Origin of the sequence: Bacillus sp. SRB3LM (assembly GCF_015712745.1) — a bacterium.
GTDB lineage: Bacteria > Bacillota > Bacilli > Bacillales > Bacillaceae_G > Bacillus_A > Bacillus_A thuringiensis_K.
This window is the reverse complement of record NZ_VWVQ01000103.1, coordinates 807,398-865,068: the sequence shown is the minus strand read 5'-3', so window position 1 is coordinate 865,068 and position 57,671 is coordinate 807,398. Positions and strand designations below refer to the sequence as shown.

The window sequence follows — 57,671 nt, the reverse complement described above, 5'->3', positions numbered from 1 at the left end:
TGCTGAAGTTGCTTCATCTAATATAAGTACCGACGGATTCTTTAGAAACACTCGTGCAATTGCCACGCGTTGTCTTTGCCCGCCTGATAGCTTCACACCACGTTCTCCAACGACAGTATTATAACCATCTGGTAAGTCTATAATAAAATCATGAATTTGCGCAGCTTTGGCAGCTGCAATCACTTCTTTCTCTGTAGCTTTCGGATTTCCATATAAAATATTAGCTCCAATTGTATCGCTAAACAATAAATTATCCTGCAGTACAATTCCAATATGACTACGCAAATTTCTCATATTGTACTTTCTTACATCTATGCCATCTACATAAACCGCGCCTTCAGAAACATCATAGAAACGCGGGATCAAACTAGCAAGAGATGACTTTCCTCCCCCACTCGCTCCTACAAGCGCTACTTTCTCTCCAGGCTGCATAGTTAATGACAAGTTGTGTAATATCTCTTTTTCATCTGCATTATAACGAAAAGAAACATTGTCAAATACAATTTCTCCATTTAATTTTTTCGTTTGTACCGCATTTGGTGCATTAACAATATCGTATTTTTCATCTAACAGTTCAAACACACGGTCCATCGATGCAAAAGATTGTGTTAATGTTGTAGATGAATTAACAAGGCGGCGAAGCGGACTATATAAACTATCCATATATCCAACAAAAGCTACCATCGTTCCTAGCGTTAACTGCCCTTGAATTACTTCATATGCTGCAAAACCAATCACAAGTAACGGACCTAAATCGGTTAACGTATTTACTGCCGAAAATGTTCTTGCCGTCCAACTTGTATGGGTTAATGCTTTCGTTAAAAATTCATTATTTCTTTTTTCAAACTGCTTCCCCTCATACTCTTCTAACGCAAAGCTACGTGTCACTTGCATTCCTTGAATACGTTCATGCAAATACCCTTGCATCGTCGCTAACGCTTGTGAACGCTCTTTCGTCAATTTCCGAAGACGTCCGAAAAAATATTTTACTGCAATTACATAAATAGGTAAAATCAATAACGCAACAAATGTTAATTTTATATTCATAGAAAACATAACAATGATAGCAATAGCAATTGTTGCAGTATCTAACCAGACGTTCATCAAACCAGTAATTACAAAATCCTTCGTTTGTTCTACATCATGGATGACACGCGAAATAATCTCCCCTGTTTTTGTATTGGAGTAATAACGTAAACTTAACTTTTGTAAGTGACCGAAAATATGCTTCCGCAAATCATACAGTATTGTATTTGCGATACGTTGGGCGAAATATTGACGATAATATTCAATCGGTGGTCTTAATACCGCAAAAATAAAAAAAGCAATTCCAACCGCTGTTATTAATTGAGATGTTTTATCTTGAAGTGAGCCCGCGCCTTGAATTACATCATCGATAATATACTTTAATAACCACGGCATAATAAGTGGGATACCGAACTTAACTAGTCCAATAATAATTGTAATAGCAATAAGCCATCGATATGGTTTAACAAATTGTAAATATCTTTTTATGCCTTGCACATAATCCCCCCTCTAATAGGACAAACCTGCCGGGAAGCCCCCTGCAGGTTTGTTTTAATTTCTGTACATTAAATATCGTTCATACCACATATCTACGAAGTCTGGTGCAAATGGACCTTTTCTTTGATGAATCCACTGTGTTAAATGTGCTACATTTCGTTTTAAAATTGTATCAATAACAGGTGGATACTGCATAATTTGACTATGTTTTTCATACTCATCTTCATCTAGAAGCGTATATGTCATATCTGGATATACTTTAATATCTAAATCATAATCAATATACTTTAATGCTTCAGGATCATACGCAAAAGGTGAGCTTAAATTACAATAATAATATACGCCATCTTCCCTAAGCATCCCAATCACATTAAACCAATAGTTGGCATGAAAATAACAAATTGCTGGTTCACGAGTAATCCATGTTCGGCCATCCGATTCTGTAACTACTGTACGATCATTCGCTCCGATTACAAGACTCTGTGTCCCTTTTAAAATTGTTGTTTCTTCCCACATTCTATGAATGGAGCCATTATGTTTATAACTATGTATTTGTACTTTTTCTCCTTCTTTGGGAAATCCCATATATGCTCCCTTCTTTCAACTGCAAATGCCCTTTGAACGGCATTCACTTTTTTTCTATTATAACTTTTTTGTCGAAATTTTAAAACTAAAGGGATAAGACTCTATTTTTTAAACTGAATATGTAGGAGGTTTATCGTTGAATACTATGCCCCAACTCTTCTTAAGAGATAGGGATTGTACTTCATTATTTATAAGCGAGGACATGTAATAGAAAAAGCCCTTCTCTATTTCCATACAAAGAAGGACTTTTCACCTGAAGACAACAATATATCTTATCCTAAATTTGAAATCATTTTTTCAGTTGCAAAAGATTGAATTACACTATTCGTTTGTTCTTCAAATTTCTCATGTAACATCTTCAAAGCTACTTCTGTTCTATATATTTCCTGGCGGATAAAATGCAGTTCTTTTTTATCGCACGTATCTTTTTCATTCATTTCGATTTGTTGATACTTCTCTAGATGTGCTTGTAACTTTAACAACTCATCCATCGTCTCTAATTGCTCCCCTACCAACTTATCAAAATCGTTCATTACTTACCCCCTTTTGGACTTATTCATCAGTTATTATTCCTAATTACATAATTCTAATTGTTAACTTCCTTCTCCTTTGACTACATTTGTTGACTTATTAGAAGTTATGTCGTTCGCTTTCTTTTCATTACAACGATCCACGCAAAAAGAAAACACTTCTCCCGAATTAGAGAAGTGTTTTTCTTTCATTACTGATTTGAGCTAGAAGATTGTGATTGTTTTGCAGCTGACTTAGCATTTTGTTTTTTCACAGCATGCACGTCTGTTTCAGTTGCAAATTCTGTACCATAACTAGCGTTTGCACTTTGTGCACCAGAAGCTTGTGCTTTCTTTGCTTCTGATTGTGCGTTTGCTTGTTTTACTGCTTGTACATTTGTTTCAGTCGCAAACTCTGTACCATAACTAGCATTTGTACTTTGAATGCTAGCACCAGAAGTTGCCTTGTTATAACCTTGTTGTTTTTTACTCATCTTTCTCACCTCCACAATCAATAATGTAACCAATTCACTTAGAAGCTATCCGTAATTTTCTTTTGAATAATTTCCGCATATATCTTTTGTTACTTATTCAAACTATAAGAAATGGAGGTGGAAATATGTATATAGGACGCGATATGACTGAACTAACGATGATTTCAAAAAATGAATGGAAAGAAGATGAATTAGCTTATTTTCATCACTCACTACAACAGGTTTTGCCTTATTTAAATGTAGAAGGGCAAAGTATTTACAAAGAAATTGTAGTAGAAATCGAATCAAGAGGCGGCTTACAAGAAGGTGAAGCTAGTTGGACTCATGGGACAAAAATTTCTTACGATTAAAAAAGTGTTCCCTAGATTGGGAACACTTTTTTATTTATTGCATTGTAATTTTCTCCACACAATTTTCATAAATAGTACGGTGTGATTTTGAGAAAGGTAATTGCTCAAATACCTCTTTTGATACAAATTTTAATGTATCTGTATCAACAATATTACCGGTTACTTTTCCGTAAAATACAAATATATCCCAAGTACGATGTGTAAACGTATGTTGTACATTCATTGCGTATTCATCAATAAAAACCTCGAGCTCAAATTTTTCTTTCATATAATCTATAAGCTGTTCCTTCTGATTTCGAATACTTTCTCCAAGTTCCACATTCGGAAACTCCCACATGTTAGCTAACAAACCTGTACTTGGACGTTTATTAATAACGTAACGACCGTCTTCAGTTTGAAGTACACCTGCAACAATAGGTACCATTTTAGGAGCTTTCGCTTTACTTTTTACTGGTAATTCTTTTTGAACACCTTCAGCATACCCTCTGCAATGTTCACGTACAGGACAAAGTAAGCATGCTGGATTTTTCGGAATACAAATTAGTGCACCTAATTCCATCAAACCTTGATTAAAATAAGATGGATTTTCAATCGAAATAATTTCACGCACAATCTCTTCAAAAACTTTTCGAGTCTTTGGTTTTGCAATATCATCCCATACTGATAAAATACGAGATAATACACGCATAACATTTCCATCAACTGCCGGCTCTGGTATACCATATGCGATACTTAAAATAGCACCTTTTGTATATGGTCCGACTCCTTTTAACTTTTCAATTTTCTTTACATCACTTGGTACAACTCCGCCGTATACTTCTTTTACCTCTTTTACTGCCGCATGTAAATTACGTGCTCTAGAATAATATCCTAAACCTTCCCATGCTTTTAATACTTCTTCATCATCTGCGTTCGCTAACGCTTCAAGTGTAGGAAACTTCCCCATAAAATTTGCGTAATATGGTTTTACAGCTTCTACTCTTGTTTGCTGCAACATAATTTCAGAAACCCAAACGCGGTATGGATCTTTATTCTTTCTCCACGGTAAGTCACGCTGTTCTTCTTCAAACCAACCAATTAAATCATTTTGAAACTGCTCTATATTAAAATTGTTTAGTATTTCAAGTGTCAAACTTGATCCCCCTCATTTTTTTGCATATAAGTACTATTATAAAGATTTTAGGAAAAAATTTAAGTAAGATGACATAGGAAATAGAAGGCAAAGGACTTGAGGTATCGAATAAAAAGAGTTACATTAATAAAAAACGGAGGTGGATTTCTATGGACACAGCCACTCACCTTGTTATGGGTATCACTTTAGGTAGCTTAGCAACATTAGATCCAGCCATAGCACAAAGTGATATTGGCCCCCAAGCTGTTATGCTTGCTACAATTGCTGGTTCCAACATTCCTGACATTGACACAGTTTTAAAATTGCGTAATAACGCTAAATATATAAGAAATCATCGTGGGATTACTCATTCTATTCCCGCGGTAATTCTTTGGTCATTCCTTATAAGTGGCATCTCTTTCGCCTTCTTTTCAGAAGCTCCATATCTTCATCTACTACTTTGGTCATTTATTGCCGTCTTTCTTCACGTCTTTGTAGATATTTTCAACGCCTATGGTACACAAGCATTACGACCTTTCACAAAAAAATGGGTCGCACTTGGCATAATTAATACATTCGATACCGTAATTTTCTTTATCCATATACTTGCAATTGCTTGCATGCTCGTCGGTTCTCATAAGGGATATACAGCTTTAGCCGCATATATATTAATGATTGTTTACTATATCGGACGGATTATGATGCACAGAAATATAAGAAGCGTTGTACACAAACGTTTCAAAAATGTCGAAAAGATTATCATTTCTCCTTCTTACCGATTTTATCATTACCATTTAGCAGTCGTTACGGCTGATTATTACTACGTTGCGAGATGGCATCGTGGTAACATCATGATATATGACAAGTTCGATCGGGTACCGTTCCCAGACAATAATATTATGCGAGCAGCTAAACAAGATGAAAACATCTCAGCCTTCCTATCTTTCTCTCCTGTATATCGCTGGGATATTTTTGATCATGATCATTATTACGAAGTACGATTCATTGATTTACGATACCGAAGTAAAGATTATTATCCATTTGTCGCAATCGTTCAGCTCGACCACAATTTAAATATTATTAGTTCCTATACAGGATGGATCTTTAGTGAAGAAAAGCTTCGAAAAAAACTGGAATTACTTCCACATTAAAAAAAGCGACTTAAGTCGCTTTTTTTAATGTTTCAAATGATCTTCTTGATTAATTAAATGGCTATACTTCGGATTATTTGTACGCATTTCATGAAGGCGTACACCATGATTATTAATCCATGATCGTACCACTTGTTCTGTCATTTCATCACCTTGATAACGACCTGATTTGGCATAAGTTGTTTGAAAATCTTCCCATAGTAACTCAACCCATGCACGAGCTTGTGCGTAAGAAAGCTTGTCATTCTTGTCTAATAATTCTTTCGTTAATGTTTCATAAATATCATTCATATTATAATCTCCTTTTACCTATTTATCCCTTCATTTCTAAAGGATAGTTTCTTCAATTTTGCACATTCTATAATTGATACTTCTTAAAAAGGTATCAACCGATAATGAGGAGGGCGTTCGCAATGGGTAAACAAGCCGAATTTTGGTCTGAGTCAAAAAACAACAGCAAAATCGACGGTCAACCGAAAGCGAAATCACGCTTCGCTTCGAAACGACCTAACGGCACAATTAACACGCACCCACAAGAACGTATGCGTGCTGCAAATCAGCAGGAAGAGTAGTACAAATTAAATTAACTTCCTACACGAGGTGATAAAGATGAGCTACCGTGATCGCTTAGATAGTCGTTCTGAATTATTTAACCATACGTGGACTCGTCCAAAACATGCGAAAGCGCAAGTTAACGGACAGACGCAACAAACCCAGTCTCTCATTATATTGGCAAATGAATGTAAAAAACGCCAATTTTAGAATCTCCTATCTCCTTTAACGCCTACCAAAGATGAAAACCAGAGAGATATGTGCTCTCTGGTTTTTATTTTTCTTGCAATAAGGAAATTGGTATGCCAATCTCTTCATTATCATTTTGCTTATATCCCCAAGCAAATACCCCATTGAAATACGTAATTTTAAATAATACACCAGGTTCTTCTACTAATTCATATGTTTCACCAATATGGAACTTGTTTATATCCGTCATATAAGCACGAGCCATTGCCATTTTTCTCATTAATACATCAAATTCATTGACAATCCCAAGCTGCTCAGCTTTTACTGCTTGCTCCTTCAAAGCGCCAATTTCTTCCCTTAGCTCATGCGGTGTCATTTCACTGTAGCGTTTTGGCATATTCATCTTATTCTCCTCATTCCTCTTCGCGTTTCATTTGCAAAAATATCTCGATTTCATCAATAGAGAATCCTTTTCGATATAACGCTTGTTTCATCTTGTTTTCAAATGTCCATCCATCATGCTTCTTATATTTCTCATAATATTTATTCCCATGATAGTGTAACGCTTCTTGTTGCTTTTCGTCATCTTTTTCGTCTTTCAATTCTTCCAAACAAATTTGAATTACTTCTCTAGAATATCCTTTTCGAACAAGCATCTCATCTAACTTTAGTTTCATTTGTAAAAAAGAATGTTTTTGATAAGATTTTTTCTTCTTCTCTATGAGAAACAAGGCATTCTCAATTTGCTTTTCCTTCGGATATTCTTGTAAACTATGTGTAATAATTAAATCCTGAACACCTTTATTTAATAACTCTCTTTTAATAACAGTTGGACCTTTTCGATTCACATTACTTTGCGTTCGCGTATATAAAACAGCATACTCTTTATCATTAATATATCGGTCATGTAATAATTTCGAAACGACTTCAGAGATGATGGCCTGTCCCACTTCTTTTTTTCGTAAAAAATCTTCTATTTCTTGTTTTGTTCTCATTTGATAGGATAAATAGGAGATTGCTTGTAAATATGCTTTTTGTACCTCTTCATTGTACAAAATATTTCCTAACTCGATTTCATCAATTTCTAAGCCTTTTTGTAATCCATGTTTTATTAAGATTACTTGATCCACACTAAATCCGTACTCTTCGCCTTGACCTTTATCAATATAAATATTAAATCGTTCTTTCGATCGTTTTTGTACTTCTATTTTTGTAATGACAGCCATACTCTCACCTCTCTATTATTTTAACATAGTCGAGGAACATTTTTTCTTTTCAAGAATATATATAATGAGGAGGAAATACTTGTGAAAATCGCAATTTCTGGTGGTACAGGCTTTATCGGTAAATCCCTTTCTACTTTTTTTATTCAAAAAGGATATACTGTTTACATTCTCACACGAAAAAAAACTACTGAAACTTCCGACCCTAACCTTCAGTATGTTCAATGGACACCATATTTACAAACCTTCCCCCTCTCTTCTATTGATGTAGTTATTAATCTAGCCGGAGAGTCTATTAATAGTAGATGGACAAAGCAACAAAAGAAAGCCATTTTAAACAGTAGAATTCAAACAACAAAAGGACTCATTAAACAATTGCAGGGACTCCATACAAAGCCACACACATTTATTAACGCAAGTGCTATTGGATACTACGGAACATCTGAAATAGAGTCTTTTACAGAACAGCATGAGACTCCTGGAAATGACTTTTTAGCAAATACAGTATATTCATGGGAACAAGAAGCATCTAAAGCACGTTCTCTCGGAATACGAACAATCTACGCAAGATTTGGAGTCGTATTAGGTGCAAATGGAGGAGCTCTTCCAAAAATGCTACTTCCCTATCAATTCTATATCGGCGGCACCATTGGTTCTGGGAAGCAATGGTTATCATGGATTCATATAGACGACGTCGTTCGTATGATGGATTTCATCATACACAAAAAAGAAATTGATGGTCCTCTTAATATGACAGCACCAACACCCATAAGAATGAAGGAATTTGGAGAAAACATTGCAACTATAATGAACAAGCCTCATTGGTTGCCTGTACCTTCATTTATCATTCAAACTTTATTAGGTGAAATGAGCATACTTGTACTAGAAGGGCAACGTGTATTACCCATTAAGGCAATTGAACATGGATACCAATACACATTTCCGGCAATAGACCATGCATTACAAAATATACTTTCGCATACAATGTAGTACTTCTAAAACACAATTTTACATGGGCTCTTTCAAAACTTTCATTTTCTAGGATCCGAAGCATTACCATACAAATAACCTTTCAGTTACTTTCCCTTAACTTCCATTAGCATTATAAAGTAACAGAAATGAGGTACCTATGAAAATATTGCTCAAACAAGCCATTGTATACCCTATTACATCTCAAAAGTTTCAAGGAGATGTACTCGTTACAGGAGAGCGAATTACCGAGGTCAAACCTTTTATTCAACCTACTCAAGATATGACCGTTATAGATGCACGAGCACTCCATCTCTTACCTGGCTTTATTGATGTCCATACTCACCTTGGTCTCTATGATGAAGGCACTGGTTGGGCTGGAAATGATGCCAATGAAACATCTGAAGTTTCAACACCACATATTCGTTCTTTAGATGGAATCCACCCTTTGGATATCGCCTTTCAAGACGCTGTACAAAACGGAATTACAACCGTTCACGTTATGCCTGGCAGTCAAAATATTATCGGGGGGACTACTTGTGTAATAAAAACAGCTGGAACTTGTATTGATCATATGATTATTCAAGAACCTGCTGGTTTAAAGATTGCCTTTGGAGAAAATCCTAAAAAAGTCCATAGTAATGGAACAAAAGAATCCATTACACGTATGGGGATTATGGGGTTACTTCGGGAATCATTCTATGAAGCACAACACTACGGGCACGAAGCTGATTTTCGAATGCTTCCTATTTTAAAAGCATTACGTCGTGAAATACCCGTACGTATCCACGCTCACCGAGCAGATGATATTAGTTCTGCGCTACGCTTTGCAACGGAATTCAACCTCGATCTACGTATTGAACATTGTACAGAAGGACACTTTCTTGTTGAAGAGCTTTCGAAACATAATTTGAAGGTTTCAGTTGGTCCCACTCTGACACGTCGTTCTAAAATCGAACTAAAAAACAAGACATGGGATACTTACCATATATTATCTAAAAATGGTGTGGAAGTTTCTATAACAACAGATCATCCTTATACACCCATTCAATATTTAAATATTTGTGCCGCTGTCGCAGTAAGAGAAGGATTAGACGAGAAAACAGCACTAGAAGGAATCACCATATTCCCAGCGCGAAATTTGCGTTTAGAGGATAGACTTGGAAGCATCGAGGTTGGAAAAGACGCCGATCTCGTGTTATGGACTCATCATCCTTTCCATTATTTAGCCAAGCCTGTACTAACTATGATTGATGGAAAAATAATTTACAAAAAAAATAAAAAAAACTAGTTTATTTTTTTGACTAGATAAAGTATTATACGATTATAAACTGAATGAAACCATAATCAATTTGTGTCGTGATTATCATTTTCAAATTGATGAATGGGGAAGGCAAATGGTGCGCCACCAGCGTTAGAAACTGGTTCTAGTGGGTTCGATTCCCACCCCGAAATTTTTTAAAGATTGATATAAAAATTTCGAGGGTGGGGTGTTTTTTCGTCATGCTACCCTCGTGTGAGGAGGAGTTAGTATGTTGAAAAAACGCGACTTACACGACAGCCACGTTCTATACGAGTTAATGGTGGATCCAGCTGTCTTCCCTTTTGTGCGTCAAAAGGCTTATTCTTATGAAGAATATTTATTCTTAACAAAACAAACGATTGAAGCTGAAGAGCGTGGTGAATTAATTTCACGCACAATTTTAGATGAATGGGGTAACCCTATCGGAACAATTACTTTATTTGATGTGCAAGAAAAAGCTGGATTTCTCGGGACATGGCTTGGCAAACCATACCATGGAAAAGGCTATAATAAATTGGCAAAAGATTCATTTTTTAGTGAACTTTTCTATGAATTAGATATTGAAACAATTTTCATGCGTATTCGTAAAATAAATATTCGTTCTATTAAAGCTGCAGAAAAACTGCAATATGTGAATCTAGCAAACGAAACAAGAAAAGCCGTATATGATGAAATTAACGCAAACGAAGAAGTATATAACTTATATGAAATTCCAAAAGATCAATACACACTTGCTACAATGCGAGATACAACCTTCCAAGATGCTCATCAATTAAAAGAAGCATAATCTAAATTTTCTGAAATGATAATCAATCATTAACATTTTCCATATGCGTATATCCCCTCATGTCTTTGGAAACGATAAATAGTAACTTTAAGACACGAGGTGATTTGTAATGGATAAAAAGAAACGTGATAAAGCAAAAAACACATTATCTAGTACACAAGAAGTTCTCTATCAACGCGAATTTCAAAAAGCAGATCGTGCAGCAGGATATCGCTCGAAAAGCATTTAAAGTGAAAATGAATAATTAGAAGTTTCCCCCCTAATTATTCATTTTCATTACATAATTTTCTCGATTGATAGAAGTAAGCAAAAAAGCCCCTTATACATAAGGGGCTTTTTTTGCTGTGGACAACTTTATCCACAAAACCAACAGAATTGTTAGTAATTTTCAAAAACATTTAATATTTTTCTATATTAAAGCATATATCAGCTGTTTTAATTGTGGATATTTTTCTAAAAATTGTGGACAATGTGGATATAGTTGTTAATATTCCGACTTTACTGTTTAATGAAAGCGTAATCCTTTTGTGGATAACTGGCTGAATTTTCTTTGAAAATAATAAAGAACCCTCTTTACATATACAAAGAGGGTTTCATATTAAGTAAAAGATTGTGCAAGAGCAGGTGATTTAATAGGTATATGACGCGGTTCTGCATGATTTTCTGCCAAAATTGCATCTACAATATGACCAGCTGGCTCTGGAAGATAGATGCTTTTCATTGCTTCTTTCATTTGAAGAAGCTTCACATCATCTTGTAATAATGCCTCTGTTTTAGCAAAAACCTCACTATCATCGCGAATGACAACTGCTGCTCCCTTTCTTTCAAAGTACATCGCATTTTCATTTTCTTGTCCTGGAACAGGCTTATATAAAATGACAGGTACTTGCAACGCTGCTGCTTCACTTAATGTTATTCCGCCTGGCTTCGTAATCATACAAGAAGTAACACGGAATAATTCATCAATATTTTCAACATACCCAAACACTTTTAATGCATCGGAATTTTGCTTCTGTAAACTTAATAAATCCTGTTTTAAAGCTTCATTTTTTCCACAAACGACAACTACTTGTAAATTAGGCACTGACATAAATGATTGGCATAGTTCTTTTACATTTCCTAATACTCCATGAGCACCTGCTACAATTAGTAAAATCTTTTTGTTCTCACATAACTGATATTTATTATATATGATTTCTGGATTTACCTTTAACTCAAAACTACTCCGAATTGGAATTCCTGTTTCAACAATTTGTTCCGCAGGTACACCGATATCAACCATCAATTCTTTCACGTGATCCGTTGCAACAAAATAACGATCTACTTCTCGATGAATCCATATTTTGTGCACGCAAAAATCCGTTAATACGTTATAGACAGGAATTGAAATACCTGTTTGTTTCTTCAATTCTGGTACAGCGATAATTGGAAATGTATTAATTACAATATCTGGTTTCTCCACCTGTAACAGTGTTTTCAAACGTTTTCTTCCAAAGTTCGCATACCAAGATGCTATTTTCTTATCATAAATTTTTTCTACCCCGTAATAAAACAAACGATATAATTCTTTTCCTATTGTATAACTTTTTAAATATAGATATTTTGTAATGTCAGTTATAAATGGATGTGATTCTCCAAACAAGTCGCATACAATAACATCTTCAATTCCTTTTTGGCGAAATGTTTGTTCTAATGTTTTTGCTACTTGCACATGACCATTACCGTAATGTGCAGTTAATATTAAAACCTTGGGGTTTTTTATCAAACAAATCCACTCCTAGCTTTTTGTTTCTCCATATTGCATATACGACAATAGGAAAAACATTTTCCTTAAAAATTACATAAACAGATTCTAATAATTCCCTTTCAGCTATGTACCTGTCGTGGATATGCAAAGCATATAAGATTGACCCCTTAATCCTATCTGTGCTCATATCTTTACATTATACTTTCCTATAAGAGCTTTCGCAATAACTTACAAATGTTCTCTATTCCATGATACTCACTCTTTTACTTCTTAATTCTTTTTACTATTTTGATTTCCCTTTACAATTATGTAAATTTCTCCACTTATTCCTTACAAAATTATGGATATTCTACTTTCAGTATACTCTTTTATCAATATATACTCTAGATTTTATTGTAAAGAAAGCAAAAAGCCTAATCCAATATTTGGATTAGACCGCTTGTAAAATATGTTTAGCATGTTCTAAATTTTTCTCAGTAGGTGGTTCTACATTTGCGAGTGGGTACTTGTGTCCAAGCGCCTCCCATTTATATACACCAAGCTTATGATATGGTAACACTTCAACTTTTTGAACATTAGACAGGCTTTGAATAAAGCTAGATAGTTTTTGTAGATCCTCTTCATTATCCGTAACACCAGGGACTAATACGTGTCGTACCCAAATCGGTTTATTCTTATCCGATAAATAACGAGCAAATTGTAAAATATGTTCATTTGGTTTCCCTGTTAATTTACGATGCTTTTTGGAATCGATATGTTTCAGATCCAATAAAACTAAATCTGTATAATCCATTAAAATATCTAGCTTATTTTGGAATTCTGGTTCTTCAGAATAACAACCACCAGAAGAGTCAATTGTTGTATAGATACCAGCCTCTTTACACTTTTTAAACAACTCAATTAAAAAGTCTAGCTGTAATAATGGCTCTCCACCGCTAACTGTTATACCGCCTCCGGAAGCTTCAATAAATGGAAGGTAACATGTCACATCCTGCATCACTTCTTCAACTGTTATTTCTTTACCTTTACCGATTTCCCACGTATCAGCATTATGACAATATTGACAACGTAATAAACACCCTTGTGTAAATATGACATAACGAATCCCTGGGCCATCAACAGTACCACAAGACTCTACAGAATGTATTCTTCCTTTTACCATGTTACTTCCTCCTTTATTGAAACAGCCTCCCTTCGCTATATATTAAGAACGAAGGGACACTTTTTTTCATTTACATGCTTTCATGCATTGTACGGTTAATTACATCAATTTGTTGTTCACGAGTTAATTTAATAAAGTTTACAGCATAACCAGATACACGAATTGTTAATTGTGGATACTTCTCAGGATGTTCCATTGCATCCATTAATGTTTCACGGTTAAATACGTTAATATTTAAGTGGTGGCCTTCTTTTACTGCATAGCCATCAAGCATTGATACTAAGTTACGTACTTGTACATCATCTTCTTTACCAAGTGCTTTCGGAATAATAGAGAATGTATTAGAAATACCATCTTGTGCATCTTTATATGGTAATTTAGCCACAGATAATAATGAAGCTAATGCACCTTTTGTATCACGTCCATGCATTGGGTTCGCACCTGGTGCAAATGGTTCTCCAGTACGGCGGCCATCTGGAGTATTACCAGTTTTCTTACCATATACAACGTTAGATGTGATTGTTAAGATTGACATTGTATGAACAGAGTTTCTGTATGTTTTATGTTTACGAAGTTTATTCATAAATGTTTTTACAAGATTTACAGCAATCTCATCTACACGATCATCATTGTTACCGTATTTAGGGAAATCTCCTTCAATCTCGAAGTCAACTGCAATACCATTTTCATCACGAATTGGTTTTACTTTTGCGTATTTAATTGCACTTAATGAATCTGCCACTACAGATAGACCCGCGATACCTGTTGCCATTGTACGAAGAACATTTGTATCATGAAGTGCCATTTCAATACGTTCGTAGCTATATTTATCATGCATGTAATGAATAACATTTAATGTGTTTAAATACAGGCCTGCTAACCATTCCATTGTCATATCAAACTTATGCATAACTTCTTCATAATCTAATACTTCAGAAGTAATCGGTGCGTACTCAGGACCAACTTGTGCTTTAGATTTTTCATCTTTACCACCGTTAATCGCATATAGTAATGCTTTTGCTAAGTTTGCACGTGCGCCGAAGAATTGCATTTGTTTACCAATTCTCATTGCAGATACACAGCAAGCAATTCCGTAGTCATCGCCGTAATCAGCACGCATAATGTCATCATTTTCATATTGAATTGCTGATGTTTTAATAGACATTTTTGCACAGTAGTTTTTAAAGTTTTGTGGTAATTGTTTAGACCAAAGAACTGTTAAGTTTGGTTCTGGAGCTGGTCCTAAATTATCTAATGTATGCAAGAAACGGAATGAGTTCTTTGTTACTAATGAACGACCATCTAATGCCATACCACCGATAGACTCAGTTACCCAAGTTGGGTCACCAGAGAATAATTCATTATAATCAGGTGTTCTTGCAAATTTCACAAGACGTAATTTCATAATGAAGTGATCCACAATTTCTTGTACTTCTTCTTCTGTTAAAGTACCATTTGCTAAATCTCTTTCAATATAAATATCTAAGAATGTAGAAGTACGTCCAAGACTCATTGCAGCTCCGTTTTGCTCTTTAATTGCTGCAAGATATGCGAAGTATAACCATTGGAATGCTTCTTGCGTATTTGTTGCTGGCTTAGAAATATCAAAACCATGAGCAGCAGCCATTTGTTTTAACTCTTGAAGTGCACGCATTTGCTCAGATAACTCTTCGCGTAAACGCATTGTCTCTTCGCTCATTACACCGCCAGTTAAATTTAAATCAGCTTTTTTCGCTTCAATTAAATGATCTACCCCATATAATGCTACACGACGGTAGTCACCGATAATACGTCCACGCCCGTATGCATCTGGAAGACCAGTAATAACACCTGATTTACGAGCAGCTCTCATTTCTGATGTATAAGCATCGAATACACCTTGGTTATGAGTCTTTCTCCAATCTCTAAAAATACGACTAAGTTCTTTATCCATTTCGTATCCGTAAGATTCACAAGCTTGTTCCGCCATACGAATACCACCATATGGTTGTAAAGAACGTTTAAATGGTTTATCAGTTTGGAAACCGACTACTTTTTCAATATCTTTATTTAAATATCCTGGTTCATGTGATGTAATAGAAGAAACGATTTTTGTATCCATATCAAGAACGCCACCGTTTTCACGTTCTTTTGTTGTTAAATCCATTACTTGATCCCAAAGTTGTTTCGTTGCTTCAGTTGCTCCCGCTAAGAAAGATTCATCTCCTTCGTAAACGTTTACATTATTTAAAATGAAATCGCGAACATCAATCTCAGCTTTCCATTTTTCACCTTTAAAGTTTTCCCATGCGTTTTTAACATTTTCTAATACTTGAGTCATCCTAATCTCCTCCATTTTTGATTAGTACAGGACTAAGATTTTTTATATAACAGCTTACACACTTAGAATACTACTTTTTTGCGAAAGTGAACGAAACAGTTGTGACATGTTTGTGAAATATTGAGCAAACTACTATATGTATAGTGTTAACTTCACTTAAAAGTCTTTATAATTAACCCTTTCCTTAATTGTATTTTTTTGGTACCCTTATATACGAGTCCTATTTTGTAATATAAGAACAATACCCATTATAGAGCTGTAATACTCTTATCTCCTAATCTGTTATAGTTTTTATAACAGAACAAAAAAGTGTACATATGTTGTACACTTTTTTTGTTACTACTCTAAAACATCTCTTTTTCTATTGCCGTCATAGAATCCGCCACGATTGTCTATTAATGCAATTATTTGCTCTAGTCCCTCTATATGATCACCTATAATTCGAAGTACAGCTGGAGGGTGACCTATTTTTGCGAAATGTTCACTGGGACGAATACGGTTCATCTTATCAACCTCAACACGATATACACATGCAATTTCAAATCCAGAAAGAAGAGCCTTCACTTGTGCTACACAAGGTGACAATAAAGATTTATACCCAATTGCTTTCAAACACTTTTGGCTAAATGCATTAGGTACCGCAATAAGTGATCCTACCCCTAAATCCTTTCTATCACAAGCTAAATTTAATGCATATTTAAATGCAGTTACAAGATGAAGCGGTACTCTTAAATCTAAATAATGATTTAGATCATTTAATGCGACATCCATTCCATCTGCAATAGCTTTTGCGAAAGGATATAGTTCCCTAGCCGGGATAACAAAGTCACCGTCTATAAACAACACAATATCGCCTTTTGCAAAGTAAGTTCCAAGTGAACGCCCTACATCGTTTCCAAGTGCTTCTTTATATACAATTGTTGTTGCTCCCTTTTCTTTTGCAATCGTTGCGGTTTGATCAGACGAGCCATTTACTACAACGATAATTTCAAAAGGTTCAATTTTTCGAAGTTCATCTATAACATTTCCAATTGTTTTCTCTTCATCTTGTACAGGAATAATGACTGATAATTGCTTTCCTTTATACAATTTAGATGTAATGCCCCATCCTTGATAAAAATCTTCGAAATCTAGAGTATGATAGACACTATCCCTTTTCCTATTTCCATCATAATATCCTCCGCGCTCATCACTACCTACTATTCGCTCCGCTACAGCTTCTATATGATCACCTATCATCCGTTTTTCAGATTGCGACAGACCCGTGCCATATGCAGCATGCTCGGTCGGCCGAAATTTATTTGGCGTAATAACGTCAATTGCACAATGCCGACTAATTCTCCATTCACTTTGAACTAGGCGTAAATGAGCGACAATAGGATTAACAAAGCTTTCATATCCAATGCTTTGAACGACTTCTTTCGTCAACGCATGAGGTGCATCTAATAAGGAATCAATTTTTAATTCTTCACGCTCTAACATTGCATTTAATATTTGGCGCCATACTGTAATAGAATTGGGTTTTTGCCTTTTTAAAAATAATGCATCCAAGTTATTTAAAACGATGTCGGTCTGATCATGTAAAATCGGATTCAGGAATAATTGTAATTTGGAAGTTTGAATAGCAAAATCACCATCTATAAATAGTAATACATCACCTATCGCGTGTTTTGCGCCAACCGCACGGCCAACATCGTTCCCTAGTAGCTCCGTATGCTTGATTACTTTACACCCTAAACGATCAGCAACCTCTTCTGTACCATCGTTACAACCGTTTGCTACTACAATAATCTCTATTGGATTTAATCCTTTTGCCGATTGGATAACATCTGAAATCGTTTCAACTTCATTACATACAGGTATAATGACCGATAGTGACTTAGCCATTATTTTCTTCACGGAACCACTTAATAGTTTCTTTCAATCCTTCTTCCCACGTTACTTCTGCTTGAAACTGAACAAGTTCTCTTAATTTCGCAACATCCGGTCTTCTATTTGGAATTTCTTCAAATCCATGTGGGTATACCTCTTCGAAAGGAACTTGGACAATTTTCGAAGAAGATTTCGTTAGTTTTTTAATTACTTCTGCTACTTCTTTTATACTCTTTTCATTCTCAGAACCTATGTTAATAATTTCACCATTTACCTTTTCATCCATCGCTCGAATCGTTGCCTCTACCGCATCACTTACATACGTAAAACAACGTGTCTGCTCTCCATCTCCATATACGAGAATGTCTTCTCCTTGCAGTGCCGCACTAATAAATCGCGGGATTACCCCTGCATACGGACCATCTTTCGCTCTTGGACCATAAATATTAAAATAACGAACAATCGTTACCGGTAAACCTTCTAATGCGTATCCTAAACATAATGTTTCTTCTAATGTTTTACACACTGCATAACTCCAGCGTATTTTAGAAGTTGCCCCGTATAATCGATCTCCCTCTTCAGAGAAAGGCGGCTTGGCCTTACCATATACTTCTGAAGTAGAAGCAAAAACTACTTTCTTCTTTCCTTTTAACGCTGCTTGTAAAATATTTCTCGTCCCATCAAAATTCGTTTCTATGAGCTCTATACTTTTTTCCATTGTTGTTTTCACACCTAAAATTGCTGCTAAATGAAACACGACATCATGCTGATCTACTAATTCATAAATAGAATTTTTATCTAAAACACTTATTGGAATAACACGGATTTCTTTCATTAACTCTTTATGATACTTATTTTTACCTTTATAAAAGTTATCCACAACAGTGACCTCATAACCTCTTCTCATCAACTCTTCAGCTAAATGCGACCCGATAAATCCGGCCCCACCTGTAATTAAACATTTCTTACTCATTTACTCACCTTCTTTACGATCCCGCGTGTATCTATTACTTGATCCATTCCTTTAAAAAGCTTCCAATCAATATTTGAATGATCCGTTAAAATTAAAATACAATCCGCTTTTTTAACTTTTTCTTCATCTAAAGAAACAGATTGGTACACCTTATCTCCCATTTCCGCGGAAGAAATATAAGGATCATGATATTCTATCTCGTATCCTTTATTTCTTAATAACTGAATAATCGGTAACGCTGGTGATTCTCTCAAATCATTTACATCTTTTTTATACGCAATCCCTACAATTAACACCGTTGCAGGTGATTGCACCACACTTTTTACTTTCCGGACTATTTTCTCTGGCATTTCTTCATTAATCACATGTGCAGCCTCAATTAATTGACTAATTTCCCCATTCTTTTTTATTCTCCATTGGAAATATAAAGGATCTACTGGAATACAATGTCCTCCTATTCCTGGTCCTGGCCAATATGGGGTAAATCCAAATGGTTTTGTAGATGCGGCTTCAAGCGCCTCATAAAAATCAATTCCTAAACTTTCACATAGTGTGTTTAACTCATTTACTAAGGAAATATTGACTAGGCGCTGAATATTTTCAAATAACTTACACATTTCCGCTACTTTTGGAGAACTAACTGGAACAACTACATCAAATGTAGTGCTATACAACTCCTGTACTTTTTGTTTACACTTTTCTGTTTGTCCACTAATAACTTTTGGAATAACTTGAACTGAATATTGACTATTTGCTGGATCAATTCTCTCAGGGGAATATCCGATATAGAAATCTTCACCTACCTTTTTACCATTTTGAGAAATAATAGGTAGGATGACTTCTTCAAGTGTGCCTGGATATGTGGAGCTTTCAAAAATGAAGGTTTGTCCTTTTTGAAGGTTTTGTTGTATATAATGCGAAGCTGAAATGAGGGCACTTAAGTCTGGTTCTCTTTGTTCATTAATTGGAGTCGGGACAGTGACAATAACATAATCACTATTTTGAAAATCAGCAATGCCTTGATCCGGTGTATTTACTGTTAATTTTTTTTGGGTCAATAAACTTTGTAACTCTTTAGAAGAAACATCCGGAATATAACTTTCTCCTTTTATAATTGAATCTATTTTTCTAATATCTTTATCTAATCCAAGTACTGTATGCCCTCTTTCTGCAAAATGTACTGCTAAAGGAAGGCCAACATACCCTAACCCAATAATAGCTACTTTACTACTATTCATTTGTATTCTCTTCTTCCCTTCTCAATTGTTGAATTATATCTCTATCTCTATCTCCATCAGTAAAGCCACCGCGTTCGTCCGTACGTTGTAATAAATACGCAATCGCCTCAATTTGATCACCGAAAATACGATCAAATGCTGAAATACGTCCATTTACAAATTCGTGTTGCTCTGGACGTACTCGATTTGTTTTTATAACATCTACTAACTCTACTGCTGTAATAGAGAATCCTTCTAAAATAGCTTTCACTTGTGCTAATGGCGGAATGATAAGGGAGTCATATCCTATTTTCTCTATTACCTTCTTATGAATGGCATGTGGTACAGCAGTTAGTGAGTTATTCCATAAATCTGGTCTTTTCGCTACCAAATTCAAAAAGTATTTTCCCATACTAATTGGATCTGCTGGATGAAACATATCTAATAAGCATTGTAAATCATTTAACACCACGTCATTTCCATCTTCAACAGCATGTAAAAATGGAGTGAGTTTTTTTGCTGGAATAACAAAATCACCATCAACGAATAAACAAATATCTGCCGTAGCATGCATGGCCCCTATTGCTCGTGCTACATTATGTCCAAGCGCCTTCGTAAATTCAACAACAATAACATTCTCTAGCTTTGCCTGTTTAACAGTCTCAACATCTGCTCCATTCGCGACAACTATAATTTCATCTACACCTGCTTCTTTCACTTCTTGTATAACAGACCTTATAGTTGTTTTCTCTTCTGATACCGGGATAATGGCACTATATTTCGCTTTTTTCTTTTGTAATAAAACTGGTTTATACTTTCCTACAAACTCTCTATCTCTATTGTCCTCTGAAAAATCACCGCGATTACCGTATGTTTCAATTACGTATTGTAAAGCACGCAAATGATCACCCATAATACGACTAGTCGCTTTCGGATAAGGAGAGCCAGGTGATGTGCCCGTATGGACAGGACGAACTTTATTTGTGTAAATGACATCAACTGAAGCCATATCAGAAATATCTACTCCTCTAGACATCGCCATCGCTTGAAATAGTGCTGGATCCGCTAAATTCCACCATCCTAGTTTTTCAATCACTTCACGACTTATCGCATGTGGTATCGCAATTAAAGATCCTACAACAAACTCTTTTTTGTTCAAATAACGGTTTAACATATATTTTCCAACCGTCGTATAATGCGGTCTCATCTTCAAATAAACGGACCATGTTAAATTATTTAAAACAATCTCATGTCCTTGCTGTATTCCTTTAATAAAATTGTATAATTCTTCACTTTTCATGACGATATCGCCATCTAAAAATAAAACAATTTCACCTTTTGCTTCTCTAGCACCAATTGCCCGTCCCACATCATTACCAAGGGAATATCTATAATAAATCACACGGCAATTATGCTGTAGCGCTATTTCTTTCGTACCATCTGTCGATCCATTATCTACTATGATAATTTCATATGGTTCGAGCTTTCTTACTTCTATTAAAACTTTTGATAAAGTACTTGCTTCATTATGCACTGGAATCACAACTGACACTCTCATACTTGCATCACTCTTACCCTTCCAAGCGAACATAAGCAATAATAGGAATACGTACAACTACATCTTCTGGTGGTCCATAAGAAGGAGAAGTACGAACAATTACTGCCCCATCCGTCACAGATAAAAGAACGCCTGCAATGATTTCTACAGCTGTCACAACTTGCACTAGTTCCCCAACATGGTTACGTAATTCATCAGTAAATAACATATATAACTCTCCTTTCTTACGCTTCTTTAATTGATATAATACTTGTAAATGGTAATAAAACTTCTGTTCCTATTCCTTCTCGCAGTGTTAAGAAATCATCTCCAACCGCTACAATCACACCCGTTAACTGTCCAACTGTCACAGTAATTTCTACGTTTTTACCCAAATACTGCTCTGCAATTTCTTTAAATGGTGATGTATTACATTCTTTTAAAATGTTACAAATAATAGATTGAAATCTACTTGATTCAATAAATTCCTCTGTAGCTTGCTTAGAATTTCTTTGAATAAATCTCGCGAAGTTTTGTGAAAATAAAAGTCTTTCCACAGCAGGTAATAACTTATTATCTAAAAAATAATCTAATTGCCTATTAAACAATCTCGATAATTTATGCCAATATTTTCTGAACAGACACATACACTTCTCCTCCTATTATTTTTAGATTATAAAATTTCACATCCATACATCTTAATGTATACAAAATAGATATTTTTGTGATAGGTAAGACATACATTTTCTAAAAGAAATATTTGGTTCAAGGCATAAAAAAAACTATCCAAAAGGATAGTTTCTTACACTTCAATATTCCGCAATATCGAATAAATGTCGTTATTCACTTTACCAAATGATTTAATGTTATTTTGAATGTTAGATAATAAAACAACATATACACTACCATTTTTACTAAATCCGTTTAAGCAATTCCAACCTGGCATTACACCGTGATTCGAATAGCTTCCTGGGTCTACGTACCATCCAAACCCGTAATCCTTTTTTCCACCCGTAAACATTTGATCGTAACTCTCTTTTGAAATTAATTTACCAGAGAATAGTGCTTCGTTAAATAAATATAAATCATGCGCACTTGTGTATATATCACCACAACCATATAGTTGTGACATGCTCGGAATATTAGGTGTTGTCATATTATTATTTACTATTTTATAACCCGTTGATGGGAATCTTGTTTGTTCTAACGCTGTGCCAAAACCAGAATGTTTCATACCCGCAATAGCAAAAATATGTTGTTTAATATATTCTTCGAGCGACTGTCCACTTACCTTCTCGGCAATGTATGCAAGTATAGAGTAGTTCGAATCAGAATACTTCCACTTCTCTCCTGGACCACCAATACGCTTTTGATTTCCTATCCGCTTTATCAGTTCTTCATGAGAAATATCTTCTTTTCCCTGCTCATATTCGGGAATCCCTGATGTATGTGTTAATAGATGTTTTAGCTGAATACTATTACCTTGAGGAAAGTCTGGAATATACTTTGCAACAGTATCTTCTACTTGTAATTTATTTTGATCTTTCAACTGCATAATAGCGGTTGCCACAAACGCCTTTGAAATAGAGCCAATATAAAAAGTTGTCTCTGAATTATTTGGTACTTGCTGCTCTTTATTTGCCATACCATACCCTTTATTCAGAAGAACTTTTCCGTTCTTCACAATAACAGCTGTCCCGCTAAATCCTGCGTTTTGTAAATACTGGTCCAATTGAGCGTTTTCATTAATTTCTTGAGGTGGTCCTTCAGCAGGTTTCTCCGCTGCTTGCGCTTGCTTCATTTGTTCTTCCTGCTCTTTTTGTTTTTGCTTCTGTACTTCTTGTTTCTTTTTTTCTTCTTTCTTTTTTAACTCTTCTTGTTTCTTCATTTCTGCTGCCGCTTTTAAAGTTTCTTCTTTCTTATTATGCGCAACAATTTTTGTATACATGAAATATACAAGTGATAATAGTAAGACGAGAATGATTGTTCTTTTTATGTATACAATCGGCCGATGTGCTTTCCCATTCGCATTATTTTTTTCCTGATCCATAATTGCTTTTTTCCCCTTACTCACCAATAATTTAATTCCTCTACTAAAGATTCGTTTTAGTAGATTATGGATAATCCATTCTATATCATCCCTACTTTATCACGCACTGCACATATTACCAACCTATATGTACAAAAAAGAAAAAGAAAATTTACAAAAGTAAGATTCCCGTTAAATTATTAACAAAAAAAAGAGGATATCCTCTAAAAAATTGATGTTATCAATCTTTTTGGATATCCTCTAATCTCATTATTTATACGTGTTTTTTCATATCATCGGCAACAGATTCAACATTTGTACCTACGATAACTTGTACACTTGTGTCACTTAATTTCATAACACCTTTTGCACCTGCACGTTTTAATGCTGCTTCGTTTACTTGACCAGCATCTTTTACTTGTAAGCGTAGACGTGTTGCACAGTTATCAATAACTGTTAAGTTTTCTTTTCCGCCTAAAGCTGCTACGTAAGTTTCACCAATTGAACCTGCAACTGGTGCATCACCATCTTCAACTAACTCATCGTCATCTTCACGACCTGGAGTTTTTAAGTTGAACTTCTTAATTAAGAAGTAGAATACTGCAAAGTAAATTGCTGCATAAATCAAACCGATACCTGCTAGTAATACAGGTTTTGTTGCAATACCAAAGTTAATAATATAATCAATAGCACCTGCACTAAATGTGAAACCATCACGAATGCCAAGTGATGTTGTTATGAATAAAGAAAGACCTGTTAATACTGCATGCACACCATATAATACTGGTGATAAGAACATGAATGAGAATTCAATAGGCTCTGTAATACCAGTTAAGAATGAAGTTAATGCTAGACCAGCTAACATACCAGTAACTGCTTTACGCTTTTCTGGTTTAGCAGCTGCAATCATTGCGAAACATGCTGCTGGTAAACCAAACATCATAACTGGGAAGAAACCAGTCATAAACATACCCGCTGATGGATCTTTTGCAAAGAAACGAGCAATATCACCATGAACCAGATCACCAGCTGCATTTGTAAAGTCACCAAGTACAAACCAGAAATAAGTGTTCATGACATGATGTAAACCGATTGGAATTAATAAACGGTTTAATAATCCGAATAACCCTGCACCAATTGAACCTAAGTTTACAATACCGTGTGACACTGCATCAATACCAGTTTGGATTGTTGGCCAAATTTGACCGAATAATAATCCTAAAAGAAGCATTACAATAGACGTAATGATTGGTACGAAACGTTTTCCAGCGAAGAATCCTAACCATTCTGGTAGTTTAATCTTATGGAATTTGTTGTATAGTAATCCAGCGATAACCCCAGCAATAATACCACCGAGTATGGCCATATTTATTTTGGGCGTCAAAGCTGCTGCTTTAGAAACTTTATTCATCGTATCCGCTAATTTAGTTGGATCTACTGAACCGACTAAATCTTGAACACTTTTTAATTTATCATTTAATTCTGCTGTTGAGTAAGTAACACTTAAAGCATTAGTTGTATTCTTCATAACCAAATAACCAATTGCACCTGCAAGACCAGCTGCACCACTACCATCCACTGAAAGACCGATTGCAACACCAATTGCAAAAATAAGTGCTAAATTATCAAAAATTGCTGCACCGGCCTGTGCCATAACAGGAATGTTTAATACGTCTTCTTGTCCTAGACGAAGCAATAATCCTGCTGCTGGTAGTACTGCGATCGGAAGCATTAAAGCTTTACCAATACGTTGTAAAAACTGCAACATTTTAATTCCCCCTAATTAAATTTATGAAATCGTTATCATTATAAGTACGCTTTAGAAAACGCTTTCTATTACATAACCATAATAACATATAGTTGTATAGATGTGTAGTTTTTATTTCTGAACTTTTTATGGATAAATCTCCTATTTCCAAACTGTTATATAAAAGGAAAATTCTCCTTTTTAAAATACAGAATACTCGAAACGAAAGATCTATTATAGCACATTGAACTTTCGTTTTATCATTCCACTTTTTCATGTTATTATTTATTTCCGAGCATATCGGGAAAAGTAAACTTAGTTAATTCAAAATAGGAGCGTTGGTACTATGCAGTGCATTGAAACAAACAACTTACAACAGTTGTTAGAACAAGTAAAACCATATACGAAAAAAGGCAAACTTGCTACTTATATCCCCGAACTAGGAAATGCAAATCCAGACGATTTAGGGATTGCCATTTTCCATAAAGAAACAGAATATATCCATGCAGGCAACTCACAAACACTATTTACTCTTCAAAGTATTTCCAAAGTAATTACACTTGCACTTGCCCTTTTAGACCGTGGTGAAGAATATGTATTTTCTAAAGTTGGAATGGAACCAACGGGTGACCCATTTAATTCTATTATTAAGTTAGAAACGACAAGTCCGTCCAAACCCCTTAATCCAATGATAAATGCAGGAGCATTAGCTATTACAAGCATGTTAGCAGGAAAAGATAACGAGGAAAAAATGGAACGTATTCTTCATTTTGTACGTGAAATAACAGATAATCCTACTATTAATTATTCCTCTAAAGTTGCCGATTCAGAACTAGAGACAGCTTACCTAAACCGTTCACTTTGTTATTATATGAAACAAAACGGAATTATCGATTGTGATATTGAAGAACTTATGGATTTATATACTCGTCAATGCGCAGTTGAAGTAAACTGCATCGATTTAGCACGTATCGGCTTAATTTTTGCAATGGATGGATATGATCCATATAAAAAGAAACAAATCATCCCTAAACATATTACAAAAATTTGCAAAACATTTATGGTCACATGTGGTATGTATAACGAATCTGGTGAATTTGCAATTCGTGTTGGTATTCCTGCAAAAAGTGGTGTAGCCGGTGGTATTTTTGGCTGCGTAAAAGGAGACATGGGAATCGGTATTTTCGGACCAGCTTTAGATGCAAACGGAAATAGTATTGCCGGTTTTAAAATTCTTGAACTTCTTTCTGCTCAAGAAGGTTGGAGCATTTTTTAATCGCGAGTTATCCTGCTATACTAGCAGGATTTTTTATTTCGCCAAAACCTTACTTTTGTCAGGTATCAATCTTCTTACAAAAACAGTGCTGAAAGTTTCTCTATATCATGCATATTTGTTCCCCCCTCCTGAATAATATAGTACAACCTAGCGCTATATGTGGAGGTGTGAAAGATGAAACTAATATTTCAAATGGGAAAACAACCTGTTCTTGAAAAAACAATCCTTCTTTTTATATTGAGTATTGTAGAAAGCTTGAAGTTAAAAGTTGTTTCACTCGACGAAGCTCACCGATACATATTCAATTTAGAAGTACTTGAATTATTAATGGATCGGAACATCGATGATCAAGTACTTGAACTTATTCATTTCGGGATGGGACTTGAAGACATTTATCATGTGCTTCCTGAAGAACTTGAGCATACGATCGAGGAATTAAAGTGGCTTTGCATTCAAGTATTAAGTGAGTACAGTATGCATGAAGAATCCGAACAATTAATTGAAGATATACGTTAAAAAAGCACCTATGTAGGTGCTTTTAATGTTTTTTTAAACTATTTTTATACGCCTCAATATTTACTGGTAGCTCTTCCTCTTCCAAAGTATGTTCATTTACATCTTTATGAATGAACGCACCTTTAGGTGGTTGATGATCATGCCCTTTTTTCTTATGATCAAATGCTTTCCCGCGTCCCATACAAATCCCCCTTTCTTAAAAGAAATCCGTATTAGTATGGAGAAAAGTACGTCGATATATGCAATCTCTTGCTGTATTTCCAAGGAAATACTCGAACCTTGTTTTCTACTCTCCTTACAACAACTGATCGATCCCAATAAGAATTAATAATAGTCCTGCGATAACTGTCGCCCATTTCCCTAAGTATTCTGCTAAAAATCGTTTTCCTACATACGCAAAACCACTAATACAAATAAAACTAAACACCCCAGAAATAGTCGCTGTAAGCCAAAGATTTAAATTTGTTACCCCTGCATCAAATCCACCTGCAATATTATTAATAGACAACGCAACTCCTAAAACAATTGCTTCTGAGAAACTAATTGTTTTAGAACCATCAAAATCTGCTTTTTCCGGATCACGTAAAATGCCTATAAGTACATTATCTTCTTTAGAACCTGCAGTATTTTTTTGACCCAAGAAAGGCTGACATAAAATAAACACACCGATTATCCCTAAAACGATTGCTCCAATCAGATTTGCTGTAAACTCTGAAATAAATAACGCAATCCAGTTTCCAAAAAATCCAGCTAGTAAAGTAAATAAAAATCCAAAGAATGCGATGATAAAATTGTTAAACCACGAAATACGAATTTTACGAATGCCATATGCAATTCCAACACCTGCATTATCTAAATTAGAAGCGATCCCGATTAAAAAAATTGAAAATAAGCCTACCGTACTCATAAATAGTCACCCCTTTTTCTCACTTTTCAATGCATATTATGAAAATGTTGAGCAACTGTGCCTGTCTGTTTCATATACTTGTAATAAATGCTCAATATTTTTTCAACAATAAAAAGGAGTGCCTTCGCTATGCCTAAAGAAAATCCAAATGAGCAGCTTAGTAGATTAATAAAAAAACTTTTAAAAGAACGTGCCTTATCTATGCGCCAACTAGGAATACTTACAAATATTGATCCTGCAACAGTCTCAAGAATTATTAATGGCAAACAACCGCCAAAACAAAAACATCTACAAAAATTTGCAGAATGTCTGCAAGTTCCACCCCAATTGTTATTTGATGAAATGTACCCTGATTCTCCTCACATAAATAAAGAAAAAACAGATATGTACACATCTCTTGATACCATTCAGCAAACTTTACAATCCTCTAACTTATTCGATTTCGATTACACTACAACTCGCGTAAAACAAGAACTCGAAAATTACGAACGCTATGCCCAGACAACAGAAGGCGAAAAACGTATTCATGACAGTTTTGCAAGCAAATTAGAGCAAATTGATAGTGCTGGTCCTTTTATTGAACAATTAACAGATATGTATCAACAATTTTGTAATGAAACCATTTCAAAAGAAGAACGTGCAGTTCTTGGGAGCGCATTACTTTATTTCATATTATCGACAGATATTATTCCCGACTATCTCTTTCCAATTGGCTATTTAGATGATGCGATTGCCGTTGAATTAGCGAAAGAGAAATTAATTGAAATGAAACGAAAGACATAGAAAAATAAAGAACTATTTCAGTTGTTTATATTCAACACTGAAATAGTTCAATAAAAAATCGTACAAGTATACATACTCGTACGATTTTACTGTACAAATCTATTTTTTCGTGTGGCACCATTCATATATAAATGCTGTTATCACTTTTGTAAATTCAATTAACTGTTCAACTTCAACTTTCTCATTTACAGAATGTGCTTCTTCTAATGTACCTGGTCCATATATAATCGCTGGAATATGAAATTCACTAAACCAACCACCATCCGTTACCGTTGCAGACATATCTAAAATTGCATTTTTAGAAAGAATTGATTCATGTACTGAGCTAAGCGTTTTTACAGCTGTATGTTCACTATCTATTTCTAAAGAAGGGAAAATTTCGCCACGATCCACAATCATTGATTCTCCGCCCCACTTAAATTGTGGCGGATTTTCACTTAACCATGGATCGGCAGCTGCCACCTTTCCAATATACTCTTCAATTTCTTTTATTATTTGTTCATGTGTTTCATTCGGATAAAAGTGCACTGTTATCCATAACCGGCACTCATCCGCAATAAAAGCTGCATGTCTTCCACCCTCAATAACAGCTGGATTAATTGTTGTTGTTCCAGATGGATAGCCTTCATATGTTTTCATAACTGCCCAGTGGCGCTCTAATTCTTGTAAGCTTTGCACAATTTTCATCATTTTTTCAATCGCACTCGCTCCAAATAAACATCCTCCAGCATGGATCATTTGTCTGCGCGTTGCATCATGAAACGTTTGCGGACTTTTCACTGTAATCCATCCAGTAATGACACCGCCTTGTCCTTGCATATGTAAATCGCTCGTATCCACTACTACTGCAAAATCAGCATCGTAACCTCGCCTGCAGCATTGAAGTGTACCTGCCTCTCCAACTTCTTCTCCAATTACGGATTGAAAGATTAAATCTCCAGGTAATTCAATACCAGCTTCTTGTAAAAGTTGAATGGCAAATAGCGCTCCAGCCAGCCCACCTTTCATATCTGCTGCGCCACGTCCAACTAACCAGCCATCTTTTATAAATGGATCAAATGGATTCGTTTCCCACGCCTCATCTGCTGACACTTCAGCTACATCCATATGACCATTAATAATAAGACTTTTATATGAGTCACTTTTTATTCCTTTTTTAACTCCGACAACGTTCGGATCATTCGGATATACATCCCATTTATCAATACTAAAATTTCGTTTTCTTAAAAAATCTGCAACAAATTCTTGCGCTTCATTTGTATTTCTCGCTGGTGGTGCTGGTGTTTCAAAACGAATTAATGTTTTTGTAAGTTCTAACAATTCCTCTTTCCTTGAATCTATTTGTTTTAACAACTGCGAAACTTCTGGATTCATCGCTAATTCCCCTTTGCATACATAGTATGTTTCCAGCTTTATTTTCACAAAAAAAGAGACTGTTTACAAATCTTACAGTCTCCAAATTAATTCATATTATAAACTCTCTACTTCCGTCGTATTTGTCTTTTCAATATGTTCTACTTTACGTGCCTTATTTCTTGTCGCACGGTAAAACAGTAAACAAACAATCATAAATGGAATACCACAATACAATGCCATTCTTTGTTCTGGAATAAAGGCCATTCCAACGATTACTGTTAAATTTAATACTAACGCAAGAAGTGGTACAAATGGATACAATGGTGTTTTAAATTTCAATTCTTTCACATCCCCGCCCTGCTTTATGTATGACCTTCTAGCTAATAAGTTAGATAGAGCAATAGATGCCCAAACTAATATCGCCCCGAACCCGGCAATAGAAAGTAGCCATAAATAAACTGTATCTTCCGCATAAATACCTGATAGTAATGAAAGGCAACCTACAATTGTACTTACAATCAATGCATAAATAGGAACACCGTTTTTAGATAACTTACCAAAAATCGGACTAATCATTCCTTGATTAGACATAGACCATAGCATACGAGAAGTTGCATATAACCCTGAATTCGCAACGGATAGCACTGCTGTAATGATAACAAAATTTATAATATCTGCTGCATAAGGAATACCAATTTTATCAAATACAACTACAAATGGACTTTCAATTACTCCCGCTTGTTGCCAAGGGAATAGTCCAGCAAGAATAAAAATAGATAGTACAAAGAAAACAAGTATACGCCAAACTGTATTGTTAATTGCCTTCGGGATTGTTTTCTCTGGATTTTCACTCTCACCTGCTGCAATACCAACTAATTCTGTTCCTTGGAAAGAAAAATTAACTGCAATCATCGTAATTAAAATGGCTGATAATCCATTGGGGAACAATCCACCATAATCAGTAAAGCTAGAGAACATCGGTGCTGGTTCATTTCCTTTCATATCTAGAAAACCAAACATTGCCGCCCCGCCTAAAATAATAAATGCAATAATTGTAATTACTTTAATACTTGCAAACCAAAATTCCACTTCCGCAAAACTTCTTGAAGATAACGCATTAATAGCAAAGAGCAGTACCGCGAACACTACACACCAAATCCATGACGGTACATCAGGAAACCAACGTTTCATCAAAATACTAACTGCAATTAATTCAATACCTATCGTAGCAGACCAGTTTAACCATGACATCCATCCCACTACATAACCTGCTGCAGGGGAAATATGCTTTGTCGCATACGTTTGATAAGACCCTGCGTCAGGCATCGCAACAGCTAATTCTCCAAGACAGAGCATCGTTAAATACATTACAAATCCACCGACAAGATACGCTACAATTGCTCCTCCAGGTCCAGCCTCATGAATCGTATAACCTGACCCTAAAAAAAGTCCTGTACCAATAACTCCACCGAGTGCAATCATAAATATGTGCCTACTTTTCAATTCTCTTTTTAATCCTTGGTTTTGATCCATCATATAAATCCCCCCTTTTCACTTTGCCAACCCATTTAATGTAAGCGTTTTTAAAAGTATTCATTGTAAAAATAATGATTGAAAAGAGCAAAAATACACGTCACTTACATTAATCACTGCCTGTTACTAAAAGATCATCCCTTACTGTTATTAATAATTTTTGATCAGCAATAGCTTGTCCTTCTACTACTTCTAATGATTCAATATAACCACTGATCCCTATCTTAATTTCTACTTTCTGTTTATCTATCGTTTCAATTAACGCTAATTTCTCCCACTCGTATACGTAAGAACTTTCCGTAACAAATAACTTCTCTACTTTTCCATAACAAGGACTATACACGCCTTCTATAACCGTCTTCACTTTATAAACTCCTCCTTCTTTTTAATTGGTACTGAAACGTTGCATATCCCTCCTTTAGAGATTTCAACTATTATTTATGCAAAATGCGTACCAATCTCCAATTCCTATTTAAAATGAAGGTTTCTCAAAAAAAAATGTTTATAACCGCAAAATTTTTCTATCATTTGAAAAGTTTTAAGAGAAAAATAGCAAAAAATTTTTGCGATTTTATGAGAATTTTAATAAAATTATAAAAAGTCAGTCTTCATAGGGTAAAATGAGGAGAAGATGTTACATGCATACAGAAGAAATTAATTTTAAACAAATTATTGAAATGAATATGCTATATGAAACTTTACTCAATGAACTCGATATCGGGATTCATATTATTAATGAGGAAAGTAAAACGATTGTCTATAACCGCAAAATGATGGAAATTGAATCAATGGATCGCTTAGATGTGCTATATAAAAGCCCTTTAGAGGTGTTTGCATTTGAAGAAAATAAAAATAGTACTCTTATAGAGGCATTAAAATTTGGAAAAACAAAGAAAAATATAAAACAAACGTATTTTAATAATAAAGGACAAGAAATTACAACGATTAACGATACTTTCCCTATAACAGAAAATGGAAAAATCAAAGGCGCTATTGAAGTATCAAAAGAAATTAGTAACTTAAAGCAAACAATAAAAATGAGCCCTTCTCGAAAACAAAGCACTAAATTTACCTTTGATCACATAATTGGTGATTCTGAAGCCATTCAATCAATCATTACAGAAGGAAAAAGAGTAATTCGTACATCTTCCTCCATACTTCTAGTAGGAGAAACAGGCACTGGTAAAGAACTATTTGCACAAAGCATCCATAATGAAAGTCAGCGTTCAGGCAAACCCTTTATTTCACAAAACTGTGCCGCTATACCTGATACATTAATGGAAAGCCTACTATTTGGAACAAATCGAGGTGCCTTTACAGGAGCAATAGATAAATCAGGCTTATTCGAAGAAGCAAACGGAGGAACTTTATTATTAGATGAAATCAATTCATTAAGCCCAATACTTCAAGCTAAGTTGCTGCGGGCTATACAAGAGAAAACAATACGAAGAATCGGAGGTACACACGAAAAAGAAATTGATGTTCGTATTATAGCAACTATCAATGAAGATCCCTTTGAAGCCATCGCACATAATCGATTAAGAGAAGACTTATATTACCGATTAAGCGTCGTTACTTTATGTCTTCCGCCTTTACGTGAAAGAAAAGAAGATATTTCAGCTCTTGTTCAGCACTTTATTGAAAAATATAATACTCAATTCGGGCTCAATGTAACCGATGTAGATGTAAATGTAAGAGAATTTTTCTATGCATACGATTGGCCTGGAAACGTACGGGAGTTGGAACATATAATTGAAGGTTCCATGAACTTGATAGAAGCTGAAACCATCATTACAGCGTTTCAGCTGCCTACTCGCTTTCGCGAACGAATAAAAACAGAATTCAATATGCAACATGCACTAACTAATCACAATACTGATACACCTAAAACTTTAAAACACACAATAGAAAAAATGGAAAAGAACTACATTAACCAAATTCTTAAAGAGAATCATGGAAACATCTCACAAGCTGCAAAATTTTTAGGATTAAGTAGGCAAAACTTACAATATCGAATTAAAAAACTGCGTTTACACATATAAAATAAACATGTCTCCAAGTGTAAAAACAACTTGGTAAAATATGTTACAATAAACATATAACATGCTAGAAATGGGCTATATATATGAGTAATGATAAAAAATTAAAGTTATTACAATACTTATACTTTTTCCCTGCCATGCTCTGTATGATGTTATTCATTAATGCCGATGTAAGCAGCTCTCCTTATGCAAAGCTATTAGGAACAATTTTTAGCTCCTTTGCAGCTATTATGCTTGCTGCTTTTTGGAATTTGAAGCTACGTATAAAAAACGAAAAATCTTCGTAATACTAAAAAAATCGAGCTACTTAGCCCGATTTTTTATTTGCCATTAAAACTCAACATTCTCTAAATACAACCCACTTGCCTCAGCAAGACAATTAATTTGATTGCGCTGCTTTTCCTCTAAAATGTTGGGAATTGCTTCAGCATCTAATTGTCCTAATCCAACTTCAATTAATGCCCCGACAATTTTTCTTACCATATTATGAAGGAAGCCGTTACCACTTACTCTAATTTGTACAAACCCTGCCTCTTCCATCACATCAAGTGTATATACTTCTCGAACCATAGATTTTTTCTTTGATTTCGCATTTGAAAAAGCAGTAAAATCATGTGAACCAACTAAATGTTTCGCAGCTGCTTTCATGCTTTTCACATTTAATTTTTTATTCACATGCATGCTATATTTACGCATAAATGGATTTGTATGCTCTTCATTCCAAATTTTATACAGATATGTTTTTGCTTTAGAATTGTAACGAGCATGGAAGCGATCATGTACTTCTTCCACATTCGTAATGCTAATATCATTAGGTAAATATTGATTTAAATATTTTTTCACTTTATGTTCCACTAACTTCTCATCACTTTGAAAGTTAGCAACTTGATTCAAAGCATGTACACCAGCGTCTGTTCTACTACAACCGATAATTTCAATTTCTTTTCCGACCATTTCAGAGATGACACTTTCGATTTTTCCTTGAATCGTATTATCGTTATTACCGAGACGTTGCCATCCTTTAAAACGTGCACCATCGTACTGAATCGTTAATTTATAATTGTACATTTCATTCTCCTTCATAGAAAATATTCCCTCATACCATGAGGGAATATTAATAAACTTTACTTTCTAACAAGCTTCACTACATTTTCTACGTGAGCTGTATGCGGGAACATATCAACTGGTTGCACATACTCCACTTCATAGCTCTTCATTAATACTTGTACATCACGTGCTAATGATGAAGGATTACAAGACACATACACAACTTGTTTCGGCTTCACTTTTAAAATTGTTTCCAGTAATTTATCATCGCAACCTGTACGTGGTGGATCGACAACAATTACATCTGGACGCCATCCTTCTTTTACCCATTTCGGTAACCATTGTTCAGCTTTACCTGCTTCATATTTCGTATTTGTAAATCCGTGACGCTTCGCATTTTTTCTTGCATCTGCAATCGCTTCTGGAATTACATCCATACCACGTACTTCCGCTGCATCATTTGCAAGCCAAAGTCCGATTGTACCAACGCCACAATACGCATCTACAATTTTCTCATTGCCTGTTAAAGCAGCGGCTTTTTTCGCTTCATTGTATAAAACAACCGTTTGTTCTGGATTCAACTGGAAGAATGCACGTGCTGATAATTCAAATGATAAATCACCAAGTGTTTCTTGAATTACTTCTTTTCCAGCCAATTTAAATGTTTTATCACCGAAAATAACAGATGTTTTACGCCAGTTTACATTTTGCATAATTGATTTAACAGCTGGCATCTGTTTTTGTACTTCTGCGATAAATTGCTCTTTATTTGGCAATTCTTCTTTTGTTGTAATAAGTGTAACTTGTACTTCCCCTGTTTGCACTGCAGTACGTGTCACAATTGTACGTACTAAACCTTTTTGCTTTTTCTCATTATAAATAGAAACATTTAACTTTTCTAATATACGTCTTACAACTTTTGTCGCTTCATTCGTTGCTTTATGTTGAATCATACAATGAGCAATATCAATTAACTGATGTGAGTTTTGTTTATACAGCCCTGTAATAACCTTTTCGTCTTTACGCCCCACTTGTAGTTGACTCTTATTACGATAATGCCATGGATTTTCCATGCCAAGCGTCGGACGAATTTTCTCTTCCAAACCGTTGTTCATATACTTCTGGAATGCTTGTACAACGATATCACGCTTTTGATTTAGTTGTTCTTTATAGTCTAAATGTTGCAATTGGCAACCGCCGCACTCCTCATATACTGGACACGGTGCTTTCACACGATGCGGTGAAGCTTTACGAACTTTTTTCACTTTCGCTTCAGCGAAGCCACGCTGAATTTTCGTTGTTTCTGCAACAACTTCTTCTCCTGGTAATGCCCCTGGAATGAAAACAACTTGTCTCTTAAAATAACCAACGCCTTCTCCGTTAATCCCAAGACGTTTAATTGTCACAGGAAACGTTTGACCAACTTCCAACTTACTCTCATGTTGCTTTTGTATCATTATTACACCTCTACTCTATACTTTTCCATAAATATAACGCTGCATAACTGCAGTATGGTTCACACTCTTGTTTCACTTTTTCTAAAAATGCATCATCAGGTTTATCATCTAATTGAAATATACCTTGCACTGCACGCTGAATCCCAATGTCCGCTTTCGGGAACATATTTTTCCGTCCAAGCCCAAACATTAAAAAGTTTTGCACTGTCCATGCACCAATTCCCCTAATTGGCAACAATTGTGCTGAAACTTCTTCTTCCGTCCCATTTTCTATACTCGCTAAATTTAATGTACCACTGACAATACTTCGACCTAATCCTACTATATATTCAGCCTTTCGCTGACTAAACTTCTGCTCTCTCAATTCTTCTATTGAAATATTTGCTACTATTTCCGGAGTGGGGAAAAAGAATACACCGTTCTTCTCTGTTCCATACCGTTTCACAAATTGTTCTGTTAACACAGTAGCAAATTTCAAATTTATTTGTTGGTGAATGATACAGCGAAGAAGACAAGCAAAATAATCAAATTCTAAAATAATTGGAGTATAAGCATATGTTTCAAATAGTGGACGTAATGATGTGTTTAAAAAATGATTTTGTATATCTTGAAACGGTTCATTCCAATGAAAAATGGCCCTCATTCGTTTCATGACTTTCTCTGGATCTCCTGTCTGACTAGAAATCCAAAACTGTGGATTTTGAACAGTACCAATCCCTTGTAAGCGAACAACAACCTGTTCCTCGTCTATACAAAGCGGGATATAAATAACTTTCTCATCTAATTGAATGACGTTAAGAGGATCAAAAGATAAACGTTTTAATACTTCTTCAAAATGATACGGATACTCTAACGTAACATGTTCGCTCCACATACGTTTCCCCATCCTTTTTACACATCATTATAGCATGAGAAAACCGTAAGCATACATGCTTACGGTTGATTGCTTTTTACTAAGTCATCTAGACTTTTAAAATGATACCCTTTCTCGCGCAAATCATCAATGATTTTCGCAAGTGCTTCTGCATTATCTTTTGATATTGCATGAAGTAATAAAATAGATCCTGGATGAATCATCGTCATAACATTATTATGCGCATATTGCCATCCTCTTTGCTGATCCACTTTCCAATCCAAAAATGCAAGTGACCAAAATACATTATAATAGCCCATTTCTTTCGTAAGAGCTAACGTTCTTTCACTAAATACACCGCGCGGAGGACGTACATATTTCACTTCTTTTTGCCCCGTTACTTTTTTAATTTCTTCCGTTACACTCGTTAATTCTTCACGAAGTTTCTCATCATTTACCGCTGTAAAATCAGGATGACTCCAAGAATGGTTTCCAATAATGTGTCCTTCATCCTTCATTCTTAACAATAAATCTTTTTGTGTTTTAATGTAATGCCCCGTTACAAAGAAAGTTGCTGGTACTTTTTTCTCTTTTAATACATCTAATATTTTCCCGGTGTATCCATTCTCATATCCATTATCAAATGTTAAATAAATATCTTTTTTCTTCGTATCTCCTAAATAAAACCCGCCATTTTTTTGTAGTAAATCTGTATATAACTTTCCTGCATCTGGTACTGTTTCATTTTTAGGACGCGGGATTCCCCAGTTATGTGGAGTATTTGTATAAGCCAGTGCTGAAACTGGAACAAGTGCCATCATAATTGAAAAAATGAGACCGATATATAACCATTTATATTTCATAAATAGTCTCCTTTCCATATATAATCGTACTTGTAGTTTCTGTTGCTACGCATTCTTTCATGCTGAACATGTTTTTCTATATATACCAAAAAAATGCATCTCGAATCATTCGAGATGCATTTTTTATTTACTTAAATACTGGCTCTTTAAAGCTAGCTAATTTTTCAAGTGATGTTTTATCAACATCTGCATGTAAGCTATTACCATGAGAGTCCATCGTTACAACTGCTTTAAACCCGTCGATACGTAAATGCCACATTGCTTCTGGAATACCAAATTGTAAGAAATCAACATCTTTCACTTCTTTAATACATTCAGCATAATATTGCGCTGCACCACCGATTGCGTTTAAATATACACCGCCGTGTTCTTCTAAAGCCGTTAATGTTTTCGCACCCATACCGCCTTTTCCAATGACAGCGCGAATACCGAATTTCTTCATAATATCGCCTTGGTACGGTTCTTCACGAATACTTGTCGTTGGACCTGCCGCTTTAATTTGCCAATTGTCATTTTCATCTTTCACAACAACTGGACCACAGTGGTAAATAATTTGTCCGTTTAAATCTACTGGACAATCATTATCCATTAAATGCTTATGGATTGCGTCACGACCTGTATACATCATGCCATTAATTGTTACAACATCACCAACGCGAAGTTCACGAATTTGCTCTTCTGTAATTGGTGCTTGTAATACAATCTCACGTTGCTCTGTTTTTTCTTGTACTTCATGCTGAAGTGTATCTTCCCCTTCTTGATATAACCAATCCATAATGTCTCCTGTTTCAGGATGGATTTTCACACCAAGGCGACGATATGCCCAGCAATTATACGCAACAGATACATAGAAACTAGCTGGCAAACGATTATAGACGCCAATTTTACAACCAAGTAAAGTTGTTTCTCCGCCAAATCCCATCGTACCAATGCCAAGCTTATTCGCATTTTCTAATACGTACTCTTCAAGATGTTGTAACTCTGGTACTGGATTGACATCATCTAATGTACGGAATAATTGATTTTTTGCTAATTCATAACCTGATGTGCGGTCTCCCCCGATACCAACACCAATTACACCAGCGCTACATCCTTGCCCTTGTGCTTGATATACTGCATGAAGAAGGCATTTACGAATCCCTTCTAAATCACGGCCAGCTCGTCCAAGTCCTTCTAGTTCACACGGTAAGCTATATTGAATATTTTTATTCTCACAGCCACCACCTTTTAGGATTAAACGTGCATCAATATAATCTTTTTCCCATTGTTCAAACTTAATCACCGGTGTACCTGGTCCTAAATTATTTCCACTATTATCTCCAAAAAGAGAATCAACAGAATTGGGACGAAGTTTACCATCTTTTGTCGCCCGCTCAAGCGCATTATAGATAGCTTCCTTCAACTTTAATTGATTCACACCAACTGGTGTATAAATTTTAAACGTTGGCATCCCTGTATCTTGGCAAATCGGCGAGATGTTATCATCAGCCATTTTAATATTATTTGTAATTGTGCCAAGTGCCATCGCAGAACGAGTCCCTGCATTTTCTCGCTCTTTCGCTTGTTGAATCGCACGACGAACATCTTTCGGTAAGTTCGTTGACGTTTCAACAATTAGTTGATACATGCTTTCTTGAAGCTTTTCCATTGTTACTTCCCCCTCAATTGTGAACGCTACCAAAACGTTATGAGCTGAAAATTCAATTGTTATGCTCTTTAGCTATTTATTTGTTTCACGCTATTAGAGCATAAATGAAATTTTTCACAACTTGATTATACCTCTTTTTCTATCGTCCTTCTATTACCCGAACAGAAAAAGGCTACCAAATTGGAATTGGTAGCCTTTTTAATATATTATTCGTCTTTTTTAAATTGCTCACATTTTAATTCTAATTCATCTAACATTGCAAGAAGACGATCTACATCTTCTAATTCTACTTCTTCAGGTTCAATTGTATCAATTACTTCAATGAACATATTTAAACGTTCTTTTAAATATACTAATTGTGTATCTTTATCTTGAATTGCTTTTCCCATGAAGGCACTCTCCTTTTAATTCGAGTTGCTTTTATTATACCGCAAAAACGATTGCTATGGGCATGAAATTTCATCAATTTTGTCACAGTCATCCACTATAATGTAAGCCCTCTCTCTTTTCATGCTAAAAAGTTTCACTTTATAAAAAGCACATATTCTTCTATTATAGAGAATGGACAAATTGTTATTTCAATAGTCAAAGGAGTATTTCATATGACGATATCACAAAAAATGAAGCCGATTACTCCTTCTTACGATCCATGGGAAGCGTATATGGACCTTGAAGAGTACGGCAAACTACTATTAACAAATGTTGAATTTACAACGACGACGTTATGCAATATGCGCTGTGAGCATTGCGCTGTTGGTTACACGTTACAGCCGAAAGACCCAAATCCGCTTCCGATGGATCTTTTATTAAAACGATTAGATGAGATTCCTCATTTACGTTCTTTAAGTATTACTGGCGGAGAACCTATGCTTTCCAAAAAATCCGTCGACAACTATGTAACACCACTCTTAAAATATGCCCATGAACGAGGCGTTCGCACTCAAATCAACTCTAACTTAACTATAGATTTAGCACGTTATGAACAGATTATTCCTTATTTAGACGTATTGCATATCTCTCATAACTGGGGAACAATTGATGACTTCGTTGAAGGCGGATTTGCAATGATGGAGCGTAAGCCTACTTACGAACAACGTGCAAAATTATTCGAAAGAATGATTACAAATAGTAAGGCTTTATCAGATGCAGGTGTACTTGTATCGGCCGAAACAATGCTAAACAAAAGAACTCTACCACATATTGAACATATTCACCGCCAAATCGTCGAAGAGATGGGCTGTAAACGTCATGAAGTTCATCCAATGTATCCAAGTGACTTCGCGAGTAATCTAGAAATTTTAACAAAAGCTGAAATTCGTGATGCGATTGAACATTTACTAGAAATTCGCGATGAAAATGTATGGATGCTATTTGGAACTTTACCTTTCTATGCTTGTAGCGATGACGAGCGAGACATTGCCACATTTAAAAAGTTACAAGAGAGCAAAAATGTAACTGTTCGTAACGATCCAGATGGTCGTTCACGCTTAAATGTAAATATTTTTGATGGCAATATTATCGTTACTGATTTTGGTGATGTTCCACTTCTAGGAAACATACAAACAAACACATTACAAGAAGCGTATGAAAAATGGAGCGCTTCAAAAACAGCAAAATCATTAAGCTGTCACTGTCCTGCAGTAAAATGTCTTGGACCAAATGTTCTTGTAAAAAACAGCTACTATCCGACAGAAGATTTCTTATCAAAAACAGCAAACATTACATTATAAAAAAACGTCAGCTCATAAGCTGACGTTTTTTCATGTTATTGCGAGTGGGAAGAAGAAATGAATTTAAAATACAAATGATCATGAATTGGAATAGCAGCTCCAATTCCTTGAGAAGTAATATTTTTCACAACAAGTCTTTTTTGATTTCCCTTTAATACAAGATACACTTCTCCAAATGTTACTTTTCCTTTTTCATTTACTGCTGGTGTATAAGCGTATAAATATCCGAGTTGACTCGGGCTAATATTATACACACGCTCATGCCCAGTACCATAACCAATGGTCGTTTTAAACGAAAGGGGTAATTGTACTTTTTCAAGTGCTTTGAGAAGCATCATTTTTTTCACATCTGCAGCATCTTTCATATCTGCTGTTAAATCGCCTTCAACCGTCTTTTGTGTTTCTTGCTTATAGCGAAGTGGATATAAACGGTCTCCTCCGCGATTATCATACACATTTCGATTCACTTGTTTATATTCCCAATTAATCGATGTGTCTACTGATTCATAACGTAAAGCCCATTGACCTAAATAAATTTTTGCCCGATACCCTACTGCAAGCGGCGCATTTGAAATTGTCGTTTCATTAAACATCCGAATTAAGTCTGGATTTTCAATTTTAATATTAGCCGTTTTCAATAGCTCTTGAGCAAATTTACTTGGTTGTAAACGTGGCAAATCTTGCGCATCATTTGGAAATGTATTGTCTTTTGAAATATTTAAAACAGATGAAGGCATTTTTGTTCCTACTGTTGTCTTTGCAAAACTCATGTTAGGAAATAATAAAATAAACGAGACCATAGTTGAAAGGCATATGCTGTATACTCGTTTCACCTGTCTGGCTCCTTCCTATGTAGGTATATATACTACTTCGTTTATTGTTTTCTCTGAGCGCAATTGTTATGCCTATTTTTCATAATAAATAAAAACCAATTCCCATAATGACATACGCCGCTAGTAAAGTGCCACCTTCAAACCAGTTTGTATCTCCATCATTGGAAATCGCAATCGTTAAGAAAACGGCTGTAATCATAGACACAAGTTCTGGTATGGTAAATACTAAAGGCATCCTTTGTGCGAAGAACATAGATAGCAATACTAATACAGGAGCAACAAACATAGCGATTTGTAATGTAGAGCCTATTGCAATTTCGACTGCAATATTTACTTTATTTTTATAAGCCATAATAATTGCAGACGCATGTTCCGCTGCATTCCCAACAATTGCAACGATAATAACCCCTATAAATAACTCTGACCAGCCAAATGACTTTGCAACAGTTTCAAAAGTATGCACGAGTGCCTCTGACACATAAGCTACTGCCAGTGTTGCTATCGCTAAAATAAGGAGCGCCTTCCCTTTCGACCACTCTGGCTCTTCTTCATGCGCTACTTCGTCACTTTTATGTTGATATACACCACGGTGCGTAACTAACTTAAATAGTAATGCAGCAAGGTACATGATAATCATAATAATAGAAACACCTATACTTAATTGATACGTCTTGCCAGCGTCCATCTTCATTGAAAAGATCTCTGGAATAACAAAGGCCACAACAACAGCAAATATTAATAAAGCTGAATTATGCCTTGCATCATATACATTAAAACTTTGTCTTTTGTATTTAAGACCTCCAACAAAGAAAGATAACCCTCCTACCAATAATAAATTTCCAAGTACAGAACCGGTTAAAGAAGCTAACACCACTTCAATTAACCCTGCTTGAAGTGCAAAAATTGAAATGATAAGTTCAACAGCATTACCGAAAGTAGCATTTAATAACCCGCCTATTCTAGGACCAGAAACAATTGCTAAACTCTCTGTTGCTCTCCCCATAAAACCAGCTAATGCGATAATCGTAATACAATACACAGCAAACATAATTGTTTCTGGCCAATGAAGTGTTTTTCCAAGCACAGACAGTGGTACACCTATAAGCGCTACTATAAGAAATATTTTATTAAACATGCTTTTTCATCCTTCCATCGTATGTATTTCTCCTCAATATTATTATTATTATTCTCCTAACTTGTCCGATTTCATCACAATTACGTTTAAAAAATCGGATTGAAGAAAACAGTATGAAAGATATTTAAATTATCTTGTTTAAACAGACAGAATTATAAATTGTGAAAAGGGGTTAAAATTATGCACTTAAAAGAAAAAATCGCAACTATTATTCAAGGTCAACGTACTGGTGTATTATCTACAGTACGAAATGAGAAACCTCATAGCGCCTTTATGATGTTTTTCCATGAAGATTTTGTACTGTATGTTGCAACAGATCGACAATCAAAAAAGATAACAGATATTGAACAAAATCCTAATGTCCATGTACTACTCGGACGAGAAGGGAAAAAATTAGATGAAGATTATATTGAAGTTGAAGGATTGGCTTCAATCGAGGAAGACTCGACATTAAAAAACAAGTTTTGGAATAATAGCTTAAAACGTTGGTTACTCGGCCCTGAAGACCCTAATTATGTACTGATCAAAATCAATCCCGACACAATTTATTACATCGATGGTGCCGGTACGACGGAGCCTGAGTTTTTACGACTATAAAATAAAACAAGCCCCCTTAGGTGGGCTTGTTTTGTCGAAAAGTTCTTTTGAAAAAAACAATAAAATAGGTGGAACTTTCTAAAGATTCTGTTATATAATAGCAGTAACTTAAATAAACTGTATTAAAACAGATTGAGAGGAGAAATAAAATTGATGAAGAGAGAAGAACGCAAAAACATGATTGAGTTTATTGAAAAGAAAAAAGGGATTGAGCGTGACGAATTACTGTTTATGACAGACGATGAAGTAGAACATATTTATAATGTAACGTACTTTTTATATGAGGAAATTGCAGAGTAGTATAATAACCCCCACCTTATTAAAAATATAAGGTGGGGGTTATTTCGTTATTTAGCCCACTATTTACAGACAGTAAAACTCCCACCTTAAAATTCAGGTGGAGCAAGAAGTTAAGTTGAAGTCGTGCTTCCTATAAACCTCAATTGCTTCAACCTTATACATGAGAATCATTTTCATGTATAATACTGTAAGATTGGAGGAATTTTACTATGAGTTCGTGGCTCTTATTTGCCCTATTATCAGCAATTGCTGCTGCCCTTGTATCGATTTTTGGAAAGTTTGGTTTAGACGGCATCGATGCAAACGTTGCAACAACAATTCGATCTATTATTATGGCATTATTTATGATAGGCGTTATTATCATACAAGGTAAATTTCAAAATATCGGCGACGTACTGCTAAATAAAAAAGCACTGCTATTTATCACATTAAGTGGGGTTGCAGGTGCTTCGTCATGGCTATTTTATTTTCTTGCCCTCAAAACAGGAAAGGTTTCACAAGTAGCTCCTGTCGATAAATTAAGCGTCGTATTTTCTATCATTCTCGCTATGATTATCCTCGGTGAAAAGTTAAACTTTATGACCGGTGTTGGTGTAGTCTTTATTACAGCTGGTGTATTATTTATTGCTTTCAGCTAAAAAACCGCTATTAGCGGTTTTTCTTTTTCTTTATGTACAACCATACAACACATGTAACAACTGCTGAAATTAATAAAATCCATATTCCATAATGATGTAAACTATACTCAACGAAGCGCCACTTCTCGCCTAACTTCCAGCCAAGCCCAATAAAAACACTTATCCAAATGAGCGCACCACCGTAAGCGTATAAACAAAAACGCCAAAGTGTCAAATTTGATACCCCAGCAAAATATGCTGTTAAATGACGTACTCCCGGTATAAAATAACCAATCATTAAAAGAAATGGCCCATATTTTTCAAATAAAATATGTGTTTTTTCAATGTGATGTTCTTTAATTCTAATTTTCGGCCCATATTTCTTTAAAACAGGGAGCCCAAGTTTTAAACCTAATATGTAGCTTAACGTGATCCCTAACATCGCACCAGCCATCCCACTTAAAAAAGCAGCAGTTCCTGACATAACTCCTTTTGAAACATTATAACCAACAAAGGTCAATAAAAACTCGTCTGGTATCGGTAATCCGACAATCCCACCAGCCAAAGCTATAACAATTCCAAAATAGCCATAATGCGCGATTAACTCGCCAATATGTTGTTCCATTCGGAAGACACATCCTATGCACGATCGTTATTCCACATTGTACCCTTTCTATCTTTAAGGCAAACATGGTATACATATTCACTATACATTGTTTTTATAATGAACTCTACTTTTATTCTTTCCTTTAACAGAGATAAAGTGAAACTTTAATCAGTGGGAGTTTTGTTCATCCTCTACTAATTATTAACCTATGCCAATCTTGCTTCTACAGACATCCCGACTCCCACATAACTCACTTACATTCACCAATTTTGAGATTAGATTCTTACTGCACGCAAATGACCCGATAAAAAATAAAAATTCATATGCGTGTTTTTTTGTTACAATAAAGGAAAGTTACTTTTCGCAACGGTTTAACTCTCAAGAAAAATGATATATCTAGCAAAAACATAGTTTGGTCTATATAATGCAACTTCTACCTATTAAAAGAACATACACCCTTTTACATACAACATCATTTTTCTAAATTATACAGGGGGGAACGAACATGACCATTGAAAATCAATTTATTCAAAAAGTTTACTATAAAACATTTTTAACAGAAGAAACTTCTACTCCTGCATCGGAAGTACTCGGTGAAGCATATATAAATGAATCTAAAAATGAATTCTCCAACATTTCTAATATTCGATTTGCTCAAGGTGAATTTTATTATCAAAATAAAGATTTTGAAGCAGCTATATTTAAATGGGAAAAAGTAAATAATGCTCTTGCACTTTGGGCGACAAAAAATATTGCAGATGCTTATTTTGAACTAGGATTCTTATCAAAGGCAGAAGAAATTTATCAATCTATTCAAACGGAAGATACAACTCTTACGATGGAGGTTTCCTTACAACTTCTTTCTCTTTATATCGAACAAGATCGTTTAGGACTCGCTTTTAAGACGATTAGTGAAGCTGTTGCATTCCAACCGGATTACCCAAATATTACTGCAATTGCACGTTCTTTCTATGAAAAACAAGAAGATTGGAACAACGCTATCGAACTAGCTGTTCAAGAAGGTATTCGAACACAATCTTTACACTGGTTTGATACGTTAATAAATTACATAAACAAAGGATTTACAAAAAATATTAAGCCTGAATATTTCTATGAGTCTTTAAAAGCTCTATATGCTGTTGATCAAGCCCAATTTAAAGAACTTGTTATTGCTCTTTGGAATAGCTATCAACATGAATCCTTATACCTTCCTTGGATTCAAAGTATTAATCATTTATTCTTGCATATTGAAACAGACAATAATGACGATTGGAATGAAATTTGTACTCGCTATCAAGAAACATACTTTGCATTAATTACCGGAAATCACTTTATGCATGAATTAAACGGACTTGTACCAAATTTATTAACAAATTGGTTCAGTTTAACAAAAGCAAAAGATTCTATAGTTGTCTCTGCAGCAGTGTTAGCATGGAATGAAGTCTCACCTACAACTTTAGAATCATTACTTGTAAAAAGTGCTGGTTCCTTACTTTCTAATACATCAGCTGAAGCAGATGTAAATATGGAAACAGTTTCTCATTTATTCGAAACAATCGCTGTATGGGCTGAGAAAAATGATGTAGATTTAAGTCATCAATTTACGCTACTCGTCCATGAACTATGTGATTTAAATGTCACACCACTACTAATAGCTGGAACTAGCGACCATGATAAAACATCATTTATTAATTCAATATTGGGAGAGAACATCTTAACTGAAACTTTAACAACTCCTATTCTATTTAAAGACGCTAGTCAAACTGAAATTACAGAATTTACCGAGTTAGATATACGAAATATCTCTAACCTTGATGAATTCCATCAAATAACGTCTACATCTGCTCAGTCAGAACTTGAGAAAAAATGTATAGAAATTAAGCTACCAAGTAGGTTTTTAAGAAAAAATAAGTTTACATTTCTTATTACACCATCCATTCAAGAACAATTGGATAAAAACAATGCATACTTTGAATACTTACAAGCAGCAGATAGCCTTGTTTACGTATTAAATTCTTCTTCACCATTGCATAGTGAAGAAATTGATACGTTAATTTATTTACGTGAACAAGTACCAAACTTACAAATTCACTTCGTATTACATACAAATAATACGACTACTAATGAAAAACTAATTAATAAACTTAAAGCACATTTTCCAGATGCACAATTCTTCCCATACTCTCCTTCGCAAGAGAGTAGCCAGCAACTTGGAGATGTAACAGAATCTATTCTCTCTAATCTTGCAAAACGCGATATAGAAAAAGAACGTATAGAAAAGCTAATATGGTTTACGCAAAAGACAATTGCTTATCTCATAAATGAACGTGTGGAATTAGAAAATACATTAGTAAAATCCGTACGCTGGAATAAACACATCTCAGTGAAACTTACTGGATTTATTAATAACCTTACTGCTCTTGAAAAAGATAAAATTCGCTCTATTACCGAATCCTATCTTTTAATGAAAGAAGAAATTACACGAGATATACATTCTCAAATTCCTGAATTATTACAGAGCTGCTCTGATCTTGTTCAAGAAGATAGTGATTTCAAACTAGTTCATGAAGAATTAAATGCTGCAATGAATGAACGAGTTCAAAAGCATGTACAACAGGTACTTCTTCCTAAATTTACTGGTTCTATTCAAGAATGGATTGAAACAGCACATAATGAATTTATTCAAGCTCAAGCTTATTTAGATGAAATGAGTGAAACATTTAATAAATTATATAAAGAAGAACGTATGAAACTTCCTTGCGATTTCAAATTATTAGATGATTGGAATCGAGATGTTGTACGAATGACAAATCGAATTACAGTAACGAACATCAATATTTTATTACGCTTTACACCGACACAGTTTTTCTTAAAAAGTGCCGGAAAATTATTTGGTAATATGCAAAAAAACCAATCTATGCTCGCCAACAAATATAAACAATATATTGAAACAGAAGACTATACAGAAATTGCTCACACAATTTCAAAACAATTCTTCCTTCAATTTGAAGTATTTGAAGGTGCATTAGAACGTGATATCATGATGTTCTTCAAAGATCCACTTAACATATTGAAACAAAATGTAGATGCAGCTCAACTTGAGATAAAGGAAGACGAGCAAACATTAGCAACGCTAAGAAGCAATCCAGAAACATATCATGATCCTTTGGCGTTATTTAAACTACAATTGCTACAAAATAAATTCGTTTTAAGTACTACAAAGAAATATGAAGATACCTTTGTATCTAACGAATCTCCTACTGTTTAACAAAAAAACCAAGCAAACTAAAATTTGCTTGGTTTTTTTACTTTATTATTTTCATATGTTCAAACGGATAATAAACGCCTGCTAACTTTCCTAACACATCTTCTCTATCAATAAAACCTAAACCATTTCTACTATCTTTACTTATTAAGCGATTATCTCCCATAACAAAAATCTTATTTTTAGGAACTGTAATCGGTCCAAAGTCCTCTGTTAAATTCATAAGTTTTTTTTCTGCTTGTTTTTTATTACTATCCAAATACTCTTCATCTTCCACTTCAGAATTTACATATAATTGATCATTTCTCATCTCAATTATATCTCCAGGCAATCCAATCACTCTTTTGACATAAAAATTATCTGTTTTCACAACAATAATGTCTTCTCTCCCATAGCTTTCAAATTGTTTTGCTAACTTATTAACAATCACCTTATCTCCATCTTTCAACGTTGGCCTCATAGATGCTCCTTTTACAGTCGTAGGGAAAAACACAAAAATTTTCGCCAAAAACACCAATAAACATGCAATTGCAATAGTTCCAAAGAATTCACGCCAACGTTTTTTCTTTTGCATCATTTCACCATCTCATCATCTTTTTACTTTTATTATAAATAATACAACTGATGATTTTCTACAAAATTATTAATTGTAAAATTATAAATTTTAAAATAATAATACTGATCAAATTAAACAAGCAAAAAAGATACCCTCAAAATAGTCTATCCACTATTTTGAGAGTATCTTTTTATAATCCCACATATACAATACACATTTGAGCAGCTACATATGTAAACCAAATCCAAAGTGGCTCATACTTCAATTTACGCCCTCCGATATCTGTCACGCCAATAATGAAATCAGAAATCACAAACAGTAAACCACCAAACGCTGGTATCCACCATATTCCTGTATTTTCATAATATAAGGCGAATGCAAAGCAAGCCATTCCTCCAACCCACAATCCGTAAATTAGAGCTCCTATCGTAAACAATTTATCCTGTTTATCATTTCGGATAAAGAAGAACCATCCTACAATTAGAAAGAGCCCATATACGAGTAAGCCAATCCAAAAACCATTCCACGAAATTCCTGTTTGCAAAAATGCTTTTACATAAAAACAATGAGCAAGAGCGAAAGTAACCATCCCACCAATTAACCTGTGACCAATTGGAATCAGCCCAGCCATAAACAAATCTCCCACAGTGGATAAAGTCATACCAAGTGCAACCCACGTACTATACTCTACAGATGGATCTTGTACCCATATCCAAATTGCACTACCTGTTAAAGAAAAACTAAGAATAAGACGGATTGCTAAAGGTAACGGCATATTATCTTTTGTTCTTTTTGTCTGCCGTATTGCATAAATTGCACCAATTAAAAAAAGAAGTATTTGCCCAATTAACAACACGTAAAGTAGATTCATAATATGTTCTCCTCAATAAATGCTTTTTGTATCTTTTTTCGTTACACTTAGTCTATTATCCTTTTTCTACAAAAAAAAAGAAGAACAGTACTGTTCTTCCATTGTAATCGCTTTTCTGCTCTCTATGCCACTTGTTTTTCTTGCTCCATTTTTTGCTTAGCTGGCGTTCGATTTACCACAATAATTCCCGCGGCTACACACGCTAAACCGAATAGCACAAATGAATGAATTGCTTCACCTAAAATCATGCTCGATAATAATACACCAAATACGGGTATAAAGAACATATACATAGATACTTTTCCAACCTTGTTGTATTTCATAATTGTATTCCAAATGCAAAAACCAGCTGCAGATAAGAAAGATAAATAAATCAGCATAAGTAGTGCATGTAGACTAAATGTAAATGGCATTACTCCAACTTGTAAAGCCCCTATACATAATAATCCTATAGAACCAAACATCATTTGGTATGCTGTCATATAGCCAACATCTAATGTTTTACTACCTTCTTTTGCTAATATGTTTCCATATGAATACAGCATTGCTGCACTAAGAAGTAACAAGCTTCCGATTCCAAAATGAAATGATAAGCTACCATCACTCGGCACATTTACTAAAATGACGCCACAAAAACCAATTGATACCCCAATTATTTTTCTCATATTGAGGGCATCATCTTTATATAAAAAATGGGCGAGTAAAATTTGAAAGAATGATGATGTCCCTGAAATGATAGCTCCTTCAATTCCCGAACTATAACTCATTCCAATATAAAAACAGATATATTGAAGAAACGTTTGGAATAAACCAATTTGTATTAACTGTTTCCCCGTTCCTTTTTTGAAGCTCATATCTTTTCCTAACATTTTAAAGAATAATAAGAGCATGACTCCAGATAAAAGGAAACGATAACCGGCAAATAATATTTGCTCTCCAACTTCTTGTGGTTGAATTCCAAGTTCAACATAACTTAATTTAATAAAAGGAAATGCGCTTCCCCATAAAAAAGTTGCTACTATCGCAGCAATAAATACGCCAATCGGATGGGTAAAAAATTTCTCTGTCTTCACTTGTTATCTTCCTTTCCGATCTTTTATGAACAATATTCATATATACCAGAGGAATTGCGAAAACACAAGTTTTCCGTTTATACTTGAAACAAAACCGTACCATCTCATAAAAACATATGATATACTATAGAATAATTACAACATAATAACTATTAAAAACAGATTCAACAGAAATGCTGCTATCCATTATGGATGGCAGCTTTCGTCGTTTTATAGGGGTTTCGATTTTGATTATTTTTCTCAATAAGAATTCGGAAGGAGCGAGTAGTAATGAACTCAGAAGTAAAAACGTTACACGCAAAAGAAACAATTTCTCATCCCTCTCTATGGGACACATTAAAAAAACATTATGAACTTGTATTTGCAGTAGCATCTGGTATTTTTATTTTAGTTGGTTGGTTATTCACAAAGAACGATGCAATGAATGTAGGTATTACTTGCTATATCCTTGCTTATATAGTTGGTGGATATGCAAAAGCGAAAGAAGGAATTGAAGATACGATTGAAGAAAAAGAGCTAAATGTTGAAATGCTAATGCTCTTTGCAGCTATTGGTGCTGCAATTATTGGCTATTGGGCAGAAGGGGCTATTTTAATCTTCATCTTTGCGCTCAGCGGTGCTATGGAATCTTATACGTTAAGTAAGAGCCAAAAAGAAATTTCCGCTCTTCTTGACTTACAACCTGAAGAAGCATTACGTATTTCCACCGGAACTGAGGAACGTGTTCCTGTTGGAGAGTTACAAATTAACGACATTATTTTAATTAAACCAGGTGAACGTGTTCCTGCTGACGGTACAATTCATAACGGTGAAACAAATATCGATGAGGCAGCAATCACAGGAGAACCTATTCCAAATGAGAAAAGACATGGCGATGAAGTATTTGCCGGTACTGTAAATTTACGTGGTGCTATCGAAGTTAAAATTACGAAGCCGAGCGATCAAACATTATTCCAAAAGATTATCCGTCTCGTCCAAAGTGCACAAAGTGAAAAATCACCATCACAACTATTCATCGAAAAGTTTGAAGGAACATACGTAAAAGGTGTACTACTCGTTGTTGCGCTTATGATGTTCGTTCCTCATTTCTTACTTGACTGGAGCTGGAATGAAACGTTTTATCGCGCTATGATCTTACTTGTAGTCGCATCTCCTTGTGCACTCGTTGCTGCCATTACACCAGCAACGTTATCTGCAATTTCTAACGGAGCGAGAAATGGGATTCTCTTTAAAGGTGGCGTACATTTAGAACGTCTCGCTTCAGTAAAAGCAATCGCCTTTGATAAAACAGGTACATTAACGGAAGGTAAACCTACCGTAACAGATGTATATGTTCGAGAAAATATAACAGAAAAAGAAGTACTTTCTATTACAGCATCCATTGAAAGTCACTCTACACATCCTTTAGCTGAATCTATTGTTAAATATGCACAACATGCGTACGACATTACATTAAAAAAACCAGAAAAGGTTGAAGATGTAACTGGTTTTGGGCTAAAAGGAATATTGGAAAACACTGCTTATAAAATAGGTAAAGCTGATTTTATCGGTGAAGAAACCAAAACATTTCATAATGGTATTTCTGCCTCACTTGAAAAGGAAGGTAAAACTGTCGTTTATATTAGTGATGAAGGAGGCATTCTTGGACTTATCGCTTTAAAAGATACGCTTCGCCAAGAAACAATAGTTGCTATTCATGAATTGCAAAGCATTGGTGTCGAAGCAATTATGATTACTGGCGATAATGAAGAGACGGCAAAAGCTATTGCCTCTGAAAGTAATATAAAAGAATATTACGCATCATGTTTACCAGAAACAAAAGTTGAAACGATTAAAAAGTTAAAAGAAAAATACGGTACAGTAGCAATGGTCGGAGACGGTATAAATGATGCACCTGCACTAGCTACTGCTAGCATTGGTGTCGCAATGGGAGAAGGAACAGATGTAGCTTTAGAAACTGCGGATGTTGTACTGATGAAAAACGAACTATCTCGTCTTTCTCAAGCGATCCGTCTATCAAAACGAATGAACCGTATTGTGAAGCAAAACGTAATCTTTTCGCTAGCCGTTATTGCCATGCTAATTTGTTCAAACTTCTTACAATTTTTAGCTCTTCCATTCGGTGTTATTGGCCATGAAGGAAGTACGATTCTTGTCATTTTGAATGGCTTACGATTATTAAAAGGAAGCAAATAAAGTGAAACTTTAATCAGTGGGGGTTTTCTTCATCACCCACTGATTATCAGCCCTCACCAATCGGACTTTTATGGGTAGCCCGACCCCCACCTAACTTCTTTGCTTTCGCTGAATTTTGAGGTGGGGGTCTTACTGCCCATTAAAAAAAACGGGTCCCTCTGAAGTGAACCCGAATAGTGGTACATGAAAAAAACACCTCCTGAATTCGCATACTAAGTATGCAAATTCATTGGAGGTGTTTTTCGTTTGAAGACAAGAGTTCATTACCCAGAAGAAACAAAGTGGAAAGTGATTGAAATGAAGAAAGACGGCTACTCAAATCGTACAATTATGGAGAAACTCGGAATTAAAAATGTTTCCCAAATTAAGACATGGATGAAATGGTATCGTACAGATCAAACGTATCGTTTTCAACAACCTGTAGGAAAACAATATTCTTATGGAAAAGGACCAAAAGAGCTCAGTGAATTAGAACAGATACGTTTAGAAAATAAACATCTAAAAACAAAATTACTTGTATGGGGAAAGTATCTGGAAATCGAAAGGGGCTGAAACCAGAAACTGTAGTTGCTTTATGGGAAAATGTAAAAACAAAAATAACGGTAAAAGAATTGTGTAACGTATTAGAATTACCCCGTTCCACATTTTATCGTTGGTTACAACGAACGGAAGATTTGAAAGATGGTATAGAAGAGAAAGTAAAGGACGTTTGTCTTAGGCATAAATTCCGGTATGGATATCGAAGAGTGACCGCTACTCTTCGAAAAATGGGACTGTGTGTCAATCATAAAAAAGTATTACGAATCATGAGACAAAATCACATTCTTTCAAAAGTACGTCGAAAGAAAAAGAAATATATCAATGGTACGGAGCCAATGGTATCCCCTCATCGATTGGAGCGCCAATTCGATGCATCCAGACCAAATGAAAAGTGGTTTACGGATGTGACGTATCTCTTATTTGGAGAGCGTACCTTGTATTTATCAACGATTATGGATGCCTTTAATCGTGAAATTATTAGTTGTGTCATCAGCGAATCACAAACACTGACATTAGCGATGAAGACATTAAAACAAGCAATGAGAGGGCGAAAAGTAAAAGATGTCCTTCTTCACTCAGATCAAGGAAGTATTTATACAGCAAAAGAATTTCAAGCGTATGCCAAAGAAAACGGCATGATCACCAGCATGTCCCGGAGAGGAAATTGCCATGATAATGCCGTCATGGAAAGCTTCTTTGGTCATTTAAAAAGTGAAGCCTTCTATTCACAAGAGATAACAAAAGTATCCAACACAACTGTGCAAAAGATTGTGCTAGAATACATTCATTACTACAATTGTGTGCGAATTCAAGAAAAATTAAACCACCTATCCCCTAAAGAATTTAGGGAACAAGTGGTTTAGGTGTTTTGATTGGTGTCCCCTTTTCGGGGGTCACTTCACTTTAATAGGTGGATAGTTTTTTATTTATGATTCTTTTAAATTATCCACTAGTTGCTCCGCTAAACGTCTATACATATTACTCATAGTCACGAAGGATGTTAGTAGTAGAAATTTTTCTAGCTTTGTATCTTCTAAGGAAGAAATCTCATTTACTTCTGTAACACGGTTATTTACGTCTTGTTTAAAGCTTTCGACATTGCTTTCAGTAAGAGCAAGATAATTTTTGTATAACGTATTTAATTCGAATGAATCATCATTTAATAAGGAGTCATTTATAGTTTCTAATGAACTTTTTATGTCGTTAATGGAGAGAGCTCCCTTTAATTGATAAATTAGGCTAATTAAAATCATATGTTCTTTTGAATACTTTTTATTTTTGATAGGGATGAATAGTTTCCCTTTTGCGTAATTATTAATCATCGTTTTTGTTAATACTTTTTCATCATCAGTTCTCGTTGTATCTGCATAAGTATTCTCAAATAGTTGGACAACTTGATCTACATATAAGTCAACATTTGGAATATCCTCAAGTTTAATATTTTTTTCTAAATGCAATGTCTCAAGTAATTCATTTATATTTTCCACGTAGAATCCCTCACTTTTATAACTTAGCGGAACTTAATGTCTAATTAATATATCTTTAAATATGGTATTACGAAACAAATGAATTGTAAATGTTGACCTTAAAAAGAAATGTGTATATAATTACATGTAGTTATCAAAACTACATGTAATTATATGAGGGGTGTTATTATGAATGCTTATGTAAGGGAACCAGTTAATGCATTTACTCACTTAGGTGGAGCGATATTATCATTTATTGCCTTATTAGCTATGCTTGTGAAAGTTTCTATCAAGATGCCATCATTTGCTGCAATTACAGCTGTTATTTTATTTGGTATTGGAATGATGGTCCTTTATACGGCGTCAGCTGTATATCATAGTGTTGTGGCCAATGAGCGTGTTATTTACTTCTTTAGGAAGTTAGATCATTCTATGATTTTTATATTAATTGCAGGTACATATGCACCCTTTTGCTTAATTACATTAAATTCAGCAAGTGGTTTACTATTATTTTGTTTAGTCTATGCAACTGCGATTTGTGGCATTGTATTTAAAATGTTTTGGTTTAATTGTCCAAGATGGTTATCGACAGCAATTTATATTACGATGGGTTGGTTAATTGTTTTATTTTTTGCACCGTTAGCTGAGAATTTAAGTACAGGAGGCATTATTTTCTTAGTACTTGGGGGCATTTTTTATACAATTGGTGGATTTATTTATGGAACAAAGCCAAAATGGTTAGAGTTTAAATATATGGGGCATCATGAAATTTTTCATGTTTTTGTATTATTAGGTAGTCTTGCGCATTTTCTAAGTGTATATTGTTACGTAATTTAATAAAAAAACGCCACATAATTTTTATTATGTGGCGTTTTTTTTATTACCTGATTAGAATCGTATATGTTATAAAATTATTATGGGATAAAATGTAAGTTTCTGTGTTCGCATGTTAAACATAGGATAAGAAATATGTGATATACTTTGAGAAGTTTATAATGAATGAAATATGGAGGACTATAATTATGGCAATACTTGTAACAGGTGGAGCAGGATATATTGGTAGTCATACATGTGTAGAATTACTAAATAGCGGTTACGAAGTTATAGTAGTGGATAATCTTTCGAATAGCTCGGTAGAATCTATAAATCGAGTGAAAGAAATAACAGGAAAACAATTTAAGTTTTATAAAGAAGATGTTTTAAATCGCGAAGCGCTTGACGCAATTTTTGAAGAAAATGCAATTGAAGCAGTTATTCACTTTGCAGGATTTAAAGCTGTAGGGGAGTCAGTAGCGATTCCATTAACATATTATCATAACAACATTACAAGCACGTTAGTGCTATGTGAAGTAATGCAGAAACATAATGTAAAGAAGATGATCTTTAGTTCATCTGCAACTGTATATGGTATCCCAGAAACATCACCGATTACGGAGGAGTTTCCATTAAGTGCAACAAATCCATATGGTCAAACGAAATTAATGATTGAGCAAATTATGCGTGATGTAGCATTTGCAGATGCAGAATGGAGTATCGCATTACTTCGCTATTTCAATCCATTTGGTGCACACGAAAGTGGGCGTATCGGAGAAGATCCAAATGGAATCCCAAATAACTTAATGCCATATGTAACGCAAGTAGCAGTAGGTAAGTTAAAAGAATTAAGCGTATTCGGAAATGACTATCCAACGAAAGATGGAACAGGAGTCCGTGATTACATCCATGTTGTGGACTTAGCAAATGGTCATGTAAAGGCGCTTGAGAAAGTACTGAGTACAACAGGAGTAGATGCTTATAACCTGGGAACAGGCATGGGCTATAGTGTACTAGAGATGGTTGAAACGTTTGAAAAAGTTTCGGGCAAGAAAGTTCCTTATAAAATTACAGAGCGTCGCCCAGGGGATGTGGCAGTATGTTTTGCTGATGCATCGAAAGCAAAGCGTGAATTAGGCTGGGAGGCAACACGCGGATTAGAAGAAATGTGTGCAGATTCTTGGAAATGGCAATCAAATAATAAAAATGGCTATTTAGAAGTTTAATGATGAATATAAAAAAATGACCTTTGCATAAAAGCAAGAGGTCATTTTTTATTAAGTTTATTAGCGAACCTAGAAAAGAACGTTCGCTGTTTTAAATGATATGATTTTACAATATCGTATGCTAGAAGGTAGTAGAATGAGATAGAGGAATGTATTATTTTATTAATTTTTTATAGAAATTGAAAGCGTATTATTGAAAAGTATTCCAACACTT

Annotated in this window: 59 protein-coding genes and 1 pseudogene (1 of these 60 cut by a window edge); 22 read left to right on the top strand and 38 right to left on the bottom strand. The window is 34.9% G+C overall.

Features of this window, described 5'->3' with window-relative positions:
* The 4 genes from F3I02_RS31540 to F3I02_RS31525 form a co-directional block, all read right to left on the bottom strand.
* Positions 1–1,524: the 5' portion of an ABC transporter ATP-binding protein gene (locus F3I02_RS31540; RefSeq protein ID WP_196478771.1), read on the bottom strand. Its footprint begins 237 nt before the window's first position; only the first 1,524 of its 1,761 coding nucleotides appear in the window; the start codon lies at positions 1,522–1,524; its stop codon lies off the left edge, out of view.
* 54 nt (positions 1,525–1,578) lie between these two features.
* Positions 1,579–2,109 carry a nucleoside tri-diphosphate phosphatase gene (gene ntdP / locus F3I02_RS31535; protein WP_000506624.1) on the bottom strand — a complete coding sequence of 177 codons (531 nt, stop codon included), beginning with the start codon at positions 2,107–2,109 and terminating at the stop codon, positions 1,579–1,581.
* A gap of 272 nt (positions 2,110–2,381) precedes the next feature.
* On the bottom strand, positions 2,382–2,642 hold the full coding sequence (locus F3I02_RS31530) for a YgaB family protein (RefSeq protein ID WP_000997575.1): 261 nt from the start codon (positions 2,640–2,642) through the stop codon (positions 2,382–2,384).
* Between the two features lie 188 nt (positions 2,643–2,830).
* Positions 2,831–3,112: a gamma-type small acid-soluble spore protein gene (locus F3I02_RS31525; RefSeq protein ID WP_000039035.1), complete on the bottom strand. Its 282-nt coding sequence runs from the start codon at positions 3,110–3,112 to the stop codon at positions 2,831–2,833.
* Between the two features lie 125 nt (positions 3,113–3,237).
* Between F3I02_RS31525 and F3I02_RS31520 the strand changes: the two genes are divergently transcribed.
* Complete coding sequence (locus tag F3I02_RS31520) at positions 3,238–3,462, top strand: hypothetical protein (protein WP_000275436.1); 225 nt, start codon at positions 3,238–3,240, stop codon at positions 3,460–3,462.
* 34 nt (positions 3,463–3,496) lie between these two features.
* Here F3I02_RS31520 and mutY read toward each other — a convergent pair whose 3' ends face one another.
* Positions 3,497–4,594 carry an A/G-specific adenine glycosylase gene (mutY, locus tag F3I02_RS31515; protein ID WP_000171390.1) on the bottom strand — a complete coding sequence of 366 codons (1,098 nt, stop codon included), beginning with the start codon at positions 4,592–4,594 and terminating at the stop codon, positions 3,497–3,499.
* 149 nt (positions 4,595–4,743) lie between these two features.
* Between mutY and F3I02_RS31510 the strand changes: the two genes are divergently transcribed.
* Positions 4,744–5,724 carry a metal-dependent hydrolase gene (locus F3I02_RS31510; protein WP_000379112.1) on the top strand — a complete coding sequence of 327 codons (981 nt, stop codon included), beginning with the start codon at positions 4,744–4,746 and terminating at the stop codon, positions 5,722–5,724.
* Positions 5,725–5,748: 24 nt separating this feature from the next.
* Here F3I02_RS31510 and F3I02_RS31505 read toward each other — a convergent pair whose 3' ends face one another.
* A complete protein-coding gene (locus F3I02_RS31505; protein WP_000998166.1) occupies positions 5,749–6,015 on the bottom strand; it encodes a YfhJ family protein in 267 nt (88 codons plus the stop codon).
* A 122-nt stretch (positions 6,016–6,137) separates the two neighbouring features.
* Between F3I02_RS31505 and F3I02_RS31500 the strand changes: the two genes are divergently transcribed.
* Both F3I02_RS31500 and F3I02_RS31495 read left to right on the top strand, forming a co-directional pair.
* Positions 6,138–6,296 carry a small, acid-soluble spore protein K gene (locus F3I02_RS31500; RefSeq protein ID WP_000517891.1) on the top strand — a complete coding sequence of 53 codons (159 nt, stop codon included), beginning with the start codon at positions 6,138–6,140 and terminating at the stop codon, positions 6,294–6,296.
* Between the two features lie 37 nt (positions 6,297–6,333).
* Positions 6,334–6,486, top strand: a complete 153-nt coding sequence (locus F3I02_RS31495) for a YpzG family protein (protein ID WP_000122093.1) — start codon at positions 6,334–6,336, stop codon at positions 6,484–6,486.
* A 64-nt stretch (positions 6,487–6,550) separates the two neighbouring features.
* Here the strand turns inward: F3I02_RS31495 and F3I02_RS31490 are convergent, their stop codons facing one another.
* Together F3I02_RS31490 and recX are read right to left on the bottom strand one after the other, a co-directional pair.
* A complete protein-coding gene (locus F3I02_RS31490) occupies positions 6,551–6,868 on the bottom strand; it encodes a YfhH family protein (protein ID WP_001057020.1) in 318 nt (105 codons plus the stop codon).
* Positions 6,869–6,878: 10 nt separating this feature from the next.
* Positions 6,879–7,691 carry a recombination regulator RecX gene (gene recX, locus F3I02_RS31485; RefSeq protein ID WP_000268502.1) on the bottom strand — a complete coding sequence of 271 codons (813 nt, stop codon included), beginning with the start codon at positions 7,689–7,691 and terminating at the stop codon, positions 6,879–6,881.
* An 81-nt stretch (positions 7,692–7,772) separates the two neighbouring features.
* Between recX and F3I02_RS31480 the strand changes: the two genes are divergently transcribed.
* The 4 genes from F3I02_RS31480 to F3I02_RS31465 all read left to right on the top strand — a co-directional run bounded on the left by F3I02_RS31480 (position 7,773) and on the right by F3I02_RS31465 (position 10,976).
* Positions 7,773–8,678 carry a TIGR01777 family oxidoreductase gene (locus F3I02_RS31480; RefSeq protein ID WP_196478770.1) on the top strand — a complete coding sequence of 302 codons (906 nt, stop codon included), beginning with the start codon at positions 7,773–7,775 and terminating at the stop codon, positions 8,676–8,678.
* 139 nt (positions 8,679–8,817) lie between these two features.
* The gene (locus F3I02_RS31475) at positions 8,818–9,948 is read left to right on the top strand and encodes an amidohydrolase (protein WP_196478769.1); all 1,131 of its coding nucleotides are present in this window, start codon (positions 8,818–8,820) and stop codon (positions 9,946–9,948) included.
* Between the two features lie 241 nt (positions 9,949–10,189).
* Positions 10,190–10,747 carry a GNAT family N-acetyltransferase gene (locus F3I02_RS31470; RefSeq protein WP_000914737.1) on the top strand — a complete coding sequence of 186 codons (558 nt, stop codon included), beginning with the start codon at positions 10,190–10,192 and terminating at the stop codon, positions 10,745–10,747.
* Positions 10,748–10,856: 109 nt separating this feature from the next.
* Complete coding sequence (locus F3I02_RS31465) at positions 10,857–10,976, top strand: YfhE family protein (protein WP_000358482.1); 120 nt, start codon at positions 10,857–10,859, stop codon at positions 10,974–10,976.
* Between the two features lie 369 nt (positions 10,977–11,345).
* On the opposite strand, the gene F3I02_RS31460 is transcribed toward F3I02_RS31465, so the two are convergent.
* The 12 genes and pseudogenes from F3I02_RS31460 to F3I02_RS34780 all read right to left on the bottom strand — a co-directional run bounded on the left by F3I02_RS31460 (position 11,346) and on the right by F3I02_RS34780 (position 25,628).
* On the bottom strand, positions 11,346–12,512 hold the full coding sequence (locus F3I02_RS31460; RefSeq protein WP_000594687.1) for a diglucosyl diacylglycerol synthase: 1,167 nt from the start codon (positions 12,510–12,512) through the stop codon (positions 11,346–11,348).
* Between the two features lie 412 nt (positions 12,513–12,924).
* Positions 12,925–13,656, bottom strand: a complete 732-nt coding sequence (pflA, locus tag F3I02_RS31455; protein WP_196478768.1) for a pyruvate formate-lyase-activating protein — start codon at positions 13,654–13,656, stop codon at positions 12,925–12,927.
* Positions 13,657–13,726: 70 nt separating this feature from the next.
* Positions 13,727–15,976, bottom strand: coding sequence for a formate C-acetyltransferase (gene pflB, locus F3I02_RS31450; protein ID WP_000195482.1), 2,250 nt, complete (start codon positions 15,974–15,976; stop codon positions 13,727–13,729).
* Between the two features lie 339 nt (positions 15,977–16,315).
* Positions 16,316–17,863, bottom strand: coding sequence for a glycosyltransferase family 2 protein (locus F3I02_RS31445; protein ID WP_002163837.1), 1,548 nt, complete (start codon positions 17,861–17,863; stop codon positions 16,316–16,318).
* Entirely contained in the window at positions 17,856–18,821 is a 966-nt protein-coding gene (locus tag F3I02_RS31440) for an NAD-dependent epimerase/dehydratase family protein (protein WP_000037019.1), read from the bottom strand. The genes F3I02_RS31445 and F3I02_RS31440 overlap by 8 nt, the downstream gene beginning before the upstream one ends.
* Complete coding sequence (locus F3I02_RS31435; protein ID WP_131251281.1) at positions 18,818–20,059, bottom strand: nucleotide sugar dehydrogenase; 1,242 nt, start codon at positions 20,057–20,059, stop codon at positions 18,818–18,820. Before F3I02_RS31435 ends, F3I02_RS31440 begins: the two co-directional genes overlap by 4 nt.
* Positions 20,052–21,596 (bottom strand): glycosyltransferase family 2 protein, encoded by a 1,545-nt coding sequence (locus F3I02_RS31430; protein ID WP_001266454.1) that lies wholly within the window; start codon positions 21,594–21,596, stop codon positions 20,052–20,054. Before F3I02_RS31430 ends, F3I02_RS31435 begins: the two co-directional genes overlap by 8 nt.
* 13 nt (positions 21,597–21,609) lie before the next feature.
* Positions 21,610–21,804, bottom strand: a complete 195-nt coding sequence (locus tag F3I02_RS31425; RefSeq protein WP_000899469.1) for an LSm family protein — start codon at positions 21,802–21,804, stop codon at positions 21,610–21,612.
* Positions 21,805–21,820: 16 nt separating this feature from the next.
* Positions 21,821–22,222: an LSm family protein gene (locus F3I02_RS31420; RefSeq protein WP_000335529.1), complete on the bottom strand. Its 402-nt coding sequence runs from the start codon at positions 22,220–22,222 to the stop codon at positions 21,821–21,823.
* A 155-nt stretch (positions 22,223–22,377) separates the two neighbouring features.
* Entirely contained in the window at positions 22,378–23,625 is a 1,248-nt protein-coding gene (locus F3I02_RS31415; protein WP_065224820.1) for a serine hydrolase domain-containing protein, read from the bottom strand.
* 253 nt (positions 23,626–23,878) lie between these two features.
* Entirely contained in the window at positions 23,879–25,372 is a 1,494-nt protein-coding gene (gene nagE, locus F3I02_RS31410) for an N-acetylglucosamine-specific PTS transporter subunit IIBC (RefSeq protein WP_065224819.1), read from the bottom strand.
* A 141-nt stretch (positions 25,373–25,513) separates the two neighbouring features.
* Positions 25,514–25,628: pseudogene (locus F3I02_RS34780) on the bottom strand (transcriptional regulator).
* 69 nt (positions 25,629–25,697) lie between these two features.
* Between F3I02_RS34780 and glsA the strand changes: the two are divergent.
* Together glsA and F3I02_RS31400 are read left to right on the top strand one after the other, a co-directional pair.
* Positions 25,698–26,627 carry a glutaminase A gene (gene glsA, locus F3I02_RS31405; protein WP_001149850.1) on the top strand — a complete coding sequence of 310 codons (930 nt, stop codon included), beginning with the start codon at positions 25,698–25,700 and terminating at the stop codon, positions 26,625–26,627.
* Positions 26,628–26,801: 174 nt separating this feature from the next.
* Entirely contained in the window at positions 26,802–27,143 is a 342-nt protein-coding gene (locus F3I02_RS31400) for a DUF3969 family protein (RefSeq protein WP_000766604.1), read from the top strand.
* A gap of 22 nt (positions 27,144–27,165) precedes the next feature.
* Here F3I02_RS31400 and F3I02_RS31395 read toward each other — a convergent pair whose 3' ends face one another.
* Positions 27,166–27,324 carry a hypothetical protein gene (locus F3I02_RS31395; protein WP_000532409.1) on the bottom strand — a complete coding sequence of 53 codons (159 nt, stop codon included), beginning with the start codon at positions 27,322–27,324 and terminating at the stop codon, positions 27,166–27,168.
* 114 nt (positions 27,325–27,438) lie between these two features.
* On the bottom strand, positions 27,439–28,050 hold the full coding sequence (ytaF, locus tag F3I02_RS31390) for a sporulation membrane protein YtaF (RefSeq protein WP_074593018.1): 612 nt from the start codon (positions 28,048–28,050) through the stop codon (positions 27,439–27,441).
* 129 nt (positions 28,051–28,179) lie between these two features.
* Between ytaF and F3I02_RS31385 the strand changes: the two genes are divergently transcribed.
* Complete coding sequence (locus tag F3I02_RS31385) at positions 28,180–28,833, top strand: DUF1232 domain-containing protein (protein ID WP_196478767.1); 654 nt, start codon at positions 28,180–28,182, stop codon at positions 28,831–28,833.
* A 99-nt stretch (positions 28,834–28,932) separates the two neighbouring features.
* On the opposite strand, the gene F3I02_RS31380 is transcribed toward F3I02_RS31385, so the two are convergent.
* The 3 genes from F3I02_RS31380 to F3I02_RS31370 all read right to left on the bottom strand — a co-directional run bounded on the left by F3I02_RS31380 (position 28,933) and on the right by F3I02_RS31370 (position 32,086).
* The gene (locus F3I02_RS31380) at positions 28,933–30,207 is read right to left on the bottom strand and encodes an acetylornithine deacetylase (RefSeq protein ID WP_048538464.1); all 1,275 of its coding nucleotides are present in this window, start codon (positions 30,205–30,207) and stop codon (positions 28,933–28,935) included.
* A 96-nt stretch (positions 30,208–30,303) separates the two neighbouring features.
* On the bottom strand, positions 30,304–31,725 hold the full coding sequence (locus F3I02_RS31375; RefSeq protein WP_196478766.1) for an amino acid permease: 1,422 nt from the start codon (positions 31,723–31,725) through the stop codon (positions 30,304–30,306).
* Positions 31,726–31,831: 106 nt separating this feature from the next.
* On the bottom strand, positions 31,832–32,086 hold the full coding sequence (locus F3I02_RS31370; protein WP_000859489.1) for a biotin/lipoyl attachment domain-containing protein: 255 nt from the start codon (positions 32,084–32,086) through the stop codon (positions 31,832–31,834).
* Positions 32,087–32,360: 274 nt separating this feature from the next.
* Between F3I02_RS31370 and F3I02_RS31365 the strand changes: the two genes are divergently transcribed.
* Positions 32,361–33,764, top strand: coding sequence for a sigma-54 interaction domain-containing protein (locus F3I02_RS31365; protein ID WP_000556692.1), 1,404 nt, complete (start codon positions 32,361–32,363; stop codon positions 33,762–33,764).
* Between the two features lie 83 nt (positions 33,765–33,847).
* Positions 33,848–34,051: a hypothetical protein gene (locus F3I02_RS31360; protein WP_196478765.1), complete on the top strand. Its 204-nt coding sequence runs from the start codon at positions 33,848–33,850 to the stop codon at positions 34,049–34,051.
* Between the two features lie 43 nt (positions 34,052–34,094).
* Here the strand turns inward: F3I02_RS31360 and truA are convergent, their stop codons facing one another.
* The 6 genes from truA to F3I02_RS31330 all read right to left on the bottom strand — a co-directional run bounded on the left by truA (position 34,095) and on the right by F3I02_RS31330 (position 40,021).
* On the bottom strand, positions 34,095–34,832 hold the full coding sequence (gene truA, locus F3I02_RS31355; RefSeq protein WP_002181877.1) for a tRNA pseudouridine(38-40) synthase TruA: 738 nt from the start codon (positions 34,830–34,832) through the stop codon (positions 34,095–34,097).
* Between the two features lie 56 nt (positions 34,833–34,888).
* Positions 34,889–36,268, bottom strand: a complete 1,380-nt coding sequence (rlmD, locus tag F3I02_RS31350; RefSeq protein WP_000615224.1) for a 23S rRNA (uracil(1939)-C(5))-methyltransferase RlmD — start codon at positions 36,266–36,268, stop codon at positions 34,889–34,891.
* A gap of 10 nt (positions 36,269–36,278) precedes the next feature.
* Positions 36,279–37,142 (bottom strand): DNA-3-methyladenine glycosylase family protein, encoded by an 864-nt coding sequence (locus tag F3I02_RS31345; protein ID WP_000269424.1) that lies wholly within the window; start codon positions 37,140–37,142, stop codon positions 36,279–36,281.
* Between the two features lie 59 nt (positions 37,143–37,201).
* A complete protein-coding gene (gene pdaA / locus F3I02_RS31340) occupies positions 37,202–37,984 on the bottom strand; it encodes a delta-lactam-biosynthetic de-N-acetylase (RefSeq protein ID WP_000875957.1) in 783 nt (260 codons plus the stop codon).
* Between the two features lie 127 nt (positions 37,985–38,111).
* Complete coding sequence (gene fumA / locus F3I02_RS31335) at positions 38,112–39,632, bottom strand: class I fumarate hydratase (RefSeq protein WP_000413524.1); 1,521 nt, start codon at positions 39,630–39,632, stop codon at positions 38,112–38,114.
* Positions 39,633–39,838: 206 nt separating this feature from the next.
* A complete protein-coding gene (locus F3I02_RS31330; RefSeq protein ID WP_000513558.1) occupies positions 39,839–40,021 on the bottom strand; it encodes an SE1561 family protein in 183 nt (60 codons plus the stop codon).
* A gap of 213 nt (positions 40,022–40,234) precedes the next feature.
* On the opposite strand from F3I02_RS31330, the gene yfkAB reads away from it, so the two are divergent.
* Positions 40,235–41,362: a radical SAM/CxCxxxxC motif protein YfkAB gene (gene yfkAB / locus F3I02_RS31325; RefSeq protein ID WP_000156023.1), complete on the top strand. Its 1,128-nt coding sequence runs from the start codon at positions 40,235–40,237 to the stop codon at positions 41,360–41,362.
* Between the two features lie 35 nt (positions 41,363–41,397).
* On the opposite strand, the gene F3I02_RS31320 is transcribed toward yfkAB, so the two are convergent.
* Both F3I02_RS31320 and cax read right to left on the bottom strand, forming a co-directional pair.
* Positions 41,398–42,195 (bottom strand): YfkD famly protein, encoded by a 798-nt coding sequence (locus F3I02_RS31320; protein WP_002163835.1) that lies wholly within the window; start codon positions 42,193–42,195, stop codon positions 41,398–41,400.
* Positions 42,196–42,274: 79 nt separating this feature from the next.
* Entirely contained in the window at positions 42,275–43,330 is a 1,056-nt protein-coding gene (gene cax, locus F3I02_RS31315) for a calcium/proton exchanger (protein ID WP_000482133.1), read from the bottom strand.
* A 180-nt stretch (positions 43,331–43,510) separates the two neighbouring features.
* Here cax and F3I02_RS31310 point away from each other — a divergent pair, with 180 nt between their 5' ends.
* The 3 genes from F3I02_RS31310 to F3I02_RS31300 all read left to right on the top strand — a co-directional run bounded on the left by F3I02_RS31310 (position 43,511) and on the right by F3I02_RS31300 (position 44,865).
* Positions 43,511–43,927, top strand: a complete 417-nt coding sequence (locus F3I02_RS31310; RefSeq protein ID WP_000550220.1) for a pyridoxamine 5'-phosphate oxidase family protein — start codon at positions 43,511–43,513, stop codon at positions 43,925–43,927.
* Positions 43,928–44,080: 153 nt separating this feature from the next.
* A complete protein-coding gene (locus F3I02_RS31305; protein WP_000817786.1) occupies positions 44,081–44,227 on the top strand; it encodes a BH0509 family protein in 147 nt (48 codons plus the stop codon).
* 209 nt (positions 44,228–44,436) lie between these two features.
* On the top strand, positions 44,437–44,865 hold the full coding sequence (locus F3I02_RS31300; protein WP_000100296.1) for an EamA family transporter: 429 nt from the start codon (positions 44,437–44,439) through the stop codon (positions 44,863–44,865).
* Positions 44,866–44,875: 10 nt separating this feature from the next.
* On the opposite strand, the gene F3I02_RS31295 is transcribed toward F3I02_RS31300, so the two are convergent.
* Positions 44,876–45,469 carry a DedA family protein gene (locus F3I02_RS31295; RefSeq protein ID WP_000434878.1) on the bottom strand — a complete coding sequence of 198 codons (594 nt, stop codon included), beginning with the start codon at positions 45,467–45,469 and terminating at the stop codon, positions 44,876–44,878.
* Between the two features lie 487 nt (positions 45,470–45,956).
* Here F3I02_RS31295 and F3I02_RS31290 point away from each other — a divergent pair, with 487 nt between their 5' ends.
* Positions 45,957–48,719 carry a tetratricopeptide repeat protein gene (locus tag F3I02_RS31290; protein ID WP_196478764.1) on the top strand — a complete coding sequence of 921 codons (2,763 nt, stop codon included), beginning with the start codon at positions 45,957–45,959 and terminating at the stop codon, positions 48,717–48,719.
* Positions 48,720–48,756: 37 nt separating this feature from the next.
* Here F3I02_RS31290 and lepB read toward each other — a convergent pair whose 3' ends face one another.
* The 3 genes from lepB to F3I02_RS31275 all read right to left on the bottom strand — a co-directional run bounded on the left by lepB (position 48,757) and on the right by F3I02_RS31275 (position 51,216).
* The gene (lepB, locus tag F3I02_RS31285) at positions 48,757–49,293 is read right to left on the bottom strand and encodes a signal peptidase I (RefSeq protein ID WP_002163834.1); all 537 of its coding nucleotides are present in this window, start codon (positions 49,291–49,293) and stop codon (positions 48,757–48,759) included.
* A gap of 169 nt (positions 49,294–49,462) precedes the next feature.
* Positions 49,463–50,143, bottom strand: coding sequence for a lysoplasmalogenase (locus F3I02_RS31280; RefSeq protein WP_001051069.1), 681 nt, complete (start codon positions 50,141–50,143; stop codon positions 49,463–49,465).
* Positions 50,144–50,265: 122 nt separating this feature from the next.
* Entirely contained in the window at positions 50,266–51,216 is a 951-nt protein-coding gene (locus tag F3I02_RS31275; RefSeq protein WP_000845712.1) for a DMT family transporter, read from the bottom strand.
* Between the two features lie 270 nt (positions 51,217–51,486).
* On the opposite strand from F3I02_RS31275, the gene F3I02_RS31270 reads away from it, so the two are divergent.
* Positions 51,487–53,412, top strand: coding sequence for a heavy metal translocating P-type ATPase (locus F3I02_RS31270; protein WP_196478763.1), 1,926 nt, complete (start codon positions 51,487–51,489; stop codon positions 53,410–53,412).
* Between the two features lie 246 nt (positions 53,413–53,658).
* Positions 53,659–54,815 (top strand): IS3 family transposase gene (locus F3I02_RS31265; protein ID WP_196477871.1). Its coding sequence is split into 2 segments (ribosomal slippage): positions 53,659–53,911 and positions 53,911–54,815, totalling 1,158 coding nucleotides; the frame shifts between segments, so codons are not numbered across the junction.
* A 63-nt stretch (positions 54,816–54,878) separates the two neighbouring features.
* Here F3I02_RS31265 and F3I02_RS31260 read toward each other — a convergent pair.
* Positions 54,879–55,439, bottom strand: a complete 561-nt coding sequence (locus tag F3I02_RS31260) for a DUF1836 domain-containing protein (RefSeq protein ID WP_000427881.1) — start codon at positions 55,437–55,439, stop codon at positions 54,879–54,881.
* A 168-nt stretch (positions 55,440–55,607) separates the two neighbouring features.
* Between F3I02_RS31260 and trhA the strand changes: the two genes are divergently transcribed.
* Positions 55,608–56,255, top strand: a complete 648-nt coding sequence (gene trhA, locus F3I02_RS31255) for a PAQR family membrane homeostasis protein TrhA (RefSeq protein ID WP_000995363.1) — start codon at positions 55,608–55,610, stop codon at positions 56,253–56,255.
* Positions 56,256–56,440: 185 nt separating this feature from the next.
* Positions 56,441–57,457: a UDP-glucose 4-epimerase GalE gene (galE, locus tag F3I02_RS31250; protein WP_000996543.1), complete on the top strand. Its 1,017-nt coding sequence runs from the start codon at positions 56,441–56,443 to the stop codon at positions 57,455–57,457.
* The last annotated feature ends 214 nt before the right edge of the window (positions 57,458–57,671 follow it).

Excerpts from the sequence above, each read along its gene's own strand:
- ntdP (WP_000506624.1), bottom strand. The coding sequence starts at position 2,109 with ATGGGATTTCCCAAAGAAGGAGAAAAAGTACAAATACATAGTTATAAA.
- F3I02_RS31530 (WP_000997575.1), bottom strand. The coding sequence starts at position 2,642 with ATGAACGATTTTGATAAGTTGGTAGGGGAGCAATTAGAGACGATGGAT.
- F3I02_RS31525 (WP_000039035.1), bottom strand. The coding sequence starts at position 3,112 with ATGAGTAAAAAACAACAAGGTTATAACAAGGCAACTTCTGGTGCTAGC.
- F3I02_RS31520 (WP_000275436.1), top strand. The coding sequence starts at position 3,238 with ATGTATATAGGACGCGATATGACTGAACTAACGATGATTTCAAAAAAT.
- F3I02_RS31510 (WP_000379112.1), top strand. The coding sequence starts at position 4,744 with ATGGACACAGCCACTCACCTTGTTATGGGTATCACTTTAGGTAGCTTA.
- F3I02_RS31505 (WP_000998166.1), bottom strand. The coding sequence starts at position 6,015 with ATGAATGATATTTATGAAACATTAACGAAAGAATTATTAGACAAGAAT.
- F3I02_RS31500 (WP_000517891.1), top strand. The coding sequence starts at position 6,138 with ATGGGTAAACAAGCCGAATTTTGGTCTGAGTCAAAAAACAACAGCAAA.
- F3I02_RS31495 (WP_000122093.1), top strand. The coding sequence starts at position 6,334 with ATGAGCTACCGTGATCGCTTAGATAGTCGTTCTGAATTATTTAACCAT.
- F3I02_RS31490 (WP_001057020.1), bottom strand. The coding sequence starts at position 6,868 with ATGAATATGCCAAAACGCTACAGTGAAATGACACCGCATGAGCTAAGG.
- recX (WP_000268502.1), bottom strand. The coding sequence starts at position 7,691 with ATGGCTGTCATTACAAAAATAGAAGTACAAAAACGATCGAAAGAACGA.
- F3I02_RS31475 (WP_196478769.1), top strand. The coding sequence starts at position 8,818 with ATGAAAATATTGCTCAAACAAGCCATTGTATACCCTATTACATCTCAA.
- F3I02_RS31470 (WP_000914737.1), top strand. The coding sequence starts at position 10,190 with ATGTTGAAAAAACGCGACTTACACGACAGCCACGTTCTATACGAGTTA.
- F3I02_RS31465 (WP_000358482.1), top strand. The coding sequence starts at position 10,857 with ATGGATAAAAAGAAACGTGATAAAGCAAAAAACACATTATCTAGTACA.
- pflA (WP_196478768.1), bottom strand. The coding sequence starts at position 13,656 with ATGGTAAAAGGAAGAATACATTCTGTAGAGTCTTGTGGTACTGTTGAT.
- pflB (WP_000195482.1), bottom strand. The coding sequence starts at position 15,976 with ATGACTCAAGTATTAGAAAATGTTAAAAACGCATGGGAAAACTTTAAA.
- F3I02_RS31445 (WP_002163837.1), bottom strand. The coding sequence starts at position 17,863 with ATGGCTAAGTCACTATCGGTCATTATACCTGTATGTAATGAAGTTGAA.
- F3I02_RS31440 (WP_000037019.1), bottom strand. The coding sequence starts at position 18,821 with ATGAGTAAGAAATGTTTAATTACAGGTGGGGCCGGATTTATCGGGTCG.
- F3I02_RS31435 (WP_131251281.1), bottom strand. The coding sequence starts at position 20,059 with ATGAATAGTAGTAAAGTAGCTATTATTGGGTTAGGGTATGTTGGCCTT.
- F3I02_RS31430 (WP_001266454.1), bottom strand. The coding sequence starts at position 21,596 with ATGAGAGTGTCAGTTGTGATTCCAGTGCATAATGAAGCAAGTACTTTA.
- F3I02_RS31425 (WP_000899469.1), bottom strand. The coding sequence starts at position 21,804 with ATGTTATTTACTGATGAATTACGTAACCATGTTGGGGAACTAGTGCAA.
- F3I02_RS31420 (WP_000335529.1), bottom strand. The coding sequence starts at position 22,222 with ATGTGTCTGTTCAGAAAATATTGGCATAAATTATCGAGATTGTTTAAT.
- F3I02_RS31415 (WP_065224820.1), bottom strand. The coding sequence starts at position 23,625 with ATGGATCAGGAAAAAAATAATGCGAATGGGAAAGCACATCGGCCGATT.
- nagE (WP_065224819.1), bottom strand. The coding sequence starts at position 25,372 with ATGTTGCAGTTTTTACAACGTATTGGTAAAGCTTTAATGCTTCCGATC.
- glsA (WP_001149850.1), top strand. The coding sequence starts at position 25,698 with ATGCAGTGCATTGAAACAAACAACTTACAACAGTTGTTAGAACAAGTA.
- F3I02_RS31400 (WP_000766604.1), top strand. The coding sequence starts at position 26,802 with ATGAAACTAATATTTCAAATGGGAAAACAACCTGTTCTTGAAAAAACA.
- F3I02_RS31395 (WP_000532409.1), bottom strand. The coding sequence starts at position 27,324 with ATGGGACGCGGGAAAGCATTTGATCATAAGAAAAAAGGGCATGATCAT.
- ytaF (WP_074593018.1), bottom strand. The coding sequence starts at position 28,050 with ATGAGTACGGTAGGCTTATTTTCAATTTTTTTAATCGGGATCGCTTCT.
- F3I02_RS31385 (WP_196478767.1), top strand. The coding sequence starts at position 28,180 with ATGCCTAAAGAAAATCCAAATGAGCAGCTTAGTAGATTAATAAAAAAA.
- F3I02_RS31380 (WP_048538464.1), bottom strand. The coding sequence starts at position 30,207 with ATGAATCCAGAAGTTTCGCAGTTGTTAAAACAAATAGATTCAAGGAAA.
- F3I02_RS31375 (WP_196478766.1), bottom strand. The coding sequence starts at position 31,725 with ATGATGGATCAAAACCAAGGATTAAAAAGAGAATTGAAAAGTAGGCAC.
- F3I02_RS31365 (WP_000556692.1), top strand. The coding sequence starts at position 32,361 with ATGCATACAGAAGAAATTAATTTTAAACAAATTATTGAAATGAATATG.
- F3I02_RS31360 (WP_196478765.1), top strand. The coding sequence starts at position 33,848 with ATGAGTAATGATAAAAAATTAAAGTTATTACAATACTTATACTTTTTC.
- truA (WP_002181877.1), bottom strand. The coding sequence starts at position 34,832 with ATGTACAATTATAAATTAACGATTCAGTACGATGGTGCACGTTTTAAA.
- rlmD (WP_000615224.1), bottom strand. The coding sequence starts at position 36,268 with ATGATACAAAAGCAACATGAGAGTAAGTTGGAAGTTGGTCAAACGTTT.
- F3I02_RS31345 (WP_000269424.1), bottom strand. The coding sequence starts at position 37,142 with ATGTGGAGCGAACATGTTACGTTAGAGTATCCGTATCATTTTGAAGAA.
- pdaA (WP_000875957.1), bottom strand. The coding sequence starts at position 37,984 with ATGAAATATAAATGGTTATATATCGGTCTCATTTTTTCAATTATGATG.
- fumA (WP_000413524.1), bottom strand. The coding sequence starts at position 39,632 with ATGGAAAAGCTTCAAGAAAGCATGTATCAACTAATTGTTGAAACGTCA.
- F3I02_RS31330 (WP_000513558.1), bottom strand. The coding sequence starts at position 40,021 with ATGGGAAAAGCAATTCAAGATAAAGATACACAATTAGTATATTTAAAA.
- yfkAB (WP_000156023.1), top strand. The coding sequence starts at position 40,235 with ATGACGATATCACAAAAAATGAAGCCGATTACTCCTTCTTACGATCCA.
- cax (WP_000482133.1), bottom strand. The coding sequence starts at position 43,330 with ATGTTTAATAAAATATTTCTTATAGTAGCGCTTATAGGTGTACCACTG.
- F3I02_RS31310 (WP_000550220.1), top strand. The coding sequence starts at position 43,511 with ATGCACTTAAAAGAAAAAATCGCAACTATTATTCAAGGTCAACGTACT.
- F3I02_RS31305 (WP_000817786.1), top strand. The coding sequence starts at position 44,081 with ATGAAGAGAGAAGAACGCAAAAACATGATTGAGTTTATTGAAAAGAAA.
- F3I02_RS31300 (WP_000100296.1), top strand. The coding sequence starts at position 44,437 with ATGAGTTCGTGGCTCTTATTTGCCCTATTATCAGCAATTGCTGCTGCC.
- F3I02_RS31295 (WP_000434878.1), bottom strand. The coding sequence starts at position 45,469 with ATGGAACAACATATTGGCGAGTTAATCGCGCATTATGGCTATTTTGGA.
- F3I02_RS31290 (WP_196478764.1), top strand. The coding sequence starts at position 45,957 with ATGACCATTGAAAATCAATTTATTCAAAAAGTTTACTATAAAACATTT.
- lepB (WP_002163834.1), bottom strand. The coding sequence starts at position 49,293 with ATGATGCAAAAGAAAAAACGTTGGCGTGAATTCTTTGGAACTATTGCA.
- F3I02_RS31280 (WP_001051069.1), bottom strand. The coding sequence starts at position 50,143 with ATGAATCTACTTTACGTGTTGTTAATTGGGCAAATACTTCTTTTTTTA.
- F3I02_RS31270 (WP_196478763.1), top strand. The coding sequence starts at position 51,487 with ATGAACTCAGAAGTAAAAACGTTACACGCAAAAGAAACAATTTCTCAT.
- trhA (WP_000995363.1), top strand. The coding sequence starts at position 55,608 with ATGAATGCTTATGTAAGGGAACCAGTTAATGCATTTACTCACTTAGGT.
- galE (WP_000996543.1), top strand. The coding sequence starts at position 56,441 with ATGGCAATACTTGTAACAGGTGGAGCAGGATATATTGGTAGTCATACA.